The sequence below is a fragment of the Nostoc sp. genome (assembly GCF_036919675.1).
Classification (GTDB): Bacteria; Cyanobacteriota; Cyanobacteriia; order Cyanobacteriales; family Nostocaceae; genus Nostoc.
On the sequence record NZ_JBALCP010000064.1, the window covers coordinates 57,672 to 115,342 of the forward strand.

Here is a 57,671-nt window from a genome sequence, read left to right on the forward strand (position 1 = left end):
TGTGCAAGAAATAAAAGGTACAACTAAGTTCGTAGCTGATGCTATTCATTCTCCTATAGGACAAGTGGCATCTAGTTTAGTTCCTTATTTATGTGGGTGCGTTGTGCAACAGAAAGAAATATTACTGGTATTAGATGCACAGGCGATTGTGCAGTCTTCTATTCTCCGCAGTGATTAGGGTGTACTACTAAAAAAAGATTTTTAGTATTCTTATTCACATACTTAGGAGAACTACTTTTATGTTTAATAAAACCAACACGAATCAAGGTAGTGGCGCTCAAAATCGAGCATCGCTGATTTCATCCCAAAAAATCACTGGTAGTGTAGTAAAGCTACCAAGTAAGCTTACTACTGAAACGGCTAATAATTCTTCCCTAAATCAGGCTATTGCCTCTTTTACAAAGCTGGGATTGATTAAAAAAGCGACTATTTTGGCGATCGCAATCGGTACAATACCAGTATTGGGCATAGGCGCGATCGCTTTTAGCTTTGCCAACAAGTCGATTACTAAGCAAATTACTCAATCTCAACAAGCCGAAGCCACTGGCTTAAGTGATAAAGTTAACCGTTTTATGTTGGGACGCTACGGTGATATTCAGGTAATATCAAGCTTGCCTTTTTTGACAAATTCCCAAGCTAGTGTCAGGATCACCACTCAAGAAAAACAAGCAGTCCTAGATCGCGTTGTCGAAGCTTACAAAGCTTATGACAGTGTTGCCGTCTTTGATCGCCAAGGTAACTTGATTGTGCAATCCACAGGTGAACCCCTGGAAAACCAAAAAGACCGTACCTATTTTCAAGACGCTTTACAAAAAGATACTCCTATAATCAGCAAACCTGAAGCAGCAAAAAATACAGGGAAAGTGGGTATTTATATAGCTGCACCTGTGAAAGAGACAAGGACGGGCCAAACTATTGGCGTGGTACAAGCACGTATGCCCGTAAAATCTTTAGAGGAAGTCATCAAAAACTACGTAGCCAATGGACAACAATACCATTTGCTCGATGCTTCGGGAACAGTTTTCTTGAGTCCACAAGAAGAATTATTGGGGAAACAGGCAAAGGGAGAGTATTCTGGTTTAGCTAAACTACTTGCAGCCAAAAAGGTAGATAGTTTTATAGAAGTTCCCAAAACTCACAAAAAACAAGAATTAGTCAGCTATGTACCAGCCAGTAAGTTAGACGGCTTGCCAGATTTAAACTGGCAAGTACTTTTATCCACAGATACAGCAATTTTATTTGAGCCGCAAAGACAATTGTTGTGGATTATAGCTATTGGCACAGCACTGACAGCATTGATTGTGGCTGCGATCGCATCTCGGTTAGCTAAACTTACTACACAGCCAATTATCAATGCAACTGCGGCATTAGCAAAGCTTGGTCAAGGTAAATTCAATACCCGTCTGGAAATTGAAAGAGAAGACGAATTAGGGGTATTGAGTGCAAATATCAACCAGATGGCCGAACAATTGCAGGTTTTAGTTAAGGAACAAGAACTGGACGTTGAAGGCGTAAAATTATTAGCAGATATTACCCGACAAATTCGGAGAACTCTCAAAACTGAAGATATTTATGACGCAGCAGTCAAAGAAGTTCAGCGATCGCTAAAAACAAACCGGGTAATCATTTATAGTCTGAATCCAGATACTTGGGATGGCGTCGTCGTTGCTGAATCGGTAACTGGTAATTGGCCGGAAATGATCGGAGTGCAAATCGACGACCCCTATTTTCGGGAACGTTATCTAGAAACTTCTGATGATAGCCGGGTGCAAGCAGTTGCTAACATTCATCAAGACCAAAGCTTGAAAAATGCCAATGGTTATATTCAACTGTTGGAAAAATTTGCTGTCAAAGGTCATTTGATTGTACCGATTCTAGCCCAAGAGCAACTTTTCGGCTTATTAATTGCTCATCATTGCGAAACTCCTCGTGTTTGGCAACAGCCGGAAATTGACTTGTTTCAACAGATAGCAACTCAAATTGGCTATGCCTTGGAACAAGCCAAGTTGTTAGAGGAGATAGAACAAGCTAGGAATTTTGCAGTAATCGGTTCTGACGACGAACGGCATCAAAAAGAAACACTGCAACAGCAACTTTTAGAACTGCTCAACGACGTAGAAAGTGCAGCCAGAGGTGACTTGACAGTGCGTGCAGACGTGACCTCTGGGGAAATAGGCACTGTTGCCGACTTTTTCAACTCCATTGTGGAAAGCCTCCGGGATATTGTTACCCAAGTTCAACAGGCTGCTACCTACGTGAATACTGCTATTGGCTCTAACGAAGGAGCCATCCGCCACTTAGCAGAGGAAGCACTCACCCAAGCTGCCGAAATCAACCGCACCCTTGATGCTGTTGACGAAATGACCCAATCCATGCAAGTCGTAGCCGAAAGTGCTGAAAAAGCTGCTTTCATTGCCAACCACGCCGCCCACACCGCCACTCAGAGTGGACACGCAATGGATTTGACAGTACAAAATATCCTCTCTTTGCGGGAAACTGTGGGTGAAACTGCAAAAAAAGTGAAACGCCTTGGAGAATCTTCCCAACAAATTTCTCACGTGGTGTCCTTAATTAACCAAATCGCCATCCAAACCAACTTGCTTGCCATCAACGCCGGTATTGAAGCAGCGCGTGCAGGTGAAGAAGGTCAAGGTTTTGCCGTAGTTGCTGAAGAAGTCGGCGAATTAGCAGTCAGGAGTGCCGCAGCAACCCAAGAAATTGAACAAATTGTTGAAAATATCCAACGAGAAACCAGTGAAGTGGTGCAGGCGATGGAAATAGGAACCACCCAAGTGGTAGAAGGGACTCGAATTGTGGAGGAAGCTAAACAAAATCTGAGTCAAATTTTGGATGTATCGCATCAAATTGACTCTTTAGTGCAGTCGATTTCCACTGCGACTGCATCTCAGGTAGAAACATCGCAAAGTGTCACCCAATTGATGAAAGATATTGCTGCTGTATCACAACGCACCAGCGATTCTTCTCGCCAAGTTTCCGAATCTCTGCAACAAACTGTGGAGATTTCCCAGCAATTGCAAGAGACTGTCGAGACTTTCAAAGTTAGTTAGTGGTCATCTGTCAGTTGTTTGGTTTTCACTACTTACTACTGACAAATGGCCGAATTTTAGATTTTCAATTTGGGATTTTGGAATTGTTGGCGGAGCCTCTCGTAGAGAAGATTCAAAATATAAAAATGTCTGGAGCAAGCGAATTTCAACATGAGAATAATTCTATTATCCAAAATCTAAAATTAAATGGCAAGCCTGTGAATTTAGGTATGGATCAATCTACAATCTAAAATCCAAAATTGTTTGACTATTAACAAAAACCATGCTGCAAGACAAAGAACTAGAAATCCAGATGCAGTTTCTGGAAGAAGCAACTGATTACTTAAATATTCTGGAAGGAGTATTACTGGAAATCGATACTACTAACCGGATCGATTTGGATAAAATCAATGCTGCACTCCGGGCTGCTCATTCTATCAAAGGTGGCGCGGGGATGATGGGATTTAGATCGCTAAGTGATTTATCTCACCGTCTAGAAGATTCTTTTAAAGTTTTAAAAACTAAAAAAAATTCTCTAGAAATTGATACTCAGTTACAAAGTTTATTGCTATCTGGAGTTGACTGGCTGCGTCAGATTGTAGAATTGCTTGCAGAAGGAAATGTTGTCGAAGATCAGTGGTTAGCAACCTTTTGTTACCCAATTTTTGATCAGTTGCACGATCGCTTGGGCGATCCTACCCCTGAGGATGCCTCAACCATGCTATCCCCAGAAGATGGGCAAGACATTATCCCCTTGCTATTTGGCACAGAAGTAGAAGAGTGTTTGCAGCATCTAGAATCTATATTGGCAGATAGTGAACAGCCCGGATTGCATGAAGAAGTTGTGATCATGGCAACTGAATTGGGCGGTTTAGGGGAAATGCTCCAGTTGGCTGCTTTTACCAAGCTTTGTGAGTCAATAACGCAGCAATTAGAAATTGTTAGCAGCTCGCGCATTCCAGAAATTGCCCAGTTAGCATTGCAAGCATGGCGGCGATCGCAAGCTTTGATACTGACAAATCAATTAGAGAACTTACCTACAGAAATTGACTTGAGTAGTTATACTCAACATAAGCCCCTATTACAAGCAGAAATAATACCACAATTTGTTGGTACAGACACAGATATCCTTGATGCAGAAGTAGTGTCAACATCTGTTTGGCAACCAGCAATAACTAAAGATGAAGCGTTGGCGCAGCCCGCCACAGGTATCGCTGCCAATTTTACATTTTTGGATACAGAATTTGCCGATGACGTGAATGCTGTCAATGTCACAGAGCAAAATACAATATTTGTTAGAGAACATAATCCTCCAGATGCCAGATTTGGTGAAGCCAAAGGAGAGTCAAATGGCGTTGGGAAAGAGCGGGATATTCATGAAAATAGCGTCCGAGTTCCCAGCAAACAACTAGAGCAAATTAATGATTTATTTGGTGAACTGATTGTTCAGCGGAATGGGTTAAACTCACAACTAGAAAGATTACGCAAACTCGTTCGTAACCTGAAGCAGCGAGTCCAAGTTCTCGACCAAGAAAACCAGGAGTTACGTACAGCCTACGACAAAATTTCTCCTCAAGCTGCCATGTCTCTTGGGGTGCAACCGCAAGCTGAAAATGGCCACCAAATACAACGCACAGACAGAGAATTTGATCCCTTAGAAATGGATCGCTATAACGATTTCAACCTGCGATCGCAGGAAGTGATGGAAACCATTGTTCAGGTACAGGAAGTCACAACTGATGTGCAACTCAGTGTAGATGATACAGACCAAATTGCTCGGAAACTAAACAAAACATCCAAACAGTTACAAACCAAACTAAATCATATCCGAATGCGGCCGCTGTCCGATTTAATCGAACGTTTTCCCAGAGCCTTGCGCGATTTAAATGTAGAGTATGGGAAAAATGTCCAGTTAAAAATTGAAGGTGGCAATACTTTAATTGAACGCAGCATTTTAGAAGCATTAAATGAACCTTTAATGCATCTGTTAAGGAACGCCTTCGATCATGGTATCGAAGACTCAGCCACCCGCCGCCTTCTGGGTAAACCAGAACAAGGATTGATTGAAATTACAGCTACTCACCGCACTAATCGCACCCTGATTACTATCCGTGATGATGGTTGGGGCATTTCTCTAGAGAAAATTCGCATCCGCGCCCTAGCTATGGGATTGGATGCTTCTCTACTCGCTAGTGCTAGTGATGAAGAACTGTTATCACTAATTTTTGAACCAGGTTTTACCACCTCCGAGCAAGTCACAGCATTATCTGGCCGCGGTGTCGGTATGGATGTAGTTCGCAACAACCTCAAACTAATTCGAGGAGATGTCAAAGTTGATACGGAGCCAGGAGTTGGTACTACCTTCACCCTATCAGTACCATTTACACTTTCTGTGGCGCGAGTTCTGCTGGTAGAAATCAACAAAATGCTATTGGCATTTCCCACAGATGTTATTTCAGAAATATCCTTACTCCAAGACGAGCGAGTTTTTCAAATGGCAGGTAGCGAAGTCCTAAATTGGCAAGGAACCATGCTACCACTGATTCGCTTGACTCCTTATTTAGAGTTTAATTGCCTGCGCTACGATACCTCAGAGTTAGAAACTCCGGCAGCAATTAATGCTAACAGCGTGTTAGTAGTCAAAGGGAATAATCAGCCAGTAGCAATCCAAATAGACCGTTGCTGGGGTGAACAAGAAGTTGCTATTCGCCAAGTCGAGGGAAATATACCTTTACCTGAAGGCTTCAGCAACTGTACGATTCTCGGTGATGGTCGAGTAGTGCCACTAGTTAATGTCAATGAGTTGCTGTATTGGATTGCTACAAATCGGCGGACTCCTAGAGGTACTCAATTACCATCAGCAAGGTTAAAGACACCGTTCCTGATATTTGACGAAGACAAAATATCAGCAGCGTCTATTAAGCAGAAAGGCACAATTTTAATCGTAGATGACTCAATTAATGTTCGCCGCTTTTTAGCCCTGACCCTTGAAAAAGGAGGGTATCAAGTAGAACAAGCTAAAGATGGTCAAGATGCTTTAGATAAACTCCATAGTGGATTGAGAGTTGAGGCAGTAATTTGTGATATTGAAATGCCTCGCCTAGATGGTTATGGCTTTTTAGGTAAGGTAAATTCAGACGTTGATACAAAAAATATTCCAGTTGCGATGCTGACTTCTCGTAGCAGCAATAAACATCGGCAATTAGCTATGCAATTGGGGGCGCGGGCTTACTTTTCTAAACCTTATAACGAGCAAGAATTACTCCAAACGCTGGAGGAAATAATTCGTAATGTTGCAGAAAAGGCAGCTTCTAATTAAAAATTGATAATTCACGCCGTGTGCAACTTATTCTTAGAACCCCGCTTCCAAACCTCTCCCCCACAGGGAGAGAGGCTTTGATTTTTGCTCCCTAACGCAGTAGGTAAGGGGTTGGGGATTAGGTTTGAGAGAAAGTTGCACACGGCGTTAATTCATAATTAGATTTCAGATATTTTCGTAGGGTGTGTTAGTGCCTTGGCGACTAGAAGTTGCGGCTATACGAGACTTTACCCGCCTGCGCGGGTTCAAAAACTAAGTTATATCAGCAATCATTGCCTAGCTTTTGCGTCATACTATTTGTGTGAATTGAAGTAATTTTTACATCTACTCAGTTTGTAGTGAACCTATGGATGTGATACTGATAACGGCTGTTGTGACTGCGATCGCTACTATACTTTCTAAACCACTAGAGAAAATTGGCGAAAATATTGGTGATGGTGTATGGGCAGCAAGAGGCAAGTTAATGGAAAAGCTCCGCCAGAAGAAGAAATCGCCATTAATCACCAGTGCTGTAGAGGGAAATGAAGCGCAGCGATTAGATTATGGTCAAGCAGTGCTGGAACTGACAGCAGCAGCAGCACAAGACCCAGAAATTGCTCAAGCAGTTATGGAAGTGGAAGCAGCAGTCAACAATAACCAGTCTGAGAGTGCTAAGGAAATTAAAAAATTAGCAGATGAAATCAAGTCCCAGCCCTCAGTTGTCAACAAATTTGCGAAGTTAGCAGAGAACCTCACTGTACAGCAAGGTGGAATAGCTGGTCAATCAATCTCTATTGGGACAATTAATAACAACTGACCGAAGTCGTCCCAAGGGGAGGATGGGACAAAGTTAACTCCAGATCGCTGGCGTGAAGTCTGCCGTGAAATACTGGCAGAACGGCAAAAGCTGACTACAAATCCTCTGACATTAACTGAGGGAGTGACCCTGCAAGTTGATGATGTTTACGTGCCACTGGGATTAGTTGAGCGCAAAAAACCATCCAAGCGTCATGATGATATTTCTCCAGAACAGGGTTCAGAACTGTATAAGGAGACAGAAATCACCAAAACGTTTGAGCATGATGTTTTTCTCGAAGAAGTTCTTAAACAGAAGAACACGCCTAAAAGTAAAGGTAAGCGAATTGCGATTATTGGCGAACCAGGAGCAGGAAAGACAACACTTTTACAGCAGATTGCTGATTGGGTATCTCGTGAGATTCACCAGTCCATTGTCATTTGGGTATCTTTAGCAGATTTGCGAGGTGAGGAACTAAAATCTTATCTATTTAAGACTTGGTTGACTCAAGCTGCTGAAAAAACAGGTAAAGCTGAAGCTACTGAGCAACTGAAGAAAGATTTTGTTCTTCAGTTTAATCAAAATAATGTCTGGCTGCTGCTAGATGGGTTAGATGAGATGTCCGCATCTTCAGGTAATCCTCTAACAGAAATTGCACGGCAACTCCGTGAAGGAGGGTCAATTTATAAAGCGCGAATTGTGCTGACCTGTCGGGTTAATCTGTGGGATGGCAGCATTAATGCACTTGATGATTTTGATACCTATCGCAGTTTAGATTTTTCTTATCCAGAACAGGTGGAGAGATTTATTGATAAATGGTTCAATAAAATTGAAATTCCCAAATTTGGGAAGCAGTTATGTAGTAAGTTGAAAGAATCAGGTAAAGAACGGATTCAGGATTTAGTGAAAAATCCTCTGCGGTTGACGCTGTTGTGCTTGAATTGGCAAGCAGGAGATGGCAAATTACCGGATACTCAAGCGGGACTCTATCAGCAATTTGTTGATGACTTCTACAAGTGGAAAAAAGAGGAATTTGCTACAAACTCTTACCAGCGTCAGCAACTCAATGTCAAACTATGGGAATTAGCTAGAGAAGCCATAGATAAAGAAGCAAACCGTTTTCGCTTGCGGCAGGATTTTGTTAGTCAGTTTTTGGGAGATGTTGATGATGAAAATTCACTGCTGAAATTGGCACTAAATCGCGGCTGGCTAAACTGTGTAGGGATAGATAAAAATAGAAAACCTGTTTACGCTTTCTTTCATGCCTCATTTCAAGAGTACTTTGCTGCTAAAGCAATTGATGACTGGCATTTCTTTCTCAACCACAATCCTAAAGATCCCAGTGAAGGAACTTATCGCATTTTTGAACGGCAATGGAAGCAAACAATATTACTTTGGCTAGGGCGAGAAGAAGAAAGTTTAAAAGAGCAAAAGCAACAGTTTATCGATGCTTTAGTTAATTTTAAAGATGGATGTCGAAAAATTTATGAATATCGCGTCTATTTTTTAGTCGCCGCAGGAATTGCAGAGTTTAAAGCTTATTTAAGAGCAGATGAAATAGTAAGAAAAATTGTCATGTTTACACTTGAGAGTGAGTTTGGTAGTAAGAGTTCAATCGAACCGGAACCTGAGTCAGCATTGCAACAAACAGACCGCACAAAAGTGATCGCTGCCTTGGTGCAACTGCTGCAATCAACAACTGTGGATGACTTCAACCGTATAGAGGTAGCATATAAATTAGAGACAATCGACCCTGGCAATAAATTTGCGATCCCTGCCTTGGTGCAACTGCTGCAATCAACTACTGTGGATGACTCCACCCGTTGGCGTGCAGCATATAAATTAGGGGAAATCGGCACAGGCAATGAAATTGCGATCGCTGCCTTGGTGCAACTGCTGCAATCAACTACTGTGGATGACTACAAGCGTATGGTTGCAGCAGGAGGCTTAGGGACAATCGACCCTGGCAATAAAATTGCGATCGCTGCCTTAGTGCAACTGCTGCAATCAACAACTGTGGATGACTCCACCCGTATGCAGGCAGCAGATAGCTTAGGGGAAATCGGCACTGGCAATGAAATTGCGATCGCAGCCTTAGTGCAATTGCTGCAATCAACTACTGTGGATGACTCCACCCGTTGGCGTGCAGCAGATAGCTTAGGGAAAATCGGCACAGGCAATGAATTTGCGATCGCCGCTTTAGTGCAACTGCTGCAATCAACTACTGTGGATGACTCCACCCGTTGGCGTGCAGCAGATAGCTTAGGGAAAATCGGCACAGGCAATGAATTTGCGATCGCCGCTTTAGTGCAACTGCTGCAATCAACTACTGTGGATGACTCCACCCGTTGGCGTGCAGCAGATAGCTTAGGGAAAATCGACCCTGGCAATAAAATTGCGATCGCAGCCTTAGTGCAACTGCTGCAATCAACTACTGTGGATGACTCCACCCGTATGCAGGCAGCAGATAGCTTAGGGGAAATCGGCACTGGCAATGAAATTGCGATCGCAGCCTTAGTGCAATTGCTGCAATCAACTACTGTGGATGACTCCACCCGTTGGCGTGCAGCAGATAGCTTAGGGACAATCGACCCTGGCAATAAAATTGCGATCACCGCCTTGGTGCAACTGCTGCAATCAACTACTGTAAACTACAACACCTGTATAAATGCAGCAGAAAGCTTAGGGAGAATTATACAGAATAATCAGGATCGCTTTGAGGTAGTTAAAGCTTTAAATAGTTATTTGCTATTGGATGATAACTTCTTCTATTTAGCCTGCAATTACGCCGATAATATGCCTTTCCCCGATTTCTATCAAGCTTGGCATCAGCATAATATTGCTACTCGTGTGATGCGAACCTTAAAGAGAATCCTCTTCACAAGAATAATTTAACTACTTTTGCAGCAGCGACGTTAGAAATGAAGTTCCCGTGATAACAATAGCTTGTGCATTCATTACCAAGACAGACGCGGACGTTACGAATGTTTGTCTGTTAGCAACAACAGCTTAAGTCTTAATTATAAATGGATACTCATTTACAGCAATTGTGTACCCGTTTATAACAAATGCTGTCGCATTCATAATAAATACTTAAAACTTAATCAAACAAATTAAGCATTTATTATCAATGGGTACTCACTTGTAGCAATTGCTATCTCATTCATAATAAATAGTTAAAATTTAATCAAACAAATTAAGCATTTATTATAAATGGGTACTCATTTGTAGTAATTGCTGTCTCATTTGCAGCAATTGTTTATGCATTTGTTATAAATGCTTTAACGTTAATCACAATAGCTTGAGTCTTTGTACCTAATGCTTGTGCAATTCTTAGTAACGCTTAAACAAAACATACAAGTCTTATACTATTAACAGCACAACTCAGATTCACGACAATGAAAGCAATTGAAGCCAAGGGAACCGTGAACGAATTGGGTCGAATTTTTTTAGACAAGCCGTTGACTATAGCAAAATACAGCCGCGTCCGAGTCATTATCTTAATCACGGAAGAGAATGAAGAGGATAATGAACTTGTCGAGTCTGCGAGTGAAAGTTTTCGTCAAGGTTGGTAAGATGCGATGACCGGAAATACTGTACCTATCTCTCAACTGTGGGAAGGTATTGATGTAGAGTGAACCACCTTTGATTCAAATCGAAGCCACTGCTAAATTTAAACGTTCTAGATTCATGTTTTTACCTCAAAAAATGGATTGACAATCTGTAAGGCATTTTCAATAATTAAGCCATTTTGCATATCTTCTCAGTACAAAATACTTGCTTGCCCTAAACACGGCACTGGCAACAATGAGACTATCCCAAAACGATAGCAAATAGCGATGTTTACGACGGGCATTAGTGTCAACTTAAGTTTAAATGCATGATGCACAGGCGTTTTACCCCCCTTTATAAGGGGGGACTAAGGGGGGTAATAATTCGATAAAAATTACAATATACCACTTTTCAAACAACCTCTAAGTACAAAAACGCACTGGCTCCCCTACGGATATTTCAAAAATCAAATATGAGTCTTATATTATAATGATGTATTTATCAACTTTAGAAGTGAGTTTTTTTATTTTTTGACAAATTAATCAGAGGAGTTTTAAGTGACAAAAAACAATAGAAAAAAGGCTGTCGCTCAAGCTATTTCCACAGCCGTTGCTCTGTGTTGGGCAATAATGCAAGTAGAATCAGCACAAGCTGCTACCTTGACGGTTAACAATCTCAATGACAGTGGTGTTGGCTCGTTGCGAGACACTATCAACATGGCAACTAGCAATGATGTGGTAGAGTTCTTATTGGGAAATCACCCTAGTACAATTGCCCTGACGAGTGGGGCAATTGCGATCGCAAAAAATCTTACTATTAATGGGCCAGGTGCTAATTTACTTACCATCAGTGGCAACAATCAATTCCCCGTGTTTGACATTAGTGCCGATCTCTACTAAAAACCTAAACATTGCCCTCAGCAACGTCAACGGCAGCAATCTTGACCAAATCAGCCCTGGTCTAGCAAGAGAGCTAGCTCTACTAACAATCGGCATAATTCTTCCACCCAATGCTATTATATCAAAAGCAGTACCCGAACCTAGTGCGATCGCTGGTATTATACTTGCGGGTAGTCTGGCTTGGCTGGCGAAGAAAAAGCAAGTAGCATTTCCCAAGGCAAAGGTATAATTACGTCTCAAAATAAAGTTTTACTTAAACTGCATTGATTGAAATGGTGTAGCCAAATCATCCCTTGTGTGCTTTTCGGATTAGAGTTGATGATGGGAGTTGATGATGGCGATCGCTTCAGTAGATTACACTCCAAAATTCTTCTCTATAGTCGTCAAACGAGTGATGACAAGAACAGTTAAAATAAATTCGCAAATAGTTTAAATACGAAGCCCGCGCAGGCGGGCTTCGTATTTAATAGGCAATTAGCCGGACATAATATTAATGTCCCTGAAAATAAAATACTTCCAGGAACTTTTATTAAGCCTCAACTTTTACACCCTTCCAGAAGGCTACATAACCCTCGATATTCTTAGCCTTCTCTTTGGTGCTGGGATAGTACCATGCGGCATCTTTGTTGACTTGCCCATCAACGTCGATACTGTAGTAGTTGGCGACACCTTTCCAAGGACAAGTAGTGTGGGTATTACTGTCTGTGAAGTACTGCTTGTTAATGGTGTCAGCAGGGAAATAATGGTTGTTTTCCACAACTACGGTATTATCGCTCTCAGCTAAAACTGTTCCATTCCAAATTGCTTTTGGCATAAGTGAGTTTGCAAATAAAGTATACATTTAACATTTTGACACGATCAGCTTATTTTATCCTCCTGAACGGCTACCTTACACGAGAGTCCGTCCAAACTCAAATGAATGGTCAGTAAGGTTTATAGAAAACTTTGTAATGCCAATATTATTTTACATAACTTTTATTTATCAAGTTAAGAACTAAAAGTATTTGTTTTTATCATAAATATTTTCTAGCATATTGGTATGCAAACTTTATTAGCTAAAACATAGTTGGATTTCAGTTTCTAGCCGAAAGCAAAAAATATCTAGAAGAGAAGATCATAATTACATATATGTGAGCGTTCGCACCTTCTATAAATGCTTGCGAATAAAAGATTTTATATAGCGCACCTTTGCCTTTTCTGAGTTATTACTTACTAAATCTTATACGAATTCCCAATTTCTGATATTTGGGTCAATTTGACTCAGCCGTTTGGATAATTAACAAATCAAGCTATCAAATGAACTGAGTGTAGGAGGTTGAGATTTATAAAATAGTGGACTCTATTACTAGATATCACAGACTGATTGTACTTTGTTCTACTTGAGGATAACTCTATGAAACTTACAAACTTGATAAATTCTGCACGTATTGTTGCTTGGATTAATTCTATGCCTAAAATTACTAGTCTTCATACAGCCAATGATAACAACAGTGGCGCATCAATAAATACAGTAGTTAACTCTGACACTTTATCTAGCTATTCCACGAATGTAAATTACCTCAAACCCTTTGATACTAGCTTTATTGCGTATCACATGATGGGTCTTAGTAATTTTGAATGATCTAATTTAACTTTGTTCTTTTGAGTTGTAAATTACATCATTTTAGCAATTATAGTTTTATATAATTTCATCAAATATTTCTGAATTGCTGCATTGTAATCTTATAGTTAATTTAGAAAATTTAAGATTATTCTAGCTTTTTTTAAATCCTCTTGCCAAAATCAATGAATAATAGATAAACCGATATAATGACTTAAAAGCAATAGTTTTAGATTGCTAAATGATAGATTTTTATTAATAGCCAATATTAATTAAGTTAGTTAAATAGAGAAGAATATTATGAGAGTTACAAACTTGCTCAATTCTGCATTTGTCGTTGCTTGTATCGCTTTTATACCTGGAATTGTTGGCGCTCAAACAGCTAATAATAACAATAGTGCCGGACAAATAAACACAGATATCAACTCTAATGCTTTACGTACTAATTCCCAAAATGCCAGCTATCTCCAACCTTTCAATACTACCTTTCTAGCTTATCAAGGTTATTTCAAAGAGCAGGGTATTCCTAGTGGGGGCGCTTTGGTATCTGAATTCCAAATAGGAAAAGTGACTGCAAAAGATGTGGTTCAGGCTGCTGTCAAAGCTAACAAATTACCAGCACAAATTTTGAATGATCAAAGTTATCTCAATGCGGTCGAGTCGCAGTTGACATCATTGAGTAATATTAATGATTTAGATAACTAAGGAACGTGGATTAAATAAAATGCAAAACTTCATCCTCTATCTTGCTTCCCTCTCTTTTATAAGGAGAGGGAATGAGGGTGAGGTAAGTTAGGGATATAAATTGTATGTTATTTAATTCTTATTCCTAACTACAGATGGGTCAAAGTTTGTAGATACGTTATAAAAAGCGATGTCTACGGTGGTCACTAAGCGGCTGGTGAGCATCTCGGCTTCTCTACGAGACGCTACGCGAACGCTCGATGGAGCCGCAGTCGAACCATGTCGTACCCCTACTCTTAAGCAAGCATAGCAAGAGCGTCTCGTAGAGAAGTGCGGGCTGCGCCTACGCTCCTGCTTATTCATAGCAAAACAAGCGATCGCTGTACTAAAATTAAGACTTACGCATCATACATATGTACTATAGAAAATTTGGGCTTTTCAGCCATATCTAACATCTAACATAGTAAATATGCGACCAAATTAACCTTGTGAGCAGCGCCTGAAACGGTTATTTTGCGTAATACACATTAGGGTTAGTTTGTACAGTGCGTAAGTTCTAATTTCTATGCTACAACGGTAATCGCCTGTTTTAAGAAGAGTTGGGATCACAACTGGTGACAGTTGTCAATACTTTTCTCCTTTACCTAGATTCGTAGGTAAACAAACCAGGCTGTGATTAGTTTATTATTCTCAGCTTGATTTAGTTCTAAGTCATGATCAAAAACACTATTCTAGAGCCTCTAGTTACGGATGTTCGGTGTGAAGAAATTTGTGGGATTTTGGGAGAAACTTACAACCAGGAACGCTGGAACGATTGGCGCTGGCAAATGCGGCATCGGTTGACTAAACTGGAACACTTTCAGAGGTTATTAAGGCTTAGTGCTGCCGAAGAACAGGGACTTTTAATCGCACCAGAGAAGTTTGCTGTAGCCGTCACACCATACTTTGCATCACTCCTTGATCCAGAAGATCCGCTTTGCCCATTACGGTTACAAGTCATCCCACGGGAAGAAGAACTAGTAGTCAGTGCCGCAGACATGGTAGATCCATGTGGTGAAGATAACGACACTCCCGTGCCAGGACTCGTACACCGCTACCCTGATCGGGTGTTGCTGCTTGCCCTAGACACTTGCGCTGCTTATTGCCGTTATTGCACTCGCTCTCGTTTGGTGAGCCAAGGTGAGATGTACCCAGTAACGCGGCGGTTGGATGCGATCGTTGCTTACCTGGAGCAACACACTGAGATCCGTGATGTGCTAATTTCCGGTGGTGATCCTCTGTTGATGTCTGATGAACCTTTAAACAATTTGCTTGGGCGGCTGCGTGCCATTAGGCATATTGAATTTATCCGAATTGGTTCCCGCGTGCCGAGTTTCTTACCGCAGCGAATTACACCGGAATTGGTTGCCTTGCTTCGTAAACATCGTGTGTGGCTGTCTTTGCACTTTTGTCATGTGCAGGAACTTACCCCGGAAGTGGCACAAGCTTGCGATCGCCTAGCTGATGGTGGCATTCCTCTAGGTAGTCAAACTGTGCTGTTAAAAGGTGTGAATGACTCTGAAAAAGCCCTCAAAAATCTGTTTCACGGTCTTCTGAAGTTGCGTGTGCGACCCTATTACCTTTACCAATGCGATCCAGTTGTTGGCACTGCACATCTGCGAACGAGTGTTCAAACTGGGATTGATCTAATTTCTAAATTGCGTGGTCATACTACTGGCTATGCTGTACCAACCTATGTAATTGATGCCCCTGGCGGTGGTGGCAAAGTCCCAATTCAAGCCGAGACGCTACTTGCCTATGAGAAGGGCACAGCTACAGTGCAAAATTGGGCAGGGAAGACATACACCTATGTAGATCCGTGGAGCAGGACTGACACTATTATGTGAGTTTGACCGCCATCATCTAAAAGAGCCAATTGGGATGGTTCTTTTAGCTTCTACCAAAAAACTGAGTAATCGCAGGAGAGTAGTTGGAATGTTGATTGTGGGCAATACAAACTTAAAAGGTCGAGGTGTCTTCGCACAGAAGGGCTTTTTGAAAGGAGAGATGATTGAGAGATCGCCAGTTGTGGTTATACCCGCAGAACAGGTTGAATTCCTAGATAAAACAGTTTTGAGTAACTACTACTACGATTGGGAAGATAAAAGTGCGGCGATCGCACTTGGTTTAATGTCCCTGTTCAACCATTCTTACGATCCGAATACTTACTATGTGAAAAAATTCGCCAAAGGGGAGGTGGAATTGATTGCCTACCGAGATATAAAAGTAGGAGAAGAAATTACTGCCAACTATAACGGTTCTCCTAACGATCAATCTGTTATTTGGTTCGATGTTGTTGATGAGATATTTTCGACTCCATTGAAGACTTAGTAATCAAAATTTCTGCAATTAACCTGAGTTGCATATTACAGCTAACAGCGAAAGCTTTCTTACCAGGAATTATCTATGGGGTTATTAATTGGTCTATGTTATGACCTGAAGGCAGACTACCTTAAGGCTGGTTTCAGTGCTTCTGAAGTAATGGAGTTCGACGATGAAGAAACTATCATCGGGCTGGAAAATGCACTATTTCAGTTAGGTCATCAGGTTGAACGTGTCGGCAATGGTAGAGAACTTGCTCTGCGCTTGGCCAAGGGCGATCGCTGGGATCTAGTTTTCAATATTGCTGAGGGTTTGAAGGGTCGCTCTCGTGAAGCCCAAGTCCCCGCAGTCTGTGAATTATTCGCTCAACCCTATACCTTTTCCGATCCGCTTACCTGTGCCTTAACGTTAGACAAGGCGCTTGCTAAGAGGCTGGTGCGCGATCGCGGTTTGCCGACAGCCCCTTTTGAAGTGGTGAATACTACCGCAGAAGCAACAGCCGTATCGCTGCCAATGCCAGTTTTCCTCAAGCCTGTAGCAGAGGGCAGTTCTAAAGGGGTAACCGGGCGTTCTCTTGTCAAAGAACGTCAAAAGCTAGTAAATACTTATCAATTGTTACGCGAACTATTTCAGCAGTCCGTACTCGTAGAAACCTTTCTTCCCGGTCGAGAAGTAACGGTGGGCATTATTGGCAACGGCAGCAACTCACGGGTAGTAGGTGTGATGGAAGTAATTTTTACAGGAGAAGCGGAAGCTTTCGCCTATACCACCCTCAACAAGGATGAGTATCTGGAACGGGTATCTTATGGTTTGCTCATAGATCCTGAGCCACTGGCAGCACAGGCAAGGCAGCTGGCCCTGGATGTTTACCATACTCTTGGTTGCCGTGACGCTGCCCGCGTGGATCTGCGTTGCGATGCTAGCGGTGGGTTGCAGTTTATGGAGGTTAACCCACTGCCAGGGCTACATTATATCCGCTCAGACCTGGTAATTATGGGACGTTTGGGTGATGTGACATACACAGAAATCATTGCTGAAATAGTTGAGTCTGCATGGCAAAGGTACAAATGTTGATTTAGTCATGAGTGGCGATCGCTCACTATGGGGTCTTGTTTTTTGGCGTTGCTGATTGCAGAATGATACTGATTGTGCATGGCGATAAAAACCCCTGTAGAGACGTAAAATTTTACATCTCTACATTCAAATTCCTCCGAACAGCAGTATATAGCTCAAAGCCACGGCGAGAATTGCTTTGCTCGCTCGGACATTGGCTCCAAACGCACGTCTATCGTTATTTCCTCATTGGGGTGAATATCTATCAAAGCAAATACTTTGCGTTTTTCAAGGTCAACCACGGCATTGGGATTTTGAGAATGATTGACTGCGGCGAACTTAGTTGAACCCTCAGCCGTTAAACAAATTTCCTCACTAATTCCAATGAATTTACCCTCCCTCAGAAATTCATCCGTTTGATCGGCATATCTAACCTCTTGGTAAAAATTGGAAAAGCTAAAGTCTATTATTTGCTCTCCTTCTAATATCAACTCCTTAGCAAAAAGCCCGTAACCGTCAATTCTACTCTTACAAACTTCACATTTAGGTGCATTGTTAATCAACTTTTCTATCTCTTCGGGAGTCAGCATAATTAAAAGTCTCTATGTCTTCATACTAATTCTCTATGAAGGTGTGCCTTATTAGACCCACCTGTAGTCCCCTCAAGGCATCGGGGAGACCCGCATTATGGCAACTAGCGTGGTACGGCGCTAGCCGATGGGTAAAATATATTGCAACTTTACGAATAAACGTTATAACAAAAGCATTATCCTCATCTCCCTCATCCCTAAATTGTTCACAACTCTGTATAAGTCCAATATTTTAAAGAATGCGGAATCTATCATTTTCCCTTTGTAGTTTTTGGTAGATTCAACTGTAACAAGTTGTAAATATGAAAACTCGGAGTGGACAAATGGCAGGTCAAAGCCTCAATGACTTTCCCAAACAAATCCTTCAAGAACGCTACGAAATTCAACAAGAGTTAGGCAAGAAAGCAGGAAGACGTACTCTCTTAGCCCGTGACATTCAAACTGAGCAATTAGTTATTATCAAGCTGCTAACCTTTAGTAATGATTTTGCTTGGGAAGATTTAAAGCTATTTGAACGAGAAGCCGAAACCCTCAAAGCAGTTGAGCATCCTGCCATTCCTCGTTATATCGACTACTTTGAATTAGATCCCTCTAACAGTAAAGGTTATGCTCTTGTCCAGAGCTTTGTAGAAGGTCAATCTCTGGAAAAATATATGAAAACTGGGCGGATTTTTACAGAAACTGAAGTTAAAGAAATTGCTACAGCACTGTTAAATATCCTGATTTATCTACACGGGCGACAGCCTCCAGTTATTCACCGCGACATCAAGCCCAGCAATATCATTTTGGCAGAGCGTAGCAATAGTGTTAAACAGATTTACTTGGTAGATTTTGGTTCTGTGCAAACCTTAGCAACCAAAGCAGGTAAGACAGTAACGATTGTCGGGACTTACGGCTATATGCCCCCAGAACAATTTGGTGGCTATGTAAACGCCTGCTTCTGACCTTTACAGTCTTGGTGCTACTCTTATTGCTTTAGCGACAGGTATTCATCCCGCCGATTTGCCTCAGAAAGATTTGCGAATTGCATTTCAAGACTTAGTTAAACTTAGTCCTGCATTGGTAGGTTGGTTGCAATGGCTAACAGAACCCAGTCTAGAGCAACGTTTAATGTCTGCCTCAATTGCCTTAAAAGCCTTGGAAACAGGTCGGTTGCCAGTCAATGACCTAGCTGCGGTGAATCCTCCCAAACCAGTGAACATCTGGGATTTATTGTGGAATGCCATCTGGCGTAGCACCTTTACTGGAGGCTTAGTTGTAGCAGGTTGTGCTGCTATTTATAGCACAGTTGTGTTTCCAGGATTCGGCAGCATTGCAGGACTACAATTTGGTGCATTAATTGGTTTTTCCATTGCGTTTGTTAATGGATTTTTAGTCAGCATTATTACGCGGTTATTCTTCTTCCCGCTAAAAAATGCCCACTTGCATCGACGCATAATCGGCATTATCAGCACTACATTTGGGATGGCTGCTGCTTTATTTGGATTCATGCTGCTGTTTCATGGTTCTTTTTCTGATGGGTCAATTATCACTAGTACAGCACGGCGTAAATAAGCAGACCATTGAAAAGCCCTAAAGAGCTTATTCCATAATACTTTTGACTTTTGACTTTTGACTTTTGACTTCCGCCTTGCGGTACTAGCCTATTTTTGGTGATTGCACCTTCTGTTATCACTGGGCTAAGTATGGGAGCAGCTAGCAAATTTATTGCCCAGTGGTATGAAAAGCAATATAGGTTATTAAATAAATGAACAGTGAAATATTTAATCAGCGTTATCAAGTCCAAAGAGAATTAGGAAGACAAACCGGAAGACGAACTTTTCTAGCCTTGGATTTGCATTCTTCACAACAGGTAGTGGTAAAAATCTTGTGCTTGGGGCAAGATTTCAATTGGCAAGACTTAAAGTTATTTCAACGGGAAGCGGAAACTTTAAAAGCGCTTGATTATCCTGCTATCCCGCGCTATATAGATTACTTTGAGCTAGATACGCCCGATGATAAAGGCTTTGGGTTAGTACAAACTTATGTAGGGGCGAAATCTTTAGAGGAACATTTACAAGCAGGACGAACATTTAGTGAAGCAGAGGTAAAAGAATTAACGCGATCGCTCCTGACAATTCTCTCCTATTTACACCACCAGCAACCGTCTGTAATTCATCGAGATATTAAACCCAGCAATATTCTACTTACAAATCGTTCTGGTAATAGTGTTGGTCAGATTTACCTTGTAGATTTTGGCTCTGTACAGACTCTAGCTGCTCAAGAAGGCGGCACAATTACTGTAGTCGGTACTTATGGCTATATGCCTCCAGAGCAATTTGGTGGTAGGGTAACTCCCGCCTCCGATCTCTATAGCTTGGGTGCAACTTTAATTTATCTCGTCACAGGATTGCATCCTACAGAATTACCACAGCAGGAGTTACGTATTCAATTCCGACAATCTTGCAATCTCAGTCTAGAATTTGCTGATTGGTTGGAATGGATAACTGAGCCAAGTTTAGACCAGAGATTTTCTACAACAGAAGTAGCAATGCAAGCATTAGAAAAACCCCCTTCTAGAAAGCAGACAACGCTTGCATTAAAAAAACCGTTTGCGAGTAAAATTCACTTAATCAAAACCTCTAAAAGTCTAGAAATTCTCTTGCCATCCAAAGGATTTAGCATTGGCTTAATTATGCTTATCTCCTTGGTCACACCTTTGGCATTGGGTTTTAATTTTTTGACGATTGGGGTGGTAGGAAGTTCTCCACCAATAAAGATAATTGGCTTTTGCATCCAAGGGAGTGCGATCGCTTTACTTTTATTTGCCTTTATTTGGGGACTATGCAAACGCACTCGTGTGATAATTGACTCTCATCAGTTAGTAGTGATGCATAATTTTATCGGAATCAAATGGCTTGTTGCTCCCCCAGCATTACGGAAAAATATATCTGTATCGAAACTCATCAAATCAAATTCTAATCTTTTAAATAATCAGCCTTTATTGCGGATTTCTGCTGGCTCTACTATTTATTATCTTAATAGATATACTCATTTCACTGAGGCAGAACTGGAGTGGTTAATACAGGAACTAAATGAATGGTTAAATTTGTTAATTATCAATAATTCATGAACTAATGGCACCCATCTATTGCAATTCTATGTCTCGTTAAGAGTCTCCGACTGGGAATGCCTACTCTTAGGCTCCGCCTTCCTTACTCGCGGCAGAGCCACAATGAACAGCATTTCCAGCTAGAGGCTGGAAACGAGGTTTGAAAAGGGGTTTGCGCTTAAGTTGACACCAATGGGCACTGCCGTGCCCCTACACCTCGCAATATAATGTTGTAATGCATCTGAATGGGAACCGCTATATTTTAGGGCTGTTCAACCAGACTTATATCGGAAGTCAAAAGATAAAAACGCCAAGTTAAAAGCACTGCACCCATGAATAGCCCTAATACTAAACCTAACCATAAACCAATAGCACCCCAACCTAAAGTGAATGCCATCAAATAGCCCCCACCTAGACCAACGCCCCAGTAAGCAAACATAGTAATTAACACTGGTACTTTGGTGTCCTTCAACCCGATCAACGCACCAGCAGCAATAGTCTGAATAGAATAAAATATCTGAACTATTGCCCCTACGGCTAGGAAAGAAGTTGCCGTTTTAACTATCTCCACATTATCCGGACTACTGGTGTCCAAATACATTGCCACAATATAGTTGGGAAACAACAAAAAAATTAGTGCCACAATGCTCACAATGGGAGTAACAAGCGCAATGCAGACAAATCCTGCTCTGCTTGCACCCTTGAGATCATTTTCTCCCCTCAGCTGTCCTACTCTCATCGTGATGGCATAGGAAATACCTATAGATACTGTTTCGACAAAACTTTCTGTCTCGACGGTAATTTCATGGGCTGCTAACGTCTCTGTCCCAAACCACCCCATAAATAAAGCAGTGGCAGTGAATACTCCAATTTCTGCTCCATACTGCAACCCCAAGAACCATCCAGTTTGGAAGATATCTACAAACATATCTTTATCAAACTGATGTAGAGCGCTATCAAGCTGGTAATCTTTAAAGTAGTTGTCGAAGTAAACCCAGGCGGCGGCGGCGATAAAATTCAGGCAAAAAATGAGTGTGCTTGCCCAACCGATACCAGCTAAACCAAGGGCTGGTAAACCAAATTTACCGAACATTAGCACGTAATTTGCAGCCGCATTCAATAATAGTCCAGCCACTGTAATTATTGTTAGGAACTGGGGGCGATTCAGAGCAGAGCTAACTTCTTTTAAAATACAGAAACCGAGCGCAGCAGGAAAACCCCAAACAATAGACCGCAAATATGTTTGAGCCAATAACACATTGCTTTCTTCTTGACCAGTCAGCAGTAGGATATAGTCAAAGTGCCAAATGATAAACATCACAGGTAAGCACATCGTCACAGCTAACCAAATTCCTTGAGCTGTAGCACGGCCAACTTGGTCTATTTTTCCTGCACCAAAAGCATTTGCGACATTTACACCCGCAGCTGAAAGAATAGAACGACAAACGGAAGCTAGAGTAGAAAAGGTAACAGCACCTAAAGCACCCGCAGCTAAAGCTTGGCTGTTAAGTAAGCCCATCATCACCCCATCCAACAAAGGAATGCCCGCTTCTAATATTTGAGTAATTACCAGAGGAACTGCCAATTGCAGGCAGGCTTGGACTTCTAATATCAGTTCTGACTTAAATTCTTTTGAAGTTAACTCCATTGGGGCACAAAAATTAACAAGGGTGCAAAAAAAGTAAAATTTAATAGATTAAGTTATATTAACGCCTACAGGCGCACTAAACTCAACCTGTTGGCTGTGAAATAGGCGATCGCCTCACCCTCTCAACACAAAAAACAGCGTAGGCGCAGCCCGCACTTCTCTACGAGACGCTGCGCGAACGGCAAAGCTACTTCGACTGCGCTCAGTACAAGTCAGTGACCACCGTAGGCATCGCCCCACCTAACTATCCGTGAGTTCGACAATTCAGCTGGTATCCACTAATTAGTTGAATAAAAAGACCTCTAAGAGGTTTTACTACACAAAACCTGTCCCTCTCCGATGGGCGAGAGGGACAGGTTTGAACTTTAATTCAAGGCAGGGAGAGGTTCATGGAACTCACGTAAAATTGTATATGTGCTTTCCCTGCTCCTCTGCTCCCTGCTTGCTCATTTCTACCCGATTGGGTAAAATCACTGCGCCGGCAATTTTGGGTGTGTAGTCGAGTACTTTGCGACAATGCCAGAAATCTCAGGGTTGTAAAGTCTCAAATAATTCCAATAGTTGCCAAATACTTGACGCACATAATTTTTGGTTTCATCAAAGGGAATTTCTTCAACAAACTCATCCGGATCTTTTGTAGTTAGAGTTTGTAGCCATTTGGAGACATTGCCGGGGCCAGCATTGTAACTGGCGATCGCCAGCAAGGAGTTATTGTTATATTGCTGATGGGTATGATCCAAATACCATGTACCCAGCATGATATTGTCGTTGGGATTTTCGAGGTTTATTGTTTTGATATCCAACTTAATTTGTGGGGCGATCCATTTAGCTGTAGTCGGCAACAACTGCATTAAGCCAGTAGCATCAGCGACGGATTTGATTTTTGGCTCAAACCGCGACTCTTGACGGATCAGAGCCGTGACTAACAGAGGATTGAGTTTACGCTCAATAGACCATTTTTCAATCTCTCGCTGATAGGGAAATGGATAACGCGCTTGCCAGTAGGTGATCTGTTTACTCAGAGTCTGATATTGGGCAAGTTCAGCTGGTGTTTCCCGGTCTTCCAATTTAGAAATTTTATCAATTCCGATCAGATTTTCTCCCTTTGCCTGCCGGATTAACCCTTCAGTAAATTGCTCTGCTACCGTTGGCTGAATTTTATTCTGAAATTCTGTTTGCCATTGTAACCAGGCATCGCGGTCTTGACCCAGCAGATATAATTCTTTGAAAGTTTCAGAACCAGCAGGCGGTAATGGACGCTGGGGTGCGATTACTTCCGGGTTCATGACGCGCACGTTGTCAAAGTTGCCAACATTTAGCCCCAGCATCGTCGCGGCTCGCCATGCATAGTAAGAGTAGGGGAACTGGCTAATCACATACTCATAAGCAGTTTGAGATTCCTGCTGTTTCCTTAGTAAAGCTGCCCATTTACCTACCCAAAAGCCTGCTCTTGGAGCCAAAATACTATTGGGATTATTGGTGACAATTGGTTCTGCCCATTGCCAAGCACCGACGTAATCTTTGGTATTGGCTTTATCTTGGGCGATTTTCCAGCGATACTCTGCCGCTTCATCAGAATTTCCGTACTTGGCTATGAGTAATTGCCAAGCCTGGCTAGCTGACTTTTGATCCTTAAGGGTTTGGAGAGTTTTGGCTTTTTGTACCAGTGCAGTACTAGCTTGTTTCGGAAATTTACTAATTACCTGCTCAAGATAGGGTAAGCCGTCTTTAGGAGTTTTTGCAGTTTCTGCTAACCGCAGTAGTGCAGTCCCAGCTTCCTCAGTATTTGGAAATTGCTGCACTAGTTGTTTATAGGTGGCGATCGCTTTTTCTTTATCTTTGCCTCCTACCTGTAACCCCCGTGCAGTGCGGTAGAGGTTGCGCGATGTTTTGGGTGCTCTGGCATAAGCATTCGCTGCTTTCAGAAATTGACTATTTTCCCAATAGCTTGTACCAATTAGTTCCCACTCTTCGGGTTTGAGGGTAGGCTGTTTTACTAGCTGATCTAAAACGCCTACTATGCCTGGTTGATCATAGGCATATTTAGCCAATATTAATTGTAATTGTGGCTGATTGGGATTATCTTGCAAGCGTTTGCGGATAATTTCCCAAGTCAGAGGATTGGAAGGAAATTGAGCGATCGCAGTTTCTTGTTGCTTCGGTTGGGCAATCAGATATAGCGCTTTCACCGTGGCCGCTTCTTTGGGATACTGTTTTAGCACGCCTTGCCTCAGATCCGAGGCTTTGCCGTCTTCGCCCAGGATATCCTCTGCCTGAGCTTGTTTCAGCAAAATGTAGGGCGCGAGAAGGGGATAGTCTTTATCTAATCCGTCCAGTAAAACCAGCGCTTTTTTAGCTTGGGTTCTTTCAATGTAATCACTCGCTAAAAGATAACGAGCGCGATTTCGGTCTGGCGATCGCGATTGCCCGGCGATCGCTGCTAGTTTTGCCGCCCGTTCTGGCAGGGATTGTGAGATCAGTGGCAAGACGGCTGATTGGGCAATGCTACCCTCTGATGTTTGCCCTGCTTGATTATGACTCAGTTTGAGCCATTTCCCCAGAGATTTGCCAATCTCAGGTGCTGATACCATTGCCCCAGCTAAAAAGGCAAACAGTGCTGCACCCGCAATTATCGAAATTTGCTTTTTCTGTAGTTTCTTCAGCATGAATACCCGCTGAAAAGTTCCGGTGAATTTCTTGAAACTGTAGCACTCCTAACCATCAGTGTTACCAATTTTTCATTTTAGATTTTTAATTTTATGTAGAAAAATCCTAATTTTCAATCCTACAGTTAGCAGTACTGAGTAGATAGCACATATTAAATACTATTACATCTATCTTTGGTATATCATAAATGGCTTGTCAGATCAGCAGAGAAGTCTGTAGACGCTTCTGCGGTCAGGCGGTCGTAGTCTTCTCTACTGGAGTTTAGACTAGTACGCCACGGCGTAAATAGAGCAACCATTTAAAATCCCTAAAGAGCTTATTCCATAATACTTTTGACTTTTGACTTTTGACTTTTGACTTCCGCCTTGCGGTACTAGTTCGCGGTGCGAAATCTAAAAGCCTTACAGTGATTGAGATAGGGAAAAATGTACTCAATTGGAAGGCAGATTTGAGGTAACTCCTGTTATACGTATTAATACTAAATTTTGAATACATTTATTTTTTAGGAAACGCATAATCAAGCTTTTTGACATGCGTAAAGAAGGTTTTTTGTATAAAATAGTTTATTAATAAGGCAAAGATAAAATATGAATGAGTTGCATGTCGAATTGCCGATATATCGCGATATGTTTAATATAGAATTACGAACGTTTAAACCGACATATTGTTACTTATGAAAGAATTACGAATAGTTAATGTCTTGTCTGAACTTGATGCTCGCCTGGAAGCAGAACACAACCAATTTAAAGCACTCAGTCCCGAAGATCGCGGAAAACATCTAGATGAAATGATGCTGGCAGTTGGCTCACAAACTGGAGAATTATTGAATATGCTTCTCAAAACGCAAGGTGGCAAACGCATTCTTGAAATTGGTACTAGCGTTGGCTATTCAACAATCTGGTTAGCCGAAGCAGCGCGGGTAAATGGTGGTCATGTAACTACTCTCGAATGTGTTGCCGCCAAGCAGGCACAAGCAGTGGAAAATATTCGGAGGGTTGGTTTAGAAGATTTTGTAGACTTCCAACTTGGTGATGCCCTCAAGTTACTGGAAATTTTACCAGAAACATGGGATTTTGTCTTGCTTGATCTTTGGAAAGATCAGTACATTCCCTGCTTTGACCTCTTTTATAAAAAGCTTGCTCCTGGAGCAATTGTCGTAGCCGATAACATTACTTTTCCTCCTGATTTTCGGACAAAAATGAAGAATTATCAACAACATGTTCGCACTAAGCCAGACCTAGATTCAATTGAAATCAATATTGGTCAAGGTCTTGAGCTAACGCGAAAGGAAATTTCTTGATGCCTTTTTAATTGTCCTTTCGTAACTTAGGCAGTGTAAGTGTTTGAGGGCTAGCATCCTTAATATCACTTCTACAGGAGTTGATTTTCTTCCTGTTTTGGTTGAAAGTGGATAAGGTTTTGAAAAGTCTGCTTCCATAAACTCAAGGAGCTTTTCATCACATAGCAGATGGTCAATCAGAGTCATTTGCTGATCCATTTCACCACTCAACTGCAAGATAATGTTGAACTCCCGGTCAATGTGATATTTTTTCTGTAACACCTCAAGTCTGCCTTCCGATTGAGTACATTTTTCCCTATCTCAATCACTGTAAGGCTTTTAGGTTTCGCACCGCGAACTAGACTAAACCACGCGATCCCACTGCGTAGGAATGGGTATAAAAAATTAGAGGGATGCCTGCGGTTAAAACAAGCATCCCCCAACAGAAGATGAGAGAAGCACTACCCTTTGGGTGACGCTCCTACAGACGCTCATTCCGATGCTACGCACAGTCGCTACAGCGTGGAGAACCCCCGCAACACGTTGGTTCACCAACTCACATCAACCACTAACGTTAGTTTTGCTCAAGTTTGGAATTGCGCTTCATCAATCCAAGCAGCATGGAATCCATAGGGTACTCGCTGGGGAATTAGCACCTGCGCTATAGGCCCGGACGTGACATCTTGGGCATTTACTACGATTAATTCAGAAGTTTCTGAACCCTCATCATGAACTAAAGTTAGGAGCCAGCCATCATCCTCTGTTGTTGCGTGAGGACGTGGTACAAAAACGATATCTCCGCCATAACGCCCAACTCCGAATTCTAATGTTTCAGATTTGCCACGATTAAAATCGTACTTGATGAGCGCATCAAACAAGAGAATTGGATTATTAGCGACTCTTGCACTGTAGGCGTATCGTGTTTTTTTCCCTAGTAGCTGTTCATTCACACGGGGAAATTCAATGGGTACATTATCTAACATTATTTCTTTAACAAGACCAGTCTTGAGATTAAATCGCCACTCGTATAGAGGTCTGTTAACTCCTTCTTGTTCATCAAAGCTTTGGACTGGTTCTAGAAGTCCTGAGTTCTTCATTCGACAACCGATTAATACTATCTCTTCTCCTTCTTCGTAAGCATTGAGAGTATGAGGTACGAAACAAGCTGAACTCTCGAACCAACGGACATCACGATTATTTCCATGACGTGGTAAGATGCCAAAGCGACTGGGGCGATCGCTCTCGAATAATAGCAGAGGTTCTCCTCGTTGTACCCGTTCTGGATTAAAAGTCAGAGGCAGATCCATAAAAATTGTATAGTTTTCGCTGATTGCAAAATCATGCATCAACACTCCTATTGGTAAGTCAATTGGCTCAGTCCGTAACAACTCGCCTGCTGCTGAAATCACGCCATATTGTAAGTAAGGCGGTGTAAATGGAGAGTAGCCAAAAAACATCATCTCGCCCGTAACTGGGTCTACTTTAGGATGAGCAGTAAAGGCAGAAGCTAGCTTGCCATTGTAGGTGTACTCGCCAATTGTCTCTAACTCAGGCAGCTTAATAGCATGAGGCGCTCCTCCTTCCCATAATGCTAATAGTTGACCTGCGTGCCAAACAATAGCTGTATTAGCAGTATTTTTATATGGCTCATAAGGATTATCCATTTGCGGTGGTTCCATCAAACCAGACCAGATGGTCTTACCCTCTGCTTGCTCTATTTTCCATCCTTTGGTTTGAACGTAGCGATTGCAATAAATTGCTTTGCGATTGTGAATTCGCACACCATGCAACATCCCATCTCCATCAAACCAGTGATACTGACCAATTGGCTTCCACTGTGGATTAGCACCGTTGCGGACAAATATCCCCGATAAATCCGGTGGTAGTTCACCTATTACTTGCAAGGTGTCAGTGGTAATTTCTTGATGGATTGGTGCAAAGTTACCATCAAGATAAGGATTGACTGCTGTTATTGCCATTTGTTTTCCTGACGAAAGCGCCTAATTCTCTAGCTTGGTGTTTGCTTTTTATTGTAGACATCACAAATTGCTAATGTCTCAGCAAAGAATAGCAAATGCGATCACCGAAGTAGCAAATGCGATTGCCGAAGTAGCAAATGCGATTGCCGAAGTAGCAAATGCGATCGCCGAAGTAGCAAATGCGATCGCCGAAGTAGCAAATGAGGTCGCCGAAGTAGCAAATGAGGTCGCCGAAGTAGCAAATGAGGTCGCCGAAGTAGCAAATGGAGTCGCCGAAGTAGCAAATGCGTAGGCGTAGCCAGCCGTAGGCATCGCCGATATAGCAAATGCGTAGGCGTAGTCAGCCGTAGGCATCGCTTCTCGAAATTCTCTAAATTGTGCTTATTCAAGCAATCTTCTTCGCTTTTAGAGGAATCTCAATCACAAACTTTGTGCCTTGCCCCAGTGTGGAATCACACCAAAGATTACCACCATGCTTCTGGGTCACAATTTGATAGCTCATAAACAAACCCAAACCAGTGCCTTTGCCAACGGGCTTAGTGGTGAAGAAAGGATCAAATAGTTTAGAGCAAATCTCTTTTGGAATGCCTATTCCATTGTCAGAAATCATAATCATCACTTGATTTGTATCGATTTGACGAGTCTGAATCCAGATGGCATTGGGGTTAGCTGAAATGTCTTGGAACGAACGTTCCTGATTAGATTCTTCTAATGCATCTATAGCATTGCTTAAAAGATTCATAAACACTTGATTAAGGGAGCCAGCATCACATTCAATCAGTGGTAACTGACTATACTCTTTAATAACCTGGATCTGGGGGCGATCGGCTGTCGATTGCAATTGATGTTGCAAAATCACCAAGGTACTATCAATCCCTTGATGAATGTCTACCGCTTTCAATCCTGCTTCATCCAAGCGCGAGAAGTTCCGCAGCGATAACACAATAGTAGAGATCCGCTCGGTACCGATTTTCATGGACTGAAGAATCTTGGTAACATCTTCTCGTAAAAAGTCCAGTTCAAGTTTATCCAATTCTGCGTGCAGGGCAAGAGGTGGATTTGGATAGTGCTGTTGGTAAGCTTGCAATGCTTTCAGCAGACCTTGGATATACTCAGAAAGATAAATTAAGTTGCCATCAATGAAATTAACCGGGTTATTGATTTCATGGGCAACGCCTGCGACCATCTGTCCCAATGCAGACATTTTTTCACTGTGAAGCATCTGTAATTGAGTCTGTTTAAGCGTTTGTAGAGTTTGCTTCAGAGTCGTATTCTTTTCATTCAATTCTTCAGTTCTCTGCTGAACTCGAACTTCCAGAGTTTCATTGGTTCTGGCTAATTCGGCAAAAGCTAAACGCAGCTTGGTTTCTGCTTGTGTTCGTTCTGCGATCGTCGCTGTTAACACAAGAATGGTGAGTGTAATCACGCCGATAAACGATTGCAGTTGGATCAAAGATTGGTCGAGATCCTTAGTCACAAAACTACCTTTGCCATTGACAGTTGCGATCACAGCGATCGCAGCCACAATAAAACTTAACAGCATTGTACCCGGTTGCCCCAGTCGAAAGGCAGACCAGATCAACATCGGAATCAACATATACTCCAGGTGATATCCCTCACCAAAAGCAACTTTGCTGATCAGAATGACCAACCCCATCACGATAACTGGCTCTACTAGGATTAACCAGAATCTTAAAGGGCGTGAGTTTGCTCTTGAGTGGCGAAGATGAGAGAGATTTTCACAATCCTCTGACGTTGAACTGAGGGATAACCATTGCCAGATTGGATGTCGTTTTTTTTGAGTGAATTGCCCCCAACTAAGCAGAATCGGGGTGACGATAAAAATTCCCGAAACATTAGAAATCCACCAGGTTAACCAAACTGTCCCATACGCTGTCCAGGGAACTTTACCACTCAACGCCAAGCAAGCCACTCCAACAGTTGCATTGATGCTCGGCCCCACCATGCCGGTTAAGAGGAAAAATTTGAACACGTCGGTGACACGTTCTAAGGGATAGCGTTGGTTGGTAGTTTTCCGCAGCAGGAAGGCACCCAACATAGTCCCCAGGGTTGTTCCGATCGCAATGAAAAGAACTGGCAGCGTTGAAATCACCAGGGATAAGAAACTTGTTGGATCTCGGAACGCCCAGAAGTTGGCGAGAAATGAACCCAGTAAAACACCGGACCCGATCCAGTTACCAAACAACAGAACAGCCCCAGCAGCAATTCCATCCGGGGGCCAAACTGGAGTCACATTGTTTGGTGTGGAGGCAAGATGACGTGAAATTTCAGCCATTTCATAGTAGGCGATCGCCAAAACAAGGGTGCCTCCGATTTGCCTTAGCCCGTGAGGGAATATAGGGGATTTTTGTTGAAACATCTGTTTAGTGGCTGCTTGATATCAACGTTGCTAGTCTTTACATAGAATGCCCTTTTCCCTTAAGGTTGGAACATAAAGCAGCCATGAAAGTAGTTTACAAAAAGTATTAAAACAAGCGGTTCATCAAGCTGGTATTCAAAAAAAGGTGGGTTGTCATACGTTTCGCCACAGTTTCGTTATCCATTTACTGCAGAAAGGCTATGACATTTACACACTATAGGAATTACTCAGACACAAATATGTGAAAACTACAATGATTTATACCCATATTCTTAACCGTGGTGGAAAAGCTGTCCGCAGTCTCCTAGATTAGAGATAATATTTCTATCATCAGTAATTCTCTATCATCTATGACTCAAGCCATACCTAAGCTAGTAACCTTTGAGGAATTTGTCGATTGGCTACCCGAAAATCGACGAGTCCGCTACGAACTACATAAAGGAGAAATTGTTGAGATAGCGCAACCAGTAGGAGAACACGAAGAAGTAAAAGGTTTTCTAGGTATCAAAATTTCTGTCCAAATCCAACGTCTAGGATTGTCCTACTTCATGCCCAACCAAGTTATAGTTAGACCTCCTGAAAAAGATTCTGGTTACATCCCAGATGTGTTGGTACTAAACCGTGCAAATCTGGCAAACGAAAAATTATGGAAAAAAGAATCTATCGTTAGTTTAGGTGCATCAATACCTTTGGCAATTGAGGTTGTATCAACCAACTGGCGAGACGATTACTATTTAAAATATGCTGAGTATGAAGAGATGGGTATCCCGGAATACTGGATTATCGATTACGCTGCCTTGGGTGGACGTAATTTTATCGGTAATCCCAAACAACCAACAATCTCCATTTGTAACTTAGTTGATGGGGAATATCAGATAAGTAAGTTTCGAAATAGCGATCGCATCGTTTCCCAAACTTTTCCCGAATTGAATCTCACCCCAAACCAGATTTTTCAAGCTGCTGTGGTGTAGCGTTTATCTTTTGCCAATTCTGGAGTCCGCCCCTTCAAGCCAATCATTAACTTCAGCATAAACACCTTTAATACAGGTACTCGCTGCAAAAACCATAAACCCAGGCGACGAACCACCACCACAGGTAAGAAATTATTAGAAAACATCCGATCTAACAAATCGGTCAAACCTAAAATCGTCAGGTTTTCCAGCTGGCGCCAGCGTTCATAACCTTTAAGAATCTGAATGTCGCCAATATCTTTACCCGCTTGGTGCGCTGCTTGGATTACTTGCGCCAAAGCCGCTGCATCTCGAATCCCCAGATTTAAACCTTGTCCGCCGACAGGATGGCAATTGTGCGCCGCATCACCAATTAATGCTAGTCGGGGGAGAACATAGCGATCGCTTTGCATGAGTTGTACCTGAAATACAAAGCGATCGCCCAGTAATTCCAATTTCCCCATTTGATTGCCATAGCGACGGGTGAGTTCTACCAAAAATTGCTGATCATCTAAAGCACATAAAGCTTTTGCTTCTTCGTGGGGGGCTGTCCAGACAATGCGGCAACGGTTCCCCGGTAAAGGTAAAATCGCAAAGGGCCCGCTAGACCAAAATCTTTCGTAAGCGGTGTTGTTGTGCGGTTTTTCTGGTTTAACAAATGCAACTATGCAAGACTGCCAATATTTCCAGCCCAGAGTTTTGATCCCAGCAGCTTGACGAATCGGCGATCGCGCCCCATCTGCTGCTATCAGTAATTTGCTCTTGACTGTCTGTAGCTGATCGGCAACTTTAATATCTATTGCTACTATATCCTTCTGGTACTGCGTATTTACTACTTCAGCCGGACACAGATAAGTCACATTTGGACAATTTTGGACAAACTCCTGCAAAGGCTGCAACAGCGCTTGGTGTTCCGCCACATAACCCAACTCTGGTGTACCTATATCATCTATAACAAATTCCACCAAATTGGCTGAATCGGCATCAGAAAGATGAACTCGGCAATATTTGGCTATTTGAGGCAGCATTTTGTCCCAAACTCCAATTCCTTGATAAATTAGCGCCGAAAGCATATGAACTGCATAAGCTTGCCCTTTAGCTACAGCCGCTGATGCCACTTTCGCCTCAATCAGCAAGACACTCAAGCCAGAATCTTTTAAAGCAGAGGCTAGAGTTAACCCAATAATCCCACCGCCGACAATTACCAAATCATATTCATATCCCCGCTCATTTGGCGGTGTTAGTTGAGGGGAAATTTGCTTAAGCTGCGTTAAGGTCATTGTTAAGTTAGGTTACAGCGTCTTAACTCTTATTTTGACGCGATCGCGCCCTGATGAGCAAGTTAATTAAAAAACCCCGCTGATTGGTAGGGATTCCAGCGGGGTTAAATAATACAATTATTTTTTCAGAGAAACCAACATTAAACTTTATTACAGAGTTACTAGAAACTTTTACAACTAATAGTAACTATTTATAAGTTTTATGAGCTAGGTTTTTACGATGATGCCTGTGATGTCTAACCTTGTGATAACCTTTAGCAGATTTTACGCTAGTATGATGGATAACTTTAGCTTGAGCTTGAGATGCAAAAGCGGTTACGGGTGCTGCAAAGATTAGAGCCAAAAGTAAAACTTTAGCGAACTTATTCACTTAAAAATCCTCACCAGGTAATCAACAATCCAACTATCCAATAGGCATATGTCATAAGTTTGTGATTGATATGAATCTTTCATGTCTATTTTTACATGCGTAAAATTTAGGACTTATGGGGAATCCTTGGCGAGAAAATACTCACAGCCATAATACTTACTGACACTTCCAACTTAGATGTAATATTTTTTACTTTATCTAAAGAATTGCTATTTGGTGATGACGCCTGTGTTAATTTTGATTAATAAATACTGAGAGCCATCAATTCTTCTGATATGTCAAAGTTAGGTGTGACATTTTGCACGTCATCCAAGCCTTCTAGAGTATCAATTAACTTGAAAAGCGATCGCGCCTGATCCGGATCAGTAACTTCTACACTATTACTGGGAATCCAGCGCAATTCGGCATCAGTCACCTTAAAGCGTTGATCTTTGAGTATCTGGCTAAGGGTTTCTAAATTTGCAATGTCAGTAAATACTTCAGCCATCTCATCTTCAGTCATCTCATAAGACTGGGCACCGCCTTCGAGGGATGCTTCTAAAAGCTGTTCTTCGTCAACCACACCCTGCACCACACAAACGCCTTTTTGGTCAAACATCCAGCTAACGCAACCTGTTTCACCAAGATTGCCACCATTTTTACTAAAAGCTACACGCAAGTCAGCAGCAGTGCGATTGCGATTATCTGTGAGGGCTTCGATTAAAATCGCTACACCACCAGGGCCATAACCTTCGTAGCGAATCGCTTCAAAGATAGCATTATCCCCACCAAAAGTGCCTGCACCTTTAGCGATCGCTCGTTCAATATTATCATTGGGGATACTCGCTGCCTTTGCCTTGTCAATCGCTGTGCGAAGTTGAAAATTCAGCGCCGGATCTGGTACGCCGCTTCTAGCAGCAACGATAATCGCCCTGGATAACTGAGTGAAGGTTTTTCCCTTTTTTGCATCTACTACCGCTTTTTGGCGCTTAATATTTGCCCATTTACTGTGTCCTGCCATAATCTGAAATTATCAAAACTTTATTCAAGATTAGGATATAAACGCTTGCAAAAAGCATAACTTTAGATAATTGTGCAACTATCCATCAGAGGGGCAAAGTTGTTGTGAGGGAACGAGGAAAATTCACCTATCATTTTTATTAACATTATTATGCACGATTTTTTTTGTCTCCTCGCTATGCCAAGCGAACAAGAAAGAAAGCGTCACACTATCTTAGGATCTTATTGCTTGTATTATTAGGTGGGCATACTAGCTTTAACTAGATGTCAAAGTATTTTACCTTGTTCGCCTGGTTGCCGTTTATATGGAGTGGCGGCGGCGAGTTGATGAGTCATGGTTCACAGAACGCGGTAGCAGTACAGGACTTACGCACAGGTAATGGAAAATCGAACCACAGAGGACGCAGAGAACACGGAGGAATAGGAGTTTGAGAGGTTTTTTGCGTAAGTCCTACAGTAAATTTGAAAGATAATCAAGGCGCGTAGTTTACCGCCGTAGGCATCGCATTCTGTTTAAATCAGAAAAGGTTCAAGTTCGCGGTTATACCACTGATCTCTAATACGTTCAGTAATCAACGGTCTGATGATAAACTTGGGTGGACTACCATCCAGAACATCAATCCGCACACATGAGTAAGGCAGGCGGTTCTGGTAATTGTAGTCGTGACGACCCACAAAAAGCATTGAATCAGCAACTTTCCGAGTAGGTTTACCTGCAATTTCCGCAAAAGTCTCCATCAATTCAGTCCCCCTTCGGCGTTGATAGCGAGGACGATGACCACTACCACCAGAGATAATACAGTTAATGTGGGAGTCAGCAAATCCGGTATCAGTTGTGCAAAGATGCTCCAAACAGTGAGCGTGACCATTTAAAATTAAATCGACTATGGGACGTTCTTTAATTAGAGAACCAAGAGTTTGTGCCACTTGTTCAAACACCCAACGCAAGCGATGGCGAACCGCCAAGGTTTGTGCCTGATCCCACTTCGTAGCCTCTGTGACATAGGGCGGATGGTGGAAAAAGATTACACGTCCGCGCACCTCGGAGGTGTTCCAAGATTCAATGAGTCTGCTTCGCAACCATTCAAGTTGTTCAAAGTCGATCGCAGGCATTTCATCAGATGCCAATTGTTTTTCAATATCGATTTTTATCTCGTTTATTTGGTCTAGTTTGGCGCTAAGTTCATCGAGTTGTTCTGCTTCAGTGGGTTTATCTGGGTTGAGGCGATCGCATATTTCCAAAATCTGCAATTCTTGTTGATCTATTTCCTGGCGACGCTTTTGCAATTGGCGGCGGTAAATTTCTCCCTCTTGAGTTGCAGGTAAGGGTGATGGTGTATTAAAGGTGTTGGAATCTAAAGCAAAAAAGTCAATCCCGCCGTAACGAAAGGTGTAATAGCGATTGGGTAAGCGGGTAAAATTTCCAGGTTCGTAACGCAAACAGCGCCCTGTGTCAGTCTTAGCAGTATAGTGTTGATCTAAATGACGTTCCAACTCTTGTGGGGAAGCGATCGCCTGGGTGTAGTCCATAAATGCTCGCGCATAGGCATTACCTTGATATGATCCATGCCAGCCAATCTCGATATCTTTGTAGCGGAATAGGCGACGTAATGAAGATGTTGTTCCAGTAAATAAACGATACATCAACGGTACATCGTAATAATCATGATTACCGAGTACTGGCAAAAAGGGCAGATTAAACACCATGCGGTCATAGGGAATGCTTTTCGGGTTGTCGCCACCAACAAGAAATTCCCGGTAAGGCTCAATAAAGTTTGTTGAATAATACTCTTGGGAACCCACCACATAGATTACATCGCCTGTGTGCAAAACAAAACTGCAATCATCGCGGTGAGTCAGCATCAGTTCGGCAACTTTTCGTTGGGGGTGGTGTTGAGAATGGGATTTAGTGCCAGAATCACCGATAACCATAAAGGAAAATTCTGGACTATCCTGCCTGCGATCGTCAATAACCATGCTGGTTTGGTCAATTCCCCGTTGCACAAAACTTGGATGCATCCACCGCACCCGTTCCTTCATCTTTTGAATTTTTACAGGAATCGGTGGATCGGAAATCAATTTCATGGCTGATAACTCTTGAATGCCTAATGCACATACCGATTGTAACGAAATAATAAGGGTTTTAATTGGGGACTGGGGAGTCCCTGGCTGTCTAATCAGTATTTAAGAGCATGAGACTCAAGTCCAGTGCAAAGTTCCTGATGTTGATTGACCAAAGCATCCATCATTTATCCTTATTTTTTAGTTTGTCATTTGTCAAATGTGAAGAGTATGCAAAGATGACTATTTCCGCATGGATATCTAAGTAATATATTTACTGTGTAGTTATTGCGAGATTATTGAGATATTATTTATTTTCAAGCTAGACACCCACACAGAATAGCCTACAAGGAGAGTATAAAAATCTCTTTACCGTCAACAGTCAACTGTTAACCATTTTCTCTTTTAGTAGGACTTAGGCGCTGGCAAAAACCAAACATGAAGGATGGGTTTTAGGCATTTAAGCTGAATTTTTCGATCCTTGTTTAATGATTTCTAGTGAATAAGAATGATTAATTTAGCCTGAAATGACCAATTATGCTGATAACTCACACCTTGATGAATTTGTACAGTGCTTAAGACTTAGATGTTTAAGATAGTTAGATTCAGTGCTACGTACAAGCCTTGGAATAAGGTGAATCTTCGAGAAATTTGCTGACCCTCAAAGTTGACGGAGAAAGTATGCTGAAAACATCAAATTTCGGTGAGTTTTTGTGCCTGAAAACAGCACTAAACTCAAGGTTGAGAACTGAAGTTACTGAAAAAATCGATTTAGTCAGGTAAAAATTATGACAAATATCATTGGAACCAACGGTAATGATACCTTATCGGGTGGTGTTGACTCAGACACGATTAACGGTAAAGCAGGCAATGATACCATATACATATATAACGATTATCGTAGCGGTGGCGACACCTTGACTGGTGGAGGCGGCAAGGATGAATTTGTTTACTCTTCCGGCTACAATAATATCATCACCGATTTTAGTGGCGTAGGTAAAGGAACAAACCCGACAGCAGCAGTCATTGCCGAAGTGGACACTCTAAATTTACAGGACTATGGCTTCACTGTGCGAAATCTGCTGCTGACCCAGAATGGCAACAATCTGGAAATCAGCTTTGAAGGGAATCCTACTGAAACGAGGTTTATGGCTGCCAAAGTCATCCTGCAAAACTTCAAATTAGAAAACTTGGAGAACCTGAAAGCTTCTGGAGCAACACCAGCTATCGGCAATATCGTGTTTTTTGGGCAAACTAGCATCACGGACAGTTTTGATGTCCTCGATGCCAACTCCACTGATACTAGCATTGGCATCAAGAACACAGTAACCTTTCTCAATGACCTTTCTAACAATATTGTGGGTTTAGACAACTCAGATGATGTGATTAATGGTCAGGGGGGCAATGACATCATTGACGGCAAGAGTGGGAACGACCTTTTGAGAGGTGGCCCAGGCAATGACTCCCTCCTTGGTGGTGCGGGGAATGATACTCTCGTTGGTGGTACGGGGAATGACTTCCTCACGGGCAATGACTCCCTCATTGGTGGTGCTGGTAACGATTACTTGAATGTTGAATTTTCAACAGCCAATAACATCCTCAACGGTGATGCTGGTGACGATACCTTGGATGCTGGGGCTTCATCAGGCAATAACTTCCTCTCTGGGGGTGATGGCAATGATTATCTCTCCACTTCTAACGTTGTCAGCGGATACATCTCTTACCCCTCCTCAAGCAATAACACCCTCAATGGTGGTGCTGGTGACGATACCTTAAATGCCCAGTCTCCAAAAAACGGCAATAACTTACTCTGTGGAGGGGATGGCAATGATTCTCTCTCCACTTCTGGTGTTTCTACTTATAGAGGAGATGCTCCTAATTTTAGCTCTTCAGGCAATAACACCCTCAACGGTGGTGCTGGTAACGATACCTTGAGAGCTGAGTATTCAACAGGCAATAACTTCCTCTCTGGGGGCGATGGCAATGATTATCTCTCCGTCTCTGCCTATTTTTTCGGGTACAGCGGTGGTAGCCTTTATTTATCCTCCTCAGGCAATAACACCCTCAACGGTGGTGCTGGTGACGATACCTTGGGGGCTGAACATTCAACAGGCAGTAACTTCCTCTCTGGGGGCGATGGCAATGATTCCTTCTCTCTAAGCCCCACATTTGCAGATACTGCCCCCTCTTATTTCGTGACTCAAACGGTAGATGGGGGTAAGGGTGACGATTTGTTGTCCGTGGATTACACGTTAGCTACAGGGGGGATCATAACGACAATCAATCCTACTACTACCATTAGCTCGATTAAGGCGGGTAAGTATGGGGTTAATTACAAGAATATCGAACGATTAAATATCTCAGGTACAGCCTACAATGACAATATTGTTGGCAGCAATGGCAATGATACGCTCTCCACGGGCACGAGTGGCAAAGATACCATCGATGGGGGTAAGGGTGACGATGTGTTGTCCATCGATTACAGCAATGCTACTGGGGGTATCACAACCACTTTCAATGCCACTACTAACATTGGAGCAATTACGGCAGGCACAAGTCAGGTTAGCTACAAGAATATCGAACGATTAAATATCTCAGGTACAGCCTACAATGACAATATTGTTGGCAGCAATGGCAATGATACGCTCTCCACGAGCACTAGTGGCTCCACGGGCACTAGTGGCAAAGATACCATCAATGGGGGTAAGGGTGACGATGTGTTGTTCGTCGATTATAACAATGCTACTGGGGGTATCACAACCACTTTCAATGCCACTACTAATATTGGAGCAATTACGGCAGGCGCAAGTCGGGTTAGCTACAAGAATATCGAACGATTAAATATCTCAGGTACAGCCTACAATGACAATATTGTTGGTAACAGTGGCAATGATACACTCGACGGGGGCTATGGTTATGGCAATGATACGATAGATGGGGGAGCAGGTAACGATCGCTTGATTGTTCGCGATTCATCACGCAGCGATAATCTCCTCTCTGGAGGCGATGGTAATGATACTCTCACAGCCTCTCAGGCATATGGTAAGAACACCCTCATAGGTGGTAATGGCAATGACTACCTCACAGGTGGTTTTGGTAATGATAGTCTCTATGGAGGAACTGGTACTGATACCTTTGCTTTCAATGGTTACAGTGGAGGTGTTGATAGACTTTATGACTTCAACGCCACTAATGAATTGATTCAGGTATCGGCTGCTGGTTTTGGTGGCGGGTTATCAATAGGTTCACTTCAGAAAAATCAGTTTACACTCGGAACATCTGCAACGACAAGCAATCAACGATTTATATATAACAATATTACAGGTGCATTGTTCTTTGATCAAGATGGCAGTGCGTCTGGGTTTAGTCAGGTAAAATTTGCACAATTATCTGCTGGTGTGACACTAACCATAAACAACTTTGTGGTTTTTTAATCATAATTAGCGCTCTTTTATCACTTGTGGTACGGAATGGGAGGTATATTTTAATACCTCCCATTCAATTTTTCAATAGACATAAAAGTGATAAAGAATGTAGAGACGTAGCACTGCTACATTTATACAAAGGTTCTAGATAACGCATATTTAATTTCACTCCTATGTCTATTGGTTTCCACCAATTTGTGGCGATAGTAATTCTTGCTCCACAAAATAACAATAGAACTTTCCAAACTACCAGTAGAGATTTTTATGAATGAATATAAGGTATCCCTGCGAAATCAATCCCTATTAGAAAAGCTAAATTTTGATGAATTACATACATACCATGTTAGTTATCTAACTTTTTTAGTCATTATCCAATAGTCATAAAGTCGCGATCGCAAACTGAGAGTTGTAGATTTTTCTGATTCCCGACTTCTTTCAACCTCCAAAATATTCATTTTCTCAATACTTAATCCCAATATCTCATCCCTAATCCCCAATCTTTAAGGTAAATTTTCTCGCAGTAATGCTCGAAAGCCTGCTTGTTGAAAATGCTCATCAGCAGTCAGTGCTTCAGTGATTCCGCTATATTGCATCACAATAAAAGATACGCAATCTCCAAATCCCCATTCTTTCTCTGTTCGTTCCCGATATAGCTCGAAAGCACGTTCGTAGAGTTCCTGGGAGAGAGGAACAATTTCAACTTTGGAGTCTGCTACTAGAGAATTTAATAATATGATTGCCGCCTGACGATAAGGTAGTTGGGATAAGGCATTGCCAATTTCCAACATCACCGCCTGTGTTGTCACCAAACGTGTTTCTGCCGCTTGTAACATTTTAGCCAGATGTAAGGCTCGGTCATGCAAGCGATCGCTCGGTGCAGATAAGGCAATGGCAAATGATGTATCAAGAAAGACTTCAGAATGCATGGAAAGTTTACTTACTGTACAAATATTTATCTATATTGGTAGACCAGTCAGGTGGCCCATCTAAGTTGAGCGATCGCGCCGTTTGCAGAAATGATACCGTTTCATGTTCACTTGGCGGTAAAATTTCAATACTGATTCGCACGTGGGTATTGATTGGCAGTGCGATCGGTTCAGCCGGATAGAACACTTTGCCATTAAACACAGCTGTGATTTTTTCTACCATTGTTTGCAAAAAGTGCTTTTAGTCTATCCTAAGCTGGTTGGGACAATACGGGTAGAGTAGACGACGCAATAACTAGTGAAGATACTTATATCTATCTTACGAATTATATAGATTTTCCAGAATTGCCTAAGCCACTAACTGAACTAATGTTACGTGAGTTGGACGAACTTCCCCCTGTTTGAAATTAAAGTTCAAGTCTCTCCCACTCTGACTCAGACAGGGAAAGATTTTGCGTAGTAAAACCTCTTAGAGATCTTTTACAGACAAAAGGGGGAAAAATTTTGGGCTTTTTCCCAATTCTTAGCAATAAATTGTTGTGGCAATTCTATACAAAAATAATGTATGTAGGCTGTAAATAAATCAGCTTTTTGGAGTTGGGCAGAGCGCAGAGTTTAGACCCTACTTTTGCTACTTGTAAAAAAAATTGAATCCAGATGAGAACTAATGTTCTATATATCCTATAATTTTCTTAATTACGGTATTCGCCTAGAAATACCGTAGATTTAGGGGTGTATTCTGATGAGCAAGTCGCAACAACTGACACAATTAAGTAAATTCCTCACTGAGGGGATGCAGGCTTATGCCATGAAAACTTTGCAGACTATACAACTCTCGTATCAACACTCAATTAAGAGTTGGTTGAATAGACAGACTGTGCAAAGCTTTGTGAGTCTGTTTCTCATAAGTGCTTTTTTGAGTATAGCAGTTGCCTCCTGCTCTGGAAGCAGTTCAGCTAGCAAAAATGATGTTAAGCTAAAAATTGTTTCTTTCTCTGTTACCAAAGCCGCTCATGACCAGATAATTCCCAAATTTGTCCAAAAGTGGAAGCAAGAACACAACCAAAACGTCACATTTGAGCAAAGTTATGGGGGTTCTGGCGCTCAAGCGGCTGCTGTCATTGCTGGTTCGCAAGAAGCAGATATAGTACATTTGGCACTTCCTCTGGATGTCAGCAAAATTGCTCTTGCAGGTTTGATTAAATCAGGTTGGGAAACCAAAGCTCCGAGAAATGGTATTGTTAGTAAATCGGTTGCTGCGATCGTCACCCGCGAAGGCAATCCCAAAGGCATCAATACTTGGGCAGACTTAGCAAAAGATGGCGTGAAAGTGATTGCCGCTAACCCAAAAACTTCTGGTATTGCTATCTGGGAATTCTTGGCTTTTTGGGGTTCCGTGAGTCTAACCGGAGGTGACGAAGCGACAGCGTTAGATTACGTCACCAAAGTTTATAAAAACACTCCTATTCTGACGAAAGATGCTCGTGAAGCTAGCAATTTATTTTTCCAACAAAATCAGGGTGATGTCTTAATCAACTACGAGAACGAGGTAATTTTAGCAGGAAAAAATGGAACCAAATTACCTTATGTTGTACCCCAAGTCAATATTTCCATTGATAATCCTGTAGCTGTAGTTGATAAAAACGTTGATAAACATGGTACAAGAGAAGTTGCACAAGCATTTGTTGATTTTCTTTACTCGACAGAAGCTCAACGGGAATTTGCTAAATTACAATATCGTCCTGTTAACCCCACTGTTACCCAAGAAGTAGCATCACAATATCAGCCAATTAAAACTTTATTCACATCTCAAGATTTAGGTGGCTGGGATATTATCCAGAAAAAGTTTTTTGGAGAAGGGGCAATTTTTGACAAAGTTCAAGCTGCCAGCAAAGCATGATATCTATATTTTTCGTGCCGGATTATCTCCTAGAAGATAGCCAAGTATAAGGAATTTTAAGTCACTTTACTCAATTGATAATTTATGAGCTTTCATAGCAGATTTAAGGATAGCTTTTTCCTCATATCTTTAATGATTATTGCCAGCAGTATCACTGCTTGTAGCACCAATGAGGAAAAGAAAATTCAGGTGAGTATTGATGGTGCAGCTGTAGGTTTTCCTATTTCTTTAGCAGTTGCAGAAGAATACGGTAAAGTCAAACCTGAAGCTAAAGTAAGCGTTGCCTCAAGTGGTACTGGTGGTGGTTTCAGTAAATTTTGTAATGGCGATATTGATATAGCTGGTGCTTCTCGTACCATTCGAGATGAAGAAATAAAAAAATGTAAAAGTAAGAATATTAAATTTGTCGAGTTGCCTATAGCTTTAGATGGCATCGCCGTAATTGCCAACCGCCAAAATAACTTTGCCAAATGTTTAACTATTAAGGAACTGGGTAAGATTTGGGGCGGCAAATCAGACGGTAAAGTATTGACATGGAATCAAGTTAATCCCAAGTTTCCTAACCAAAAGCTGAAGCTATATGCTCCATCTTCGGATACGGGAACATTCGATTATATGACTCAAGCTGTGACTGGTAAAGCCAAGAATGGCCGTACAGATTACACTGCCACTCAGAATCAAAACCTTCTTGTACAAGGAGTTTCAGGTGATGTAACAGCTTTGGGTTATGTAGGGATATCTTACTATATTCAAAATCAAGAAAAACTGAATCTAGTTGCTGTAGAAAGTCTTACAGGAAAGTGTGAAAAACCAGTGCCAGTGGATAATGTGATCAAAAATATCTATACACCTTTGTCTCGTCCTCTGTTCATCTACGTCAGTAAAAAATCTTTAGATACTAAGCCAGCAGTCAAAGAATTTGTAGATTTTTATTTAGAAAATTCTTGGAAGTGGGTAGATAGTGTTGGTTATGTAGCACTACCGGATGATGCTTATCTCAAAGTCAAACAAAAATTTGCTACTGGTGAAACTGGGACAAAGTTTAAAAAAGCAAAACCAGGTGAGCCAATCACAAACTTTATTTAAATAAAGTCTCAATCATTGTAGTTAAATTGTAGTCAAAAATTCACTGTTTATGCAGAATACCAATTATCAAGACAATCCTTATCTACTATCCAGAGAGTCTCTGGAAAAAAATGCATCTGAAGATATTTCAGAAAAGATTATTGCGGCGATTTTATTTGCTTGTGCTTTAGTCTCGGTTTTGACTACCTTTGGGATTGTTGTAATTATTTTTCAGGAGACATTCAGTTTTTTCCAAGAAGTCTCATTTGCCAAATTCTTTCTTGATACTAAATGGACACCTCTATTTGCAGATAAACATTTTGGTGTTTGGCCATTGATTAATGGCACTTTCTTAACAACAGCTATTGCGATGGCAGTTGCTATTCCTTTGGGCTTATCTTCCGCCATTTATTTGAGTGAATATGCTGAACCTAAAGTGGCAGCAATTTTACGTCCAGCGGTGGAACTTTTGGCAGGAATACCAACGGTAGTATATGGTTACTTTGCGCTGTTGTTCCTTACACCATTGCTGCGGAATCTTATCCCTCTGGAAATATTCAACGCTTTGAGTGCGGGGTTAATGATGGGGGTAATGATTACTCCTACTGTTGGTTCTATCAGCTTAGATGCTATCCGAGCAGTTCCCCGTTCTTTGCGAGAAGGAGCTTATGCTTTAGGTATTACTAAACTGGAAACCATTTTTAAAGTAGTTCTACCAGCTGCACTTTCTGGAATCATCGCCTCAATTATTTTGGGTATTTCTCGCGCTGTAGGTGAAACAATGACTGTCCTGATCGCTGCCGGACAACAACCAAGATTAACTGTTAATTTTATGGAATCAGTAGAAACCATGACAGCTTACATGGCGCAAATTTCTGGTGGAGATAGTCCGCGTGGTAGTCTTAATTTCAAGACATTATATGCTGTAGGCGCTGTACTGTTTCTACTTACCCTTGCTTTGAATATTGTTAGTTACTGGATTGCTAATCGCTTTAAAGAAAAATACGACTAAATAGATATGGCTACAAGTTATCAACAAGATGATTCTTTAGAATCTGCACCAGAATTTACCGATAATGTTGAGAGTAGGGATAAATTAGGGAAAGTATTTGAAGTACTTTTTTTGTTAGGATTGCTGATTGGTTTATTTATCCTAGCGTTACTACTTTTTGATATTTTGAAAGACGGATTAGGCAGATTTTTATCACCCGGGTTTCTGACGGAAACTCCTTCTCGTTTTCCTGACCAAGGTGGTATTCGTCCTGCGATTATCAGCAGTATGCTTTTAGGAGCTGTTGTGATTTTCGTAACTGTCCCAATTGGTGTAGGAGCCGCTTTATATCTAGAAGAGTATGCACCTAAAGCTGGGTGGACAGCGATTATTGAGATTAATATCAGTAATCTGGCGGGTGTGCCTTCTATTGTCTATGGATTACTGGGTTTAGGGGTTTTCAATTATTTGCTTGGGTTTGGCCCCGCTTTGATTTCCGGTGCATTGACTTTATCTTTGTTGTCTTTACCAGTAATTATTGTGACAGCTAGAGAAGCAATTCGCGCTGTCCCAGATTCCTTGAGAAATGCTTCTTACGGATTAGGTGTCACAAAATGGCAAACTATCAGCAATCATGTCATACCCTATGCTATCCCCGGTATTTTGACGGGGGTAATTATCTCAGTATCCCGTGCTATTGGTGATGCAGCCTCTCTGATTGTTGTAGGTGCTGTGGGTTTTCTCACCTTTAACCCTGGTTTGTTTCAGAGATTTATGGCATTACCCATTCAAATTTACAGTTACATTACTCGTCCTGAACCGGGTTTTGCTAGTGCAGCAGCAGCGACAATTATTGCGTTGTTACTCTTGATTTTAGTCTTAAATGGTGTAGCAATTTATATTCGACAACGCTTCTCAATAAATTAGGTAATTAAATATTTAATTGGATACATTCACGGATATTAGGAGAACAGCTAAATGACTTATAGCAATAGTAGAAGTAAATCAGATAGTGCCATAATCGACCAAGACAAGGGTGTATTCAATGTTGAAGGTGTGAAGGTCTACTATGGAGGATTTTTGGCACTTTTAGATGTTTATCTAAAGATTCCTGATAAACAAATTATTGCTTTTATTGGGCCTTCAGGATGTGGTAAAAGTACCTTACTGCGTTGCTTCAACCGGATGAATGATTTAATCCCTGGAGCTAAGGTAGAAGGGAGACTTAATTATCGCGATCGCAACATTTATGATCCTAAGATAAATTCTGTAAAATTAAGACGAAAAGTCGGAATGGTTTTTCAAAGACCGAATCCTTTCCCCAAATCAATATACGAAAATATTTCCTTTGGGCCGCGTGCTAACGGTTATAAGGGTAACATTGATGAATTGGTGGAAGATTCCCTCAGACGCGCTGCTATCTGGGATGAAGTCAAAGACAAACTCAAAGAGAAGGGAACTGCATTATCTGGCGGACAACAGCAACGGCTTTGCATAGCAAGAGCGATCGCCATGAAGCCAGATGTATTATTGATGGATGAACCATGTTCTGCTCTCGACCCAATTTCTAGCCGCCAAGTAGAAGAACTCTGTTTAGAACTCAAGCAGCAATACACCATCATTATGGTAACTCACAATATGCAGCAAGCTTCCAGAGTGGCAGATTTCACGGCTTTCTTCAATACAGAAATTGACGAGCATGGCAAACGTCGTGGCAAATTAGTTGAGTTTAATCCTACAGCGCAAATGTTCAGTTCTCCTCAAACCAAAGAAGCTGAGGATTATATCAGTGGACGCTTCGGTTAAAGAGATATCACAGTTATAATTATGGAAAATATGCTGAGGCTTAATAGTACTAACTTAAAGTAATATTTCAGCTAAATACTTATACTGTATGTTATGTTTAAGCCTCTGTCATTTGCTTTAGTTGCAGCTACCGTTTTAGTGGCATCAATCAATAACCCCAATGCTACTTTAGCTAAAACTTGTGCCTCTAAGTGTGGGTCGCACCCAATTCAGTTTACACCTGGGCAACACATCCGTGTTGAAGTGATAAATAGTACACCTAACTTGATACAAATCCAAAAACCCTCTGGGACTGACGCAATATCCTTGAGTCCAGGGCAAAAATTAAATCTAGAACAAATAGAGGGTACGGAGCCAAATACATCTCTGATATTTTGGAGCGAAAAGGGTTTATCACTACAAGCAATTGTCTCGAAACCTAACTTTGGTACATTGCGGCTGGAACTCCGTCCGACTTGGCGCTCTCCGGGCGATCGCTCGTTCTATATTATGGATGATGGTAGGATAAACGTGTTTTAGATCGCAATTAGTGTTATGAGTTATGAGTTAAGAAATAACCTTTAATTCAAAATTCCTATGTACAGTAATTTATTATGTGTGATCAGTGACATACTACTGTCTTCTGTAGGACAATACCTTTCAGTTAAGCCCAAAATCCTTGGTAGAACACGCGGAATTTTGTGTCTCTACAGGTCTAAAATCAGTACCAAAAATCCTTAACTGAACCTTATTGTCTTATAATTGAATTCTTTGTTTGACAACAAATATTTCATGATCAAGCCAGCTTGCAATCTAGGTTCAAGAGTTCGTTACAGAGCTAATATCAAATTATCTAAAGAACAAGATCAAGAACTTAATAGCTCTTTGTCTCCTATATCTGAAGATACTACTTTACATGGTGCGCTTACAGCATCCAGAGTACTTAGTTATATTGCAAGAAAATTTACAGATGCTGGGTATGTTCTTTTTCCCACACTTTTAGATGCTGCTTGATATAGTGTAATCGCTGATATTAAAACCATTCAATTATTATTTTATTAATTTAAGTTAATAGTCAAGTTTATGAGTCGAGCTAATACTAACAAACATGAGAATTATGAAATTCTTAATCTAATTGGATATGGTTTGGCTAAATTTGATATGGATTTTGTTAGAGAATTTAGTTTTAAAACTAAGCAAGAGTTTTTTCTTTATTTTGTAAACAATGGTATTGCTAAAACTGTAGGAACATTAAAAAATAGACAAGATTTATTTGATCCTTTTTTTGATAATGCACGAAAAGGATGGTGGCTAAAGGGAAATACATATATTCATCGAAAAATACTAATTGATTCCCTTTTTGGATCAGAAGATTATAAATCTTATGCAAATATTATCAAACTCTACTTAGATAAAAAAATCAGTAGTATAGACACTATAGATACAAAACCTATAAGCCCTATTTTAAAGAGCAAATTTAAGCAATTACAAGATACTGGCAAAGCAGCAGAACTGTTTTTTATAAAAAACTATCAAAGTATTCAGGAATTTAAAGATGGTTTTTTAGAAGATGCCCGAACATTTGGAGATGGCTACGATTTTCAAGTAGATGTTTTCCAAAACGTATTTTTAGCTGAAATAAAAGGCATTAAATCTAATTATGGTAGTGTAAGATTAACAAATAATGAATTCTTGAAAGCGCAGGAATATAGAAAGGATTATGCTCTTGTTATAGTAAGTAGTTTGCAAGATGTTCCAAAATTTAGTATTATTTTTGATCCTGTAAGCAATATGAATTTTACAAGAAACATTATATTACAAAGACAAATCACTTTTAATTCTAAATCTCTTACTTGGTGATATAAATATTAATAATTATATAATTATTAATATTTTAAATGATTCATTAATTTTTCATTACAAAAGTTCACAGCTAGATTTTTGTCAGAGATAAAAACGACAATTAATTAGTTAATATACATCATAACTAATAACTCCTAACTTTTATTGTGCTAGACCGACCTGTATCTGAACTTTCAAAACCTAGCAGGCGCTTACCTAATCAGCGCTGGCAAATTTATCCGCAGAAACCAGAATTTGCCCAAAAGCTGGCGGTTTTGACAAATATTTCCCCCATTATCAGTCAGCTGCTGATTAATCGGGGTATGGAAACACCAGAACAGGTACAAGCATTTTTAGAGCCAGAGTCTTTAGTCTTACCTTCGCCGTTGGAAGATTTCCCAGATTTGGCGATTAGTTTGGAGTTGTTGCAAAATGCGATCGCCTCGCAAATAAAAATTGCTATTTGTGGTGATTATGATGCTGATGGGATGACTAGCACTGCTCTACTTTTGCGTAGTCTCCGCACTTTAGGCGCACAGGTAGATTATGCTATCCCCAGTCGGATGCACGAAGGTTACGGTATTAATAAACGCATAGTTGAAGAATTCCACAGCGAAGGCGTAGGACTAATTCTCACTGTAGATAATGGTATCTCTGCGTTTGAACCAGTTGCTAGAGCTAGAGAACTTGGTCTTGCGGTTATTATCACCGATCACCACGATATCCCCCAAAAATTACCGCCAGCTAACGCTATTCTTAATCCCAAACTAATAGCCGAATCCTCACCTTATCGGGGTGTTGCTGGTGTTGGTGTTGCCTACATTTTGGCAGTGTCTTTAGCACAACAGCTAGGGGAAACTAAAGGCTTGATCCAGCCGATGCTAGCACTGTTTACACTGGGAACGATCGCAGATTTAGCTCCCTTAACTGGCGTAAATCGCCGCTGGGTAAAACGTGGTTTACAGCATTTACCCAAATCCAACTTGGCTGGCGTGAAGGCGTTGATTCAGGTAGGCGGCGTGCAGGCGAGGGGAGATGAGGGAGCAGGGGGAGCAGGGGGAGCAGGGGGAGCAGGGGAGAAAATCCTCAATCCAAAATCCAAAATCCAAAATCCAAAATCCCTCAAGCCTGAAGATATCGGGTTTCGCTTGGGGCCACGAATTAATGCTATTGGTCGGATTGGTAATCCCCAGACTGTCATTGAATTGCTGACTACGGATGATATGGGGGTGGCACTGGAAAGAGCAATGCAGTGCGAACAAATCAACGCCTCTCGCCAGCTAATGTGTGAGCAAATTGAACAAGAAGCGATCGCTTATGTAGAGACAGAATTTGTTGCGTCTCTACAACAAAACCGTGTATTAGTTGTTGTTCAACCCAATTGGCATCACGGCGTTATTGGTATTGTTGCCTCCCGCTTGGTGGAACGCTACGGTGTTCCAGTGTTTATCGGTACTTATGAAGATGAGGAACACATACGCGGTTCAGCACGCTCAATTCCAGAGTTTCATGTATTTGAAGCTTTGGAATATTGTCACGATTTACTAGGGAAATTTGGCGGACACAAAGCAGCCGGGGGATTCTCTCTACCAGCAGCGAATTTACAGGTGTTGCGATCGCGTTTGATTGAGTTTGCTAACCAGTGTCTTGAACCCCAGCATCTCAAGCCTCTGCTCAAAATTGATGCCGAAGTCAACCTTAATCACATCAATCAGCAGCTTTATCAACAGCTTAATGCTCTACACCCCTGCGGTATGGACAACCCCGATCCAGTTTTTTGGACACCTAATGTTCAAGTGGTTGAGCAAAAAATCGTTGGTAAGGGTCACATCAAACTGACAATTGCCCAAACTGTTGATAATCAAGAGTATAAAATCAAAGCGATCGCTTGGCGTTGGGGCGACTATTTCCGCTTACCACTGCGAGTGGATGTCGCTTACAAACTGCGAGAAAATTACTTTAACGGTAACACCACCATCGAGCTAGAGTTAATAGGTGTTAGACTGCCAATTCAGCTTCAACAATTTTTTGCTTCGCCACCTATCCAGTCAAGCACAACTTTTGAATACAACAAGCGACATTATACTTGTGGTTTCTATAAAAACGGTATTGAAGCAGAATTAAGAATTAAAAATTCTGAAGGCAAAGTCTTAGCCATGCAGCCAGGACATACAATCGGTTTGCTGGGCACTAATCGTCAAAACGCCAAAGAAGTTGATATTTCTCAACCACAGTATGACAGTATTATTCAAGTTGCCCTTCAGGCGTTATCAGTGCTGAGTGCTGAGTTATGAGTTATGAATTATGAATTAACTTCTCATTCCTAACTCTTAACTGTTAACTCCTTAGTCAGCACTCAGCACTCTTATAAGTTGCCGTTGCGAAATGCCAGCAAAAAGATTACCACTGGCCCAGCAATCACAATTAGCGCCACGGACAGCAATTGGAAAATAACTTCCCAATTGATACTGGTAAAAGCGTTAAACAAGTCAGACACAGCGTCAAACATTTTTCCTCTTCTCCTCCCAATTGTCTTAAAAAATTCAATAACTTAGTTACAAAACCCGCAATCGATCATATCTGTCTATGGCTTGTTAGATTTAATTTACTTAACAAAATTATAAGAAAAGATATAAAAAAGTAAAATAGGGGCATGGTTATTTTCCTTGTCCCCTTGTCCCCACTCCCTAATTTAAAATGGCAACTTGGCAATGTGTAAAGCAATGTGGAGCCTGCTGTAATCTTGATCCAGCAGAGCGTCCAGATTTGGATGAGTATCTCTCTCCACCAGAACTAGAACTTTATCTCAGCATGGTAGGCGAAGGGGGATGGTGCGTTAATTTCGACCATACCACGCGAGAATGCCGCATCTACTCAGATCGTCCTCGTTTCTGCCGTGTGGAATCAGATGTATTTCAAGATATGTATGGGGTTGAACCAGAAGAAGTCAACGATTTTGCCATTGACTGCTGTCGCCAGCAAATAGAGGGAGTATATGGCGATCGCAGTTTGGAAATAATCCGCTTCAATAAAGCTGTTGGCTTGTGAAGAGGATGCAAGGACGCAAACACACCCGATAATTTTTTTGTATTCATCTCTGGAGTTGCAATTTATTACAACAATCTGAGAATATGATAGAAATATGAAAGCAACCTAACAACAAAACTACTGCTCGTGAAACTTGACTCTGCTCCTTTGGACATTTCTGGCATATCTGAGACTGAGATTGAGCTAGAACTGAAAGACAGCACTGATTTTAACTTAACTCCAGCGATCGCCCAGCCAGTTCAGGCTGTAGTTGCGGATAGTCCTCAAAAGCAGCAATCAGTGGTGGTAGTTTTTGGTACAACTTTTGTAACTATTTTTCTAGCAGAAATTGGAGATAAGACTCAGCTATCCACGCTGTTAATGAGTGCACAATCTCATTCGCCGTGGGTTGTATTTATAGGATCTGCGGCTGCGTTGATAACTACCAGCTTATTAGGTGTGCTTTTAGGTAGTTGGATAGCCAGCCGACTCAGCCCGAAAACTATAGAAAAATCAGCAGGCGTGATGTTGTTGGTGATTTCCCTAATGCTGTTTTGGGATATATTCCAAGGTTAGAGACGCGATTAATCGCGTCTGTACAGGAGTTAGGAGTTTTTCTCCCCCTGCTTCCCCTGCTCCCCTTTCTCCCCCACTCTCCTTCTTAATCATATGGATTGGCATCTTTTAGGACTGAGCTTTATTACAGTTTTTTTATCAGAATTGGGTGACAAAAGTCAGCTAGCGGCGATCGCACTTTCAGGGCGTTCTAATTCTCCGCGGGCAGTATTTTTTGGCGCAGCAGGCGCACTGCTGTTGACAAGCCTGTTGGGAGCATTAGCAGGGGGAGCAGTAGCAGAATTATTACCTACACGCTTGTTAAAAGCGATCGCTGCTGTGGGATTTGCCGTCCTCGCTGCCCGCCTGCTGTTATTTAACAATGAACCATCGACGGATTCTGAACAAACACCATAACCAAACGTGAGTTCGACGGCTCATGTGGTATTGCCTAACTAGCTCAATCAAAATACCAGAGATTTTACTACCCAAAACCGTCCCTCTGGGAGTCCCAGAAGGACAGACTTCAACTTTAGTTCAAGTCTGGGAGAGGTTTATCGAAATCACCTTAACCAAATCACCAGAGTTGCACATCCAGCTAAATTACAAAGGTTCCCAACCGGTTCCTTTGTAGCCGTATTGAAAAATTTCTGGATGCAAAATTTCAGCCAAAATTTCTAGAGAATCTACCAGTCGCGGCCCTGGACGATTAAAGTAAGAATTGCCATCGGTGATGTAGACCCTACCAGCTTGGGTAGCGTGCAGTTTTTCCCAGTCTGAACGTTGAGTTAACAAATTGGCTTCTTGACGAGTCCGATTTAAATCAAAGCCGCAAAGCATAAAAACAATGATATCTGGGTTACTTGCTATTAGTGTTTCCCACGGCAAGATAGGAGAAGCCTGACCTGTAACGCTAAACAGAGAGTGTCCTCCTGCTAAGTTGACTAATTCAGGAATCCAATTGGCAGCGATCATCAAAGGATCAGTCCACTCGATACAGGCGACAGTAGGCACTTCATTTAAAGAAAGTCCTTGGATTTTTTGCTGACAAATTTTGACGCGAGCTTCTAAGTTTTCTAGAACTTTTACTGAGTCTACTTTAAAGGTGTTGCCGACTCGCTCAATATCAGCCCAAACATCTTGGAGAATATTAGGTTGTAAAGAAATAATCTGAGGTTTACTGTGAATGAGTGTAGCAACTGCCTTTTCAACCTCGTCTAAGCTAACAGCACAAACATTACACTGGTCTTGCGTGAGAATGTGGGTAGGCTGCAACTCCTCTAAAACATCTGTTTTGATTTCATAGATACTGAGAGCAGATTGCAATAAATTGTTCACGTCATCATGAATTTGGCTGCTGGAGGCATTGGAGTTTAAGCGGGCTTGGGTACAAATGGGGCGATTGTGGATTTCTGGAGGGTAGTCGCATTCGTGCGATCGCCCCACAATAGCATTAACCAACCCTAGTGTCGCTAAAATCTCTGTTCCACCGGGAATTAGGGAAACTATTCTCACATTACTATCCGTCATCGCTTCACCTCCATAAAAGCTACCGTCATCTTAGATTTTGGCAAAATTTGAGTCATTAGGTATCTTTCTCTAGGAGAATCAAGGTTGTTTTGGTCGTCATACCGATTATCTGTGAGGTTGCTCCTGAAACTTGGGTATTTTGCCCCAAGTTCATCTCACCAAGCTTGGTTTTGTGCAGTTTCACAAAGAATTGGTATCAGCACTAAGCAACAAATCGACTTACATCGCTTTTCAAGTAATGAAACTACACCACTCCCTACTTCCTACTTCCTACAGTTCCCTAGACCCAAATTTAAAATACTACTATACTACTTAATAGTAGAATTACTTGATAGTGAAATTATTTTAAATATTAATTATCCCCTAGCAAAAATCACTGGCATGAAGTAATAGAAGTTATGAGCAAAATATAGTTTGGAATTCCTTATCCAGAATCATCAGATTTGATTAGAAAAAATATACTTTCCGGTTATGAAAAACCCTATGAAGTAATTGTAGTTATACAAAGACGGTTCTAATTTTCCCTTAGAACTGCAAGGCAAAATTATTTTTTTTTGAGGGCAACTAATGCAGGTGGTGTTAGCTAGAGATATTACAGAGCACAAGCAGGCCCAAGAGGCTTTACAAATCAAAGAAAATGGTCGGCGAAAACAAAGTCAGACACTGGTGGAACTAGCAAGGAGCAAGACATTTCAGCAAGGCAATCTCAACGCGGTCTTAAGGGAAATCACAGAAACTACTGCTCGGACACTCTTAGTGGAGCGAGTTGGGGTGTGGTTATATAATCAAGAACGTTCAAAAATTGAATGCATCGATTTATATGATGTGAGTACTAAGGAGCATAGCTTTGGTAACTCGCTTTCACAAAAAAATTATCCAGCTTATTTCCAGGCTTTAGAAGAGGAACGTACCATTGCCGCAAATGATGCCAGAAACGATACAAGAACCAAAGAATTATCCGAGTCTTATCTTTCTGTTTTAGGCATCACATCCTTGCTAGATGAACCAATTTGGCTAGAGGGTCGTTTGGTGGGCGTAGTCTGTCACGAACACATAGGCGAAAGTCGCCAATGGACTTTGGAAGAAGAGACTTTTGCTGGCTCGATTGCAGATTTCGTGACCCTGGCTATAGAAGCAAGCGAGCGAAACGTCGTCCAGGAAGCACTGCGACAGAGTGAGGCGCAATTTCGGGCGATTTTTGAGCGTTCTTCTATCGGCATTGGACTTATAGATATGAAAGCGGAGATAGTCGATACTAATCCGGCACTGTGCGAGATTTTAGGATACAGCCGAGAAGAGTTATCCGGCAAGCACTTTATAGATTACATTTCTACACAAAGGGGGGATTTAAAACTTTACAAACAACTGGTGTCAGGAATTCGCACAAACTCAGGGAAAACTTCAAGGTTCGGTTTCCAACACTCCGAACTTCAGGAACAGCTTGTTGATAGACATCGCATTGAAATGGAAAGACGCTGCCTGCATCAAGATGGTAGCTTAGTTTGGACTCATATCTCTGTTTCTGTTATACCAGACAGCAATGGTGAACCGGAGTTTTTTCTAGCGATGATTGAGGACATTACTGAACGCAAGCAAATAGAGTTGAAACTGCGTGCCTCTCAAGAAGCAGCAGAAGCTGCTAGTCGGGCAAAAAGTGAATTTTTAGCAACCATGAGCCATGAGTTGCGGACACCTCTAAATGCAATTATGGGCTTATCACAGTTGTTGCAACAAGAAATAGTTGGCTCTCTCAATGAAAAGCAGAACGAATATGTAAGTTGTATATATAGTAGTGGTGAACACCTACTAGAACTGATTAACGATATCCTTGACTTATCTAAGGTGGAAGCAGGCAAAGAGGAACTGTTACTCTCACCTTTGCCAGTGTCAGATTTATGTAATTATGCCATATGGACAGTACGCGATCGCGCCTTAGAAAAGGGATTGCAACTCACACATGAAATTGACCTAGAAGCGGATATTCTGATTGCTGATGAGCGGCGCATCAAGCAAATGCTACTCAACCTACTCACCAATGCCATTAAATTCACTCCAGCCGGTCAGGTATCGCTGATAGTCAAAAAAGTACCGCAAGGGATGACCTTTACAATTTCAGATACTGGAATTGGTATAGACTCAAATCAGTTTCAATTTCTATTTGAACCGTTTAAACAGCTTGACAGTCAGTTAAATCGGCAGTATGAAGGCACAGGCTTGGGTTTAGCTTTAACACGCAAATTAGCGCGTTTGCATGGTGGAGATGTGAGTGTTACATCGATTTTGGGAGAAGGGAGTCAGTTCACTTTGTTTTTACCAAACCCAGTGCATCTGGGAGCAGCAGATGAAGCTAAGGAAGATACTGAAGCAACATCTTCCTCATCCTCCCTAGTTCTCCCCAAAAATAAAACTATTTTGGTAGTCGAAGAAGAAAACACTGGCATAGTGTTGCAAAATTATCTCCAGACAATTGGCTACCAAGTCAAGTGGATAGACAACAAAAACAAATTTTTGGAACAGGTGCGAACCCTACAGCCAGATTTAATTTTTTTGGATGTCCAATTAGTAGATGATATTAGGGACTGGGATTTGCTAAATATTCTCAAACAAGAACCTTCTTTGCAACATATGCAGGTGGTGATGATGGGCTTTAGTGAACCTCCAGAGAAGCTTTCTATTGTGCAAGCTGGTGCTAACGACTATCTTCTCAAACCAATTCAAGTATTTCAATTAGAGTCAATATTGATGCGATATTTAAATCATAGCGATTTTCGGATGAACGAAACACCAATATAAACATTACGCGATCGCATTCATATTTTTAGTCCCAAGACTTCGCCAATACAGCATCTATATTCTATATTCTAAGTATTTTGTCTAATACTTTTACTGGTTTAGCACTTTATGCCACATTTTGCACTTCATAGTGTAATACACAAAGATTTCCAATATCTGGCTAATGGCGGTTAAATAGCAATCGTAAATCATTAATAATTATTAGTATTAATGCACATAGCGCAGCCTCAACTTTACCAGAGGCTCTGCCAACGAGTCTGCGAACGCGAGAGCGTATGGGGTTTCCCCAAGTGGAGCGACTGGTATGGGCTAGGGGGGATCGATAAGTGCCTAAAATCACAGCCAACCACTTTTCAAACAACCTCTTATACTCTTAAATCTTAAAATTATGGATTCTTTTCAACCTGAGACAGGTGTGCCTCTAACTCTAGAAATTGCTCAGATTGGTTCGCCATCAACAACACTCACTCCTACCTCAACACCCACCCCGCGAATTTCCAAAGATGCTATTCGCACCAGTTTGAAAGCCTCCACTGTCGATGGTATCTTCGCAGCAGTTTTCAATATTGGCACTGGCGGGGTTTTGCTGGGTAATTTCTTGGTGGAGTTGGATGCCAGTCCGGTGGTGTTTGGCATGATATCCTCTATCCCCATGTTAGCGAATCTCTTTCAGCCGATGGGTGCTTACTTGTCTGAACGCAGCACTAGCCGCCTTCAGAATTCCCTTCGCACTCATGGAATTGCTCGGCTATTGTGGCTGATTTTAGTAATTGGCATTGCTAGCTTTAGTTGGGGAGGGCTTAATTCAAACCAATTGGTGATATTGTCGCTCTTGATTCTCGTATGCAGTCATCTTTTAGGAGGACTAGGAACTGCATCGTGGTTCAGTTGGATAGCAATGTTAGTCCCACGGCAATTACGAGGTAGATATTTCGGGCTACGCAATAGCTTTGCCAACCTCACCGAGTTACTCACCTTGCCAATAGCCGGTCTAGCTGTATCACATTGGTATGGGGGGACTATCCAAGGTTATGGAGTAATTTTGTTCCTCAGCATTATCTTTGGAATGATCAGCTTGGGGTGTCAGTATTTCCAGGTAGATATCAATCCCAAATTACAAAACACCTATTATGCAAGTTTATCTCAAACAAGTGAGATTCAGTCAGACTCAGCACCAAATGAATCTAGTGAGATATCTGAAGCAATCTATCTCCCGCAAATGCCGACCCCTCAAAATCAGATAGATAG

Annotated in this window: 49 protein-coding genes and 2 pseudogenes (2 of these 51 cut by a window edge); 36 read left to right on the forward strand and 15 right to left on the reverse strand. The window is 41.6% G+C overall.

The features are described from left to right. From V7K49_RS13645 to V7K49_RS13680, 8 genes are all read left to right on the forward strand, one after another. Window positions 1-178 carry the final stretch of a chemotaxis protein CheW gene (locus V7K49_RS13645; RefSeq protein ID WP_334874318.1) on the forward strand. It extends 320 nt beyond the left edge of the window, so the window shows 178 of its 498 coding nt (coding positions 321-498); the start codon falls outside the window, past its left edge; its stop codon occupies window positions 176-178. A gap of 61 nt (window positions 179-239) precedes the next feature. Continuing rightward, window positions 240-3,068, forward strand: a complete 2,829-nt coding sequence (locus tag V7K49_RS13650) for a methyl-accepting chemotaxis protein (protein WP_334874320.1) — start codon at window positions 240-242, stop codon at window positions 3,066-3,068. Window positions 3,069-3,330: 262 nt separating this feature from the next. Beyond that, window positions 3,331-6,366, forward strand: a complete 3,036-nt coding sequence (locus V7K49_RS13655; RefSeq protein WP_335205985.1) for a hybrid sensor histidine kinase/response regulator — start codon at window positions 3,331-3,333, stop codon at window positions 6,364-6,366. 346 nt (window positions 6,367-6,712) lie between these two features. Continuing rightward, window positions 6,713-7,162 carry a hypothetical protein gene (locus V7K49_RS13660; protein WP_335205987.1) on the forward strand — a complete coding sequence of 150 codons (450 nt, stop codon included), beginning with the start codon at window positions 6,713-6,715 and terminating at the stop codon, window positions 7,160-7,162. Between the two features lie 123 nt (window positions 7,163-7,285). Continuing rightward, window positions 7,286-10,036, forward strand: a complete 2,751-nt coding sequence (locus tag V7K49_RS13665) for a HEAT repeat domain-containing protein (RefSeq protein ID WP_335205988.1) — start codon at window positions 7,286-7,288, stop codon at window positions 10,034-10,036. Between the two features lie 503 nt (window positions 10,037-10,539). Next, a complete protein-coding gene (locus V7K49_RS13670) occupies window positions 10,540-10,716 on the forward strand; it encodes a hypothetical protein (RefSeq protein ID WP_335205990.1) in 177 nt (58 codons plus the stop codon). 534 nt (window positions 10,717-11,250) lie between these two features. Then, the gene (locus V7K49_RS13675) at window positions 11,251-11,592 is read left to right on the forward strand and encodes a hypothetical protein (RefSeq protein ID WP_335205992.1); all 342 of its coding nucleotides are present in this window, start codon (window positions 11,251-11,253) and stop codon (window positions 11,590-11,592) included. Beyond that, window positions 11,576-11,821 carry a PEP-CTERM sorting domain-containing protein gene (locus V7K49_RS13680; RefSeq protein WP_335205993.1) on the forward strand — a complete coding sequence of 82 codons (246 nt, stop codon included), beginning with the start codon at window positions 11,576-11,578 and terminating at the stop codon, window positions 11,819-11,821. The genes V7K49_RS13675 and V7K49_RS13680 overlap by 17 nt, the downstream gene beginning before the upstream one ends. A gap of 300 nt (window positions 11,822-12,121) precedes the next feature. Here V7K49_RS13680 and V7K49_RS13685 read toward each other — a convergent pair whose 3' ends face one another. Then, the gene (locus V7K49_RS13685; RefSeq protein WP_334874331.1) at window positions 12,122-12,406 is read right to left on the reverse strand and encodes a DUF427 domain-containing protein; all 285 of its coding nucleotides are present in this window, start codon (window positions 12,404-12,406) and stop codon (window positions 12,122-12,124) included. A 579-nt stretch (window positions 12,407-12,985) separates the two neighbouring features. Between V7K49_RS13685 and V7K49_RS13690 the strand changes: the two genes are divergently transcribed. The 5 genes from V7K49_RS13690 (at window position 12,986) to V7K49_RS13710 (ending at window position 17,311) form a co-directional block, all read left to right on the forward strand. Next, window positions 12,986-13,213 carry a hypothetical protein gene (locus tag V7K49_RS13690; RefSeq protein WP_335205994.1) on the forward strand — a complete coding sequence of 76 codons (228 nt, stop codon included), beginning with the start codon at window positions 12,986-12,988 and terminating at the stop codon, window positions 13,211-13,213. A gap of 279 nt (window positions 13,214-13,492) precedes the next feature. Beyond that, window positions 13,493-13,897 (forward strand): hypothetical protein, encoded by a 405-nt coding sequence (locus tag V7K49_RS13695; RefSeq protein ID WP_335205996.1) that lies wholly within the window; start codon window positions 13,493-13,495, stop codon window positions 13,895-13,897. Window positions 13,898-14,589: 692 nt separating this feature from the next. After that, window positions 14,590-15,762, forward strand: coding sequence for a KamA family radical SAM protein (locus V7K49_RS13700; RefSeq protein ID WP_334874337.1), 1,173 nt, complete (start codon window positions 14,590-14,592; stop codon window positions 15,760-15,762). Window positions 15,763-15,796: 34 nt separating this feature from the next. Next, a complete protein-coding gene (locus V7K49_RS13705; RefSeq protein ID WP_335205998.1) occupies window positions 15,797-16,246 on the forward strand; it encodes an SET domain-containing protein in 450 nt (149 codons plus the stop codon). A gap of 75 nt (window positions 16,247-16,321) precedes the next feature. Further along, window positions 16,322-17,311, forward strand: coding sequence for a D-alanine--D-alanine ligase family protein (locus V7K49_RS13710; RefSeq protein ID WP_334874341.1), 990 nt, complete (start codon window positions 16,322-16,324; stop codon window positions 17,309-17,311). A 155-nt stretch (window positions 17,312-17,466) separates the two neighbouring features. Here V7K49_RS13710 and V7K49_RS13715 read toward each other — a convergent pair whose 3' ends face one another. Beyond that, window positions 17,467-17,880, reverse strand: a complete 414-nt coding sequence (locus V7K49_RS13715) for an SET domain-containing protein-lysine N-methyltransferase (protein WP_335205999.1) — start codon at window positions 17,878-17,880, stop codon at window positions 17,467-17,469. A gap of 323 nt (window positions 17,881-18,203) precedes the next feature. Between V7K49_RS13715 and V7K49_RS13720 the strand changes: the two are divergent. Both V7K49_RS13720 and V7K49_RS13725 read left to right on the forward strand, forming a co-directional pair. Beyond that, a pseudogene (locus tag V7K49_RS13720) lies at window positions 18,204-19,068 on the forward strand (serine/threonine protein kinase); the annotation flags it as partial. Window positions 19,069-19,627: 559 nt separating this feature from the next. Next, entirely contained in the window at window positions 19,628-20,992 is a 1,365-nt protein-coding gene (locus V7K49_RS13725; protein WP_335206000.1) for a serine/threonine protein kinase, read from the forward strand. A gap of 241 nt (window positions 20,993-21,233) precedes the next feature. Here V7K49_RS13725 and V7K49_RS13730 read toward each other — a convergent pair whose 3' ends face one another. Then, window positions 21,234-22,619, reverse strand: a complete 1,386-nt coding sequence (locus tag V7K49_RS13730) for an MATE family efflux transporter (RefSeq protein WP_335206001.1) — start codon at window positions 22,617-22,619, stop codon at window positions 21,234-21,236. Between the two features lie 470 nt (window positions 22,620-23,089). Continuing rightward, window positions 23,090-25,285: a lytic transglycosylase domain-containing protein gene (locus V7K49_RS13735; protein ID WP_335206002.1), complete on the reverse strand. Its 2,196-nt coding sequence runs from the start codon at window positions 25,283-25,285 to the stop codon at window positions 23,090-23,092. 674 nt (window positions 25,286-25,959) lie between these two features. Here V7K49_RS13735 and V7K49_RS13740 point away from each other — a divergent pair. Beyond that, entirely contained in the window at window positions 25,960-26,586 is a 627-nt protein-coding gene (locus V7K49_RS13740; protein WP_335206003.1) for an O-methyltransferase, read from the forward strand. Here the strand turns inward: V7K49_RS13740 and V7K49_RS13745 are convergent. Both V7K49_RS13745 and V7K49_RS13750 read right to left on the reverse strand, forming a co-directional pair. After that, window positions 26,563-26,847, reverse strand: a complete 285-nt coding sequence (locus tag V7K49_RS13745) for a hypothetical protein (protein ID WP_442948669.1) — start codon at window positions 26,845-26,847, stop codon at window positions 26,563-26,565. The genes V7K49_RS13740 and V7K49_RS13745 overlap by 24 nt on opposite strands. A 302-nt stretch (window positions 26,848-27,149) precedes the next feature. After that, the gene (locus V7K49_RS13750) at window positions 27,150-28,544 is read right to left on the reverse strand and encodes a carotenoid oxygenase family protein (protein ID WP_335206005.1); all 1,395 of its coding nucleotides are present in this window, start codon (window positions 28,542-28,544) and stop codon (window positions 27,150-27,152) included. A gap of 73 nt (window positions 28,545-28,617) precedes the next feature. Between V7K49_RS13750 and V7K49_RS13755 the strand changes: the two genes are divergently transcribed. Beyond that, window positions 28,618-28,836 (forward strand): hypothetical protein, encoded by a 219-nt coding sequence (locus tag V7K49_RS13755; protein WP_335206006.1) that lies wholly within the window; start codon window positions 28,618-28,620, stop codon window positions 28,834-28,836. Window positions 28,837-28,929: 93 nt separating this feature from the next. Here V7K49_RS13755 and V7K49_RS13760 read toward each other — a convergent pair whose 3' ends face one another. Further along, entirely contained in the window at window positions 28,930-30,924 is a 1,995-nt protein-coding gene (locus V7K49_RS13760; protein ID WP_335206008.1) for an MASE1 domain-containing protein, read from the reverse strand. A 97-nt stretch (window positions 30,925-31,021) separates the two neighbouring features. On the opposite strand from V7K49_RS13760, the pseudogene V7K49_RS13765 reads away from it, so the two are divergent. Both V7K49_RS13765 and V7K49_RS13770 read left to right on the forward strand, forming a co-directional pair. Then, window positions 31,022-31,144: pseudogene (locus V7K49_RS13765) on the forward strand (tyrosine-type recombinase/integrase); the annotation flags it as partial. Window positions 31,145-31,274: 130 nt separating this feature from the next. After that, window positions 31,275-31,895: a Uma2 family endonuclease gene (locus tag V7K49_RS13770; RefSeq protein ID WP_335206010.1), complete on the forward strand. Its 621-nt coding sequence runs from the start codon at window positions 31,275-31,277 to the stop codon at window positions 31,893-31,895. Here V7K49_RS13770 and V7K49_RS13775 read toward each other — a convergent pair. Further along, window positions 31,877-33,154, reverse strand: a complete 1,278-nt coding sequence (locus tag V7K49_RS13775) for an FAD-dependent hydroxylase (RefSeq protein WP_335206012.1) — start codon at window positions 33,152-33,154, stop codon at window positions 31,877-31,879. The genes V7K49_RS13770 and V7K49_RS13775 overlap by 19 nt on opposite strands. Window positions 33,155-33,765: 611 nt before the next feature. After that, the gene (locus V7K49_RS13780; protein WP_335206014.1) at window positions 33,766-34,524 is read right to left on the reverse strand and encodes a YebC/PmpR family DNA-binding transcriptional regulator; all 759 of its coding nucleotides are present in this window, start codon (window positions 34,522-34,524) and stop codon (window positions 33,766-33,768) included. 263 nt (window positions 34,525-34,787) lie between these two features. Between V7K49_RS13780 and V7K49_RS13785 the strand changes: the two genes are divergently transcribed. Then, window positions 34,788-34,955 carry a hypothetical protein gene (locus tag V7K49_RS13785; RefSeq protein ID WP_335071618.1) on the forward strand — a complete coding sequence of 56 codons (168 nt, stop codon included), beginning with the start codon at window positions 34,788-34,790 and terminating at the stop codon, window positions 34,953-34,955. A gap of 81 nt (window positions 34,956-35,036) precedes the next feature. Here the strand turns inward: V7K49_RS13785 and V7K49_RS13790 are convergent, their stop codons facing one another. Continuing rightward, window positions 35,037-36,608, reverse strand: a complete 1,572-nt coding sequence (locus tag V7K49_RS13790; protein WP_335206016.1) for a metallophosphoesterase family protein — start codon at window positions 36,606-36,608, stop codon at window positions 35,037-35,039. Between the two features lie 764 nt (window positions 36,609-37,372). Between V7K49_RS13790 and V7K49_RS13795 the strand changes: the two genes are divergently transcribed. Next, the gene (locus V7K49_RS13795) at window positions 37,373-40,018 is read left to right on the forward strand and encodes a beta strand repeat-containing protein (RefSeq protein ID WP_335206018.1); all 2,646 of its coding nucleotides are present in this window, start codon (window positions 37,373-37,375) and stop codon (window positions 40,016-40,018) included. 491 nt (window positions 40,019-40,509) lie between these two features. Here the strand turns inward: V7K49_RS13795 and V7K49_RS13800 are convergent, their stop codons facing one another. Beyond that, the gene (locus V7K49_RS13800) at window positions 40,510-40,935 is read right to left on the reverse strand and encodes a type II toxin-antitoxin system VapC family toxin (RefSeq protein WP_335071614.1); all 426 of its coding nucleotides are present in this window, start codon (window positions 40,933-40,935) and stop codon (window positions 40,510-40,512) included. A 7-nt stretch (window positions 40,936-40,942) separates the two neighbouring features. Beyond that, window positions 40,943-41,158 (reverse strand): hypothetical protein, encoded by a 216-nt coding sequence (locus V7K49_RS13805; RefSeq protein ID WP_334874369.1) that lies wholly within the window; start codon window positions 41,156-41,158, stop codon window positions 40,943-40,945. A gap of 519 nt (window positions 41,159-41,677) precedes the next feature. Here V7K49_RS13805 and V7K49_RS13810 point away from each other — a divergent pair. From V7K49_RS13810 to V7K49_RS13850, 9 genes are all read left to right on the forward strand, one after another. Further along, a complete protein-coding gene (locus V7K49_RS13810) occupies window positions 41,678-42,835 on the forward strand; it encodes a sulfate ABC transporter substrate-binding protein (RefSeq protein ID WP_335206019.1) in 1,158 nt (385 codons plus the stop codon). Between the two features lie 84 nt (window positions 42,836-42,919). Next, complete coding sequence (locus V7K49_RS13815; RefSeq protein WP_335206020.1) at window positions 42,920-43,921, forward strand: PstS family phosphate ABC transporter substrate-binding protein; 1,002 nt, start codon at window positions 42,920-42,922, stop codon at window positions 43,919-43,921. Between the two features lie 49 nt (window positions 43,922-43,970). After that, window positions 43,971-44,912 carry a phosphate ABC transporter permease subunit PstC gene (pstC, locus tag V7K49_RS13820; protein WP_334874375.1) on the forward strand — a complete coding sequence of 314 codons (942 nt, stop codon included), beginning with the start codon at window positions 43,971-43,973 and terminating at the stop codon, window positions 44,910-44,912. Between the two features lie 6 nt (window positions 44,913-44,918). Beyond that, complete coding sequence (gene pstA / locus V7K49_RS13825) at window positions 44,919-45,818, forward strand: phosphate ABC transporter permease PstA (RefSeq protein WP_335206021.1); 900 nt, start codon at window positions 44,919-44,921, stop codon at window positions 45,816-45,818. Window positions 45,819-45,869: 51 nt separating this feature from the next. Beyond that, window positions 45,870-46,697, forward strand: a complete 828-nt coding sequence (pstB, locus tag V7K49_RS13830) for a phosphate ABC transporter ATP-binding protein PstB (RefSeq protein WP_335206023.1) — start codon at window positions 45,870-45,872, stop codon at window positions 46,695-46,697. Between the two features lie 93 nt (window positions 46,698-46,790). Continuing rightward, window positions 46,791-47,216 carry a hypothetical protein gene (locus tag V7K49_RS13835; RefSeq protein ID WP_335206025.1) on the forward strand — a complete coding sequence of 142 codons (426 nt, stop codon included), beginning with the start codon at window positions 46,791-46,793 and terminating at the stop codon, window positions 47,214-47,216. 252 nt (window positions 47,217-47,468) lie between these two features. After that, complete coding sequence (locus V7K49_RS13840; protein WP_335206027.1) at window positions 47,469-47,690, forward strand: hypothetical protein; 222 nt, start codon at window positions 47,469-47,471, stop codon at window positions 47,688-47,690. 69 nt (window positions 47,691-47,759) lie between these two features. Beyond that, window positions 47,760-48,536 carry a DUF3883 domain-containing protein gene (locus tag V7K49_RS13845; protein ID WP_335206029.1) on the forward strand — a complete coding sequence of 259 codons (777 nt, stop codon included), beginning with the start codon at window positions 47,760-47,762 and terminating at the stop codon, window positions 48,534-48,536. Window positions 48,537-48,685: 149 nt separating this feature from the next. Continuing rightward, window positions 48,686-50,812, forward strand: coding sequence for a single-stranded-DNA-specific exonuclease RecJ (locus V7K49_RS13850; RefSeq protein ID WP_335206031.1), 2,127 nt, complete (start codon window positions 48,686-48,688; stop codon window positions 50,810-50,812). A 71-nt stretch (window positions 50,813-50,883) separates the two neighbouring features. Here the strand turns inward: V7K49_RS13850 and psb30 are convergent, their stop codons facing one another. Further along, a complete protein-coding gene (gene psb30, locus V7K49_RS13855; RefSeq protein ID WP_114086065.1) occupies window positions 50,884-51,027 on the reverse strand; it encodes a photosystem II reaction center protein Ycf12/Psb30 in 144 nt (47 codons plus the stop codon). 188 nt (window positions 51,028-51,215) lie between these two features. On the opposite strand from psb30, the gene V7K49_RS13860 reads away from it, so the two are divergent. From V7K49_RS13860 to V7K49_RS13875, 4 genes are all read left to right on the forward strand, one after another. Beyond that, window positions 51,216-51,566 carry a YkgJ family cysteine cluster protein gene (locus V7K49_RS13860; RefSeq protein WP_334874388.1) on the forward strand — a complete coding sequence of 117 codons (351 nt, stop codon included), beginning with the start codon at window positions 51,216-51,218 and terminating at the stop codon, window positions 51,564-51,566. 126 nt (window positions 51,567-51,692) lie between these two features. Beyond that, the gene (locus tag V7K49_RS13865) at window positions 51,693-52,121 is read left to right on the forward strand and encodes a TMEM165/GDT1 family protein (RefSeq protein WP_334874390.1); all 429 of its coding nucleotides are present in this window, start codon (window positions 51,693-51,695) and stop codon (window positions 52,119-52,121) included. 93 nt (window positions 52,122-52,214) lie between these two features. Beyond that, entirely contained in the window at window positions 52,215-52,517 is a 303-nt protein-coding gene (locus tag V7K49_RS13870; RefSeq protein ID WP_273763475.1) for a TMEM165/GDT1 family protein, read from the forward strand. A gap of 22 nt (window positions 52,518-52,539) precedes the next feature. Next, window positions 52,540-52,734, forward strand: a complete 195-nt coding sequence (locus V7K49_RS13875; RefSeq protein WP_335206033.1) for a hypothetical protein — start codon at window positions 52,540-52,542, stop codon at window positions 52,732-52,734. Here the strand turns inward: V7K49_RS13875 and V7K49_RS13880 are convergent. Together V7K49_RS13880 and V7K49_RS13885 are read right to left on the reverse strand one after the other, a co-directional pair. Beyond that, a complete protein-coding gene (locus V7K49_RS13880) occupies window positions 52,704-53,630 on the reverse strand; it encodes a cobalamin-binding protein (protein ID WP_335206034.1) in 927 nt (308 codons plus the stop codon). The two genes, V7K49_RS13875 and V7K49_RS13880, sit on opposite strands and share 31 nt — an antisense overlap. 55 nt (window positions 53,631-53,685) lie before the next feature. Beyond that, window positions 53,686-53,814: a hypothetical protein gene (locus V7K49_RS13885; protein WP_334874395.1), complete on the reverse strand. Its 129-nt coding sequence runs from the start codon at window positions 53,812-53,814 to the stop codon at window positions 53,686-53,688. Window positions 53,815-54,197: 383 nt separating this feature from the next. On the opposite strand from V7K49_RS13885, the gene V7K49_RS13890 reads away from it, so the two are divergent. Continuing rightward, window positions 54,198-56,423, forward strand: a complete 2,226-nt coding sequence (locus tag V7K49_RS13890; RefSeq protein WP_335206035.1) for a hybrid sensor histidine kinase/response regulator — start codon at window positions 54,198-54,200, stop codon at window positions 56,421-56,423. 388 nt (window positions 56,424-56,811) lie between these two features. Further along, window positions 56,812-57,671 carry the 5' portion of an MFS transporter gene (locus V7K49_RS13895; RefSeq protein WP_334874401.1) on the forward strand. It continues 586 nt past the right edge of the window, so only the first 860 of its 1,446 coding nucleotides appear in the window; its start codon is at window positions 56,812-56,814; the stop codon falls past the right edge of the window.

Bases quoted from the DNA above. Each gene is read 5' to 3' on its own strand.
- V7K49_RS13650 (WP_334874320.1), top strand. From the start codon at position 240: ATGTTTAATAAAACCAACACGAATCAAGGTAGTGGCGCTCAAAATCGA.
- V7K49_RS13655 (WP_335205985.1), top strand. From the start codon at position 3,331: ATGCTGCAAGACAAAGAACTAGAAATCCAGATGCAGTTTCTGGAAGAA.
- V7K49_RS13660 (WP_335205987.1), top strand. From the start codon at position 6,713: ATGGATGTGATACTGATAACGGCTGTTGTGACTGCGATCGCTACTATA.
- V7K49_RS13670 (WP_335205990.1), top strand. From the start codon at position 10,540: ATGAAAGCAATTGAAGCCAAGGGAACCGTGAACGAATTGGGTCGAATT.
- V7K49_RS13685 (WP_334874331.1), bottom strand. From the start codon at position 12,406: ATGCCAAAAGCAATTTGGAATGGAACAGTTTTAGCTGAGAGCGATAAT.
- V7K49_RS13690 (WP_335205994.1), top strand. From the start codon at position 12,986: ATGAAACTTACAAACTTGATAAATTCTGCACGTATTGTTGCTTGGATT.
- V7K49_RS13695 (WP_335205996.1), top strand. From the start codon at position 13,493: ATGAGAGTTACAAACTTGCTCAATTCTGCATTTGTCGTTGCTTGTATC.
- V7K49_RS13700 (WP_334874337.1), top strand. From the start codon at position 14,590: ATGATCAAAAACACTATTCTAGAGCCTCTAGTTACGGATGTTCGGTGT.
- V7K49_RS13705 (WP_335205998.1), top strand. From the start codon at position 15,797: ATGGTTCTTTTAGCTTCTACCAAAAAACTGAGTAATCGCAGGAGAGTA.
- V7K49_RS13710 (WP_334874341.1), top strand. From the start codon at position 16,322: ATGGGGTTATTAATTGGTCTATGTTATGACCTGAAGGCAGACTACCTT.
- V7K49_RS13715 (WP_335205999.1), bottom strand. From the start codon at position 17,880: ATGCTGACTCCCGAAGAGATAGAAAAGTTGATTAACAATGCACCTAAA.
- V7K49_RS13725 (WP_335206000.1), top strand. From the start codon at position 19,628: ATGAACAGTGAAATATTTAATCAGCGTTATCAAGTCCAAAGAGAATTA.
- V7K49_RS13730 (WP_335206001.1), bottom strand. From the start codon at position 22,619: ATGGAGTTAACTTCAAAAGAATTTAAGTCAGAACTGATATTAGAAGTC.
- V7K49_RS13735 (WP_335206002.1), bottom strand. From the start codon at position 25,285: ATGCTGAAGAAACTACAGAAAAAGCAAATTTCGATAATTGCGGGTGCA.
- V7K49_RS13740 (WP_335206003.1), top strand. From the start codon at position 25,960: ATGAAAGAATTACGAATAGTTAATGTCTTGTCTGAACTTGATGCTCGC.
- V7K49_RS13750 (WP_335206005.1), bottom strand. From the start codon at position 28,544: ATGGCAATAACAGCAGTCAATCCTTATCTTGATGGTAACTTTGCACCA.
- V7K49_RS13755 (WP_335206006.1), top strand. From the start codon at position 28,618: ATGTCTCAGCAAAGAATAGCAAATGCGATCACCGAAGTAGCAAATGCG.
- V7K49_RS13760 (WP_335206008.1), bottom strand. From the start codon at position 30,924: ATGTTTCAACAAAAATCCCCTATATTCCCTCACGGGCTAAGGCAAATC.
- V7K49_RS13770 (WP_335206010.1), top strand. From the start codon at position 31,275: ATGACTCAAGCCATACCTAAGCTAGTAACCTTTGAGGAATTTGTCGAT.
- V7K49_RS13775 (WP_335206012.1), bottom strand. From the start codon at position 33,154: ATGACCTTAACGCAGCTTAAGCAAATTTCCCCTCAACTAACACCGCCA.
- V7K49_RS13780 (WP_335206014.1), bottom strand. From the start codon at position 34,524: ATGGCAGGACACAGTAAATGGGCAAATATTAAGCGCCAAAAAGCGGTA.
- V7K49_RS13785 (WP_335071618.1), top strand. From the start codon at position 34,788: ATGTCAAAGTATTTTACCTTGTTCGCCTGGTTGCCGTTTATATGGAGT.
- V7K49_RS13790 (WP_335206016.1), bottom strand. From the start codon at position 36,608: ATGAAATTGATTTCCGATCCACCGATTCCTGTAAAAATTCAAAAGATG.
- V7K49_RS13795 (WP_335206018.1), top strand. From the start codon at position 37,373: ATGACAAATATCATTGGAACCAACGGTAATGATACCTTATCGGGTGGT.
- V7K49_RS13800 (WP_335071614.1), bottom strand. From the start codon at position 40,935: ATGCATTCTGAAGTCTTTCTTGATACATCATTTGCCATTGCCTTATCT.
- V7K49_RS13805 (WP_334874369.1), bottom strand. From the start codon at position 41,158: ATGGTAGAAAAAATCACAGCTGTGTTTAATGGCAAAGTGTTCTATCCG.
- V7K49_RS13810 (WP_335206019.1), top strand. From the start codon at position 41,678: ATGAGCAAGTCGCAACAACTGACACAATTAAGTAAATTCCTCACTGAG.
- V7K49_RS13815 (WP_335206020.1), top strand. From the start codon at position 42,920: ATGAGCTTTCATAGCAGATTTAAGGATAGCTTTTTCCTCATATCTTTA.
- pstC (WP_334874375.1), top strand. From the start codon at position 43,971: ATGCAGAATACCAATTATCAAGACAATCCTTATCTACTATCCAGAGAG.
- pstA (WP_335206021.1), top strand. From the start codon at position 44,919: ATGGCTACAAGTTATCAACAAGATGATTCTTTAGAATCTGCACCAGAA.
- pstB (WP_335206023.1), top strand. From the start codon at position 45,870: ATGACTTATAGCAATAGTAGAAGTAAATCAGATAGTGCCATAATCGAC.
- V7K49_RS13835 (WP_335206025.1), top strand. From the start codon at position 46,791: ATGTTTAAGCCTCTGTCATTTGCTTTAGTTGCAGCTACCGTTTTAGTG.
- V7K49_RS13840 (WP_335206027.1), top strand. From the start codon at position 47,469: ATGATCAAGCCAGCTTGCAATCTAGGTTCAAGAGTTCGTTACAGAGCT.
- V7K49_RS13845 (WP_335206029.1), top strand. From the start codon at position 47,760: ATGAGTCGAGCTAATACTAACAAACATGAGAATTATGAAATTCTTAAT.
- psb30 (WP_114086065.1), bottom strand. From the start codon at position 51,027: ATGTTTGACGCTGTGTCTGACTTGTTTAACGCTTTTACCAGTATCAAT.
- V7K49_RS13860 (WP_334874388.1), top strand. From the start codon at position 51,216: ATGGCAACTTGGCAATGTGTAAAGCAATGTGGAGCCTGCTGTAATCTT.
- V7K49_RS13870 (WP_273763475.1), top strand. From the start codon at position 52,215: ATGGATTGGCATCTTTTAGGACTGAGCTTTATTACAGTTTTTTTATCA.
- V7K49_RS13875 (WP_335206033.1), top strand. From the start codon at position 52,540: ATGTGGTATTGCCTAACTAGCTCAATCAAAATACCAGAGATTTTACTA.
- V7K49_RS13880 (WP_335206034.1), bottom strand. From the start codon at position 53,630: ATGACGGATAGTAATGTGAGAATAGTTTCCCTAATTCCCGGTGGAACA.
- V7K49_RS13890 (WP_335206035.1), top strand. From the start codon at position 54,198: ATGCAGGTGGTGTTAGCTAGAGATATTACAGAGCACAAGCAGGCCCAA.